General features: G+C 71.2%; 53 protein-coding genes and 1 pseudogene. 30 read left to right on the top strand and 24 right to left on the bottom strand.

Annotated features, from left to right (window positions below):
- Positions 1-213: 213 nt before the first annotated feature.
- Positions 214-906, bottom strand: a complete 693-nt coding sequence (locus tag Q0P88_RS12325; protein WP_295014561.1) for a lipoyl protein ligase domain-containing protein — start codon at positions 904-906, stop codon at positions 214-216.
- Positions 903-1,628: an NRDE family protein gene (locus Q0P88_RS12320; RefSeq protein WP_295014559.1), complete on the bottom strand. Its 726-nt coding sequence runs from the start codon at positions 1,626-1,628 to the stop codon at positions 903-905. The genes Q0P88_RS12325 and Q0P88_RS12320 overlap by 4 nt, the downstream gene beginning before the upstream one ends.
- Before the next feature lie 108 nt (positions 1,629-1,736).
- Here Q0P88_RS12320 and coaBC point away from each other — a divergent pair, with 108 nt between their 5' ends.
- The 6 genes from coaBC to pucL all read left to right on the top strand — a co-directional run bounded on the left by coaBC (position 1,737) and on the right by pucL (position 6,671).
- Positions 1,737-2,957: a bifunctional phosphopantothenoylcysteine decarboxylase/phosphopantothenate--cysteine ligase CoaBC gene (coaBC, locus tag Q0P88_RS12315; RefSeq protein ID WP_295014557.1), complete on the top strand. Its 1,221-nt coding sequence runs from the start codon at positions 1,737-1,739 to the stop codon at positions 2,955-2,957.
- 181 nt (positions 2,958-3,138) lie between these two features.
- Complete coding sequence (locus tag Q0P88_RS12310; protein WP_295014555.1) at positions 3,139-3,999, top strand: CoA ester lyase; 861 nt, start codon at positions 3,139-3,141, stop codon at positions 3,997-3,999.
- Between the two features lie 87 nt (positions 4,000-4,086).
- Positions 4,087-4,554, top strand: coding sequence for a thioredoxin-dependent thiol peroxidase (gene bcp, locus Q0P88_RS12305; protein WP_295014553.1), 468 nt, complete (start codon positions 4,087-4,089; stop codon positions 4,552-4,554).
- A 369-nt stretch (positions 4,555-4,923) separates the two neighbouring features.
- Positions 4,924-5,427 (top strand): 2-oxo-4-hydroxy-4-carboxy-5-ureidoimidazoline decarboxylase, encoded by a 504-nt coding sequence (uraD, locus tag Q0P88_RS12300; RefSeq protein WP_295014551.1) that lies wholly within the window; start codon positions 4,924-4,926, stop codon positions 5,425-5,427.
- Entirely contained in the window at positions 5,424-5,765 is a 342-nt protein-coding gene (gene uraH / locus Q0P88_RS12295) for a hydroxyisourate hydrolase (RefSeq protein WP_295014549.1), read from the top strand. The genes uraD and uraH overlap by 4 nt, the downstream gene beginning before the upstream one ends.
- 12 nt (positions 5,766-5,777) lie before the next feature.
- A complete protein-coding gene (gene pucL / locus Q0P88_RS12290) occupies positions 5,778-6,671 on the top strand; it encodes a factor-independent urate hydroxylase (RefSeq protein WP_295014547.1) in 894 nt (297 codons plus the stop codon).
- Positions 6,672-6,762: 91 nt separating this feature from the next.
- Here pucL and Q0P88_RS12285 read toward each other — a convergent pair whose 3' ends face one another.
- A complete protein-coding gene (locus Q0P88_RS12285) occupies positions 6,763-7,521 on the bottom strand; it encodes an SDR family oxidoreductase (protein WP_295014545.1) in 759 nt (252 codons plus the stop codon).
- A gap of 68 nt (positions 7,522-7,589) precedes the next feature.
- On the opposite strand from Q0P88_RS12285, the gene aceE reads away from it, so the two are divergent.
- Positions 7,590-10,292: a pyruvate dehydrogenase (acetyl-transferring), homodimeric type gene (gene aceE, locus Q0P88_RS12280; RefSeq protein ID WP_295014542.1), complete on the top strand. Its 2,703-nt coding sequence runs from the start codon at positions 7,590-7,592 to the stop codon at positions 10,290-10,292.
- Positions 10,293-10,496: 204 nt separating this feature from the next.
- On the opposite strand, the gene Q0P88_RS12275 is transcribed toward aceE, so the two are convergent.
- On the bottom strand, positions 10,497-11,282 hold the full coding sequence (locus tag Q0P88_RS12275; RefSeq protein ID WP_295014562.1) for an IclR family transcriptional regulator: 786 nt from the start codon (positions 11,280-11,282) through the stop codon (positions 10,497-10,499).
- Positions 11,283-11,476: 194 nt separating this feature from the next.
- Between Q0P88_RS12275 and Q0P88_RS12270 the strand changes: the two genes are divergently transcribed.
- The 11 genes from Q0P88_RS12270 to Q0P88_RS12220 all read left to right on the top strand — a co-directional run bounded on the left by Q0P88_RS12270 (position 11,477) and on the right by Q0P88_RS12220 (position 27,060).
- A complete protein-coding gene (locus Q0P88_RS12270; RefSeq protein ID WP_295014540.1) occupies positions 11,477-12,886 on the top strand; it encodes an NAD-dependent malic enzyme in 1,410 nt (469 codons plus the stop codon).
- A 5-nt stretch (positions 12,887-12,891) separates the two neighbouring features.
- Positions 12,892-14,166, top strand: coding sequence for a DUF6986 family protein (locus Q0P88_RS12265; RefSeq protein ID WP_295014539.1), 1,275 nt, complete (start codon positions 12,892-12,894; stop codon positions 14,164-14,166).
- Positions 14,163-14,984 (top strand): bifunctional allantoicase/(S)-ureidoglycine aminohydrolase, encoded by an 822-nt coding sequence (locus tag Q0P88_RS12260; RefSeq protein WP_295014537.1) that lies wholly within the window; start codon positions 14,163-14,165, stop codon positions 14,982-14,984. Before Q0P88_RS12265 ends, Q0P88_RS12260 begins: the two co-directional genes overlap by 4 nt.
- A 171-nt stretch (positions 14,985-15,155) precedes the next feature.
- Positions 15,156-15,953, top strand: a complete 798-nt coding sequence (locus Q0P88_RS12255) for a hydroxypyruvate isomerase family protein (protein ID WP_295014535.1) — start codon at positions 15,156-15,158, stop codon at positions 15,951-15,953.
- Between the two features lie 36 nt (positions 15,954-15,989).
- Positions 15,990-16,868, top strand: coding sequence for a 2-hydroxy-3-oxopropionate reductase (locus tag Q0P88_RS12250; RefSeq protein ID WP_295014533.1), 879 nt, complete (start codon positions 15,990-15,992; stop codon positions 16,866-16,868).
- 123 nt (positions 16,869-16,991) lie between these two features.
- Positions 16,992-18,779: a glyoxylate carboligase gene (gcl, locus tag Q0P88_RS12245; protein ID WP_295014531.1), complete on the top strand. Its 1,788-nt coding sequence runs from the start codon at positions 16,992-16,994 to the stop codon at positions 18,777-18,779.
- 15 nt (positions 18,780-18,794) lie between these two features.
- Complete coding sequence (locus Q0P88_RS12240) at positions 18,795-19,934, top strand: glycerate kinase (protein WP_295014529.1); 1,140 nt, start codon at positions 18,795-18,797, stop codon at positions 19,932-19,934.
- Between the two features lie 112 nt (positions 19,935-20,046).
- Entirely contained in the window at positions 20,047-21,396 is a 1,350-nt protein-coding gene (allB, locus tag Q0P88_RS12235) for an allantoinase AllB (RefSeq protein WP_295014527.1), read from the top strand.
- A 244-nt stretch (positions 21,397-21,640) separates the two neighbouring features.
- Complete coding sequence (locus tag Q0P88_RS12230; RefSeq protein ID WP_295014525.1) at positions 21,641-23,863, top strand: ATP-dependent Clp protease ATP-binding subunit; 2,223 nt, start codon at positions 21,641-21,643, stop codon at positions 23,861-23,863.
- Between the two features lie 266 nt (positions 23,864-24,129).
- Entirely contained in the window at positions 24,130-25,497 is a 1,368-nt protein-coding gene (locus Q0P88_RS12225; RefSeq protein ID WP_295014523.1) for an 8-oxoguanine deaminase, read from the top strand.
- 99 nt (positions 25,498-25,596) lie between these two features.
- Positions 25,597-27,060 (top strand): nucleobase:cation symporter-2 family protein, encoded by a 1,464-nt coding sequence (locus Q0P88_RS12220; protein ID WP_295014521.1) that lies wholly within the window; start codon positions 25,597-25,599, stop codon positions 27,058-27,060.
- A gap of 100 nt (positions 27,061-27,160) precedes the next feature.
- On the opposite strand, the gene Q0P88_RS12215 is transcribed toward Q0P88_RS12220, so the two are convergent.
- Complete coding sequence (locus tag Q0P88_RS12215; protein WP_295014519.1) at positions 27,161-28,531, bottom strand: glucose-6-phosphate dehydrogenase; 1,371 nt, start codon at positions 28,529-28,531, stop codon at positions 27,161-27,163.
- A 100-nt stretch (positions 28,532-28,631) separates the two neighbouring features.
- On the opposite strand from Q0P88_RS12215, the gene Q0P88_RS12210 reads away from it, so the two are divergent.
- The gene (locus tag Q0P88_RS12210; RefSeq protein WP_295014517.1) at positions 28,632-30,428 is read left to right on the top strand and encodes a glycoside hydrolase family 15 protein; all 1,797 of its coding nucleotides are present in this window, start codon (positions 28,632-28,634) and stop codon (positions 30,426-30,428) included.
- Positions 30,429-30,518: 90 nt separating this feature from the next.
- Here the strand turns inward: Q0P88_RS12210 and Q0P88_RS12205 are convergent, their stop codons facing one another.
- The 6 genes from Q0P88_RS12205 to Q0P88_RS12180 form a co-directional block, all read right to left on the bottom strand.
- On the bottom strand, positions 30,519-31,103 hold the full coding sequence (locus Q0P88_RS12205) for a nitroreductase family protein (RefSeq protein ID WP_295014515.1): 585 nt from the start codon (positions 31,101-31,103) through the stop codon (positions 30,519-30,521).
- Between the two features lie 90 nt (positions 31,104-31,193).
- Positions 31,194-32,312 (bottom strand): ABC transporter permease, encoded by a 1,119-nt coding sequence (locus Q0P88_RS12200; protein WP_295014513.1) that lies wholly within the window; start codon positions 32,310-32,312, stop codon positions 31,194-31,196.
- On the bottom strand, positions 32,309-33,199 hold the full coding sequence (locus Q0P88_RS12195) for an ABC transporter ATP-binding protein (protein ID WP_295014511.1): 891 nt from the start codon (positions 33,197-33,199) through the stop codon (positions 32,309-32,311). Before Q0P88_RS12195 ends, Q0P88_RS12200 begins: the two co-directional genes overlap by 4 nt.
- A gap of 69 nt (positions 33,200-33,268) precedes the next feature.
- A complete protein-coding gene (locus tag Q0P88_RS12190; protein ID WP_295014509.1) occupies positions 33,269-34,456 on the bottom strand; it encodes a benzoate/H(+) symporter BenE family transporter in 1,188 nt (395 codons plus the stop codon).
- A 20-nt stretch (positions 34,457-34,476) separates the two neighbouring features.
- On the bottom strand, positions 34,477-35,172 hold the full coding sequence (locus tag Q0P88_RS12185; RefSeq protein WP_295014507.1) for a response regulator transcription factor: 696 nt from the start codon (positions 35,170-35,172) through the stop codon (positions 34,477-34,479).
- Positions 35,169-36,425: a sensor histidine kinase gene (locus Q0P88_RS12180; protein WP_295014505.1), complete on the bottom strand. Its 1,257-nt coding sequence runs from the start codon at positions 36,423-36,425 to the stop codon at positions 35,169-35,171. Before Q0P88_RS12180 ends, Q0P88_RS12185 begins: the two co-directional genes overlap by 4 nt.
- Before the next feature lie 191 nt (positions 36,426-36,616).
- Between Q0P88_RS12180 and Q0P88_RS12175 the strand changes: the two are divergent.
- The 5 genes and pseudogenes from Q0P88_RS12175 to Q0P88_RS12155 all read left to right on the top strand — a co-directional run bounded on the left by Q0P88_RS12175 (position 36,617) and on the right by Q0P88_RS12155 (position 39,011).
- Positions 36,617-37,066: pseudogene (locus Q0P88_RS12175) on the top strand (VOC family protein).
- Positions 37,067-37,099: 33 nt separating this feature from the next.
- Complete coding sequence (locus Q0P88_RS12170) at positions 37,100-37,789, top strand: helix-turn-helix domain-containing protein (RefSeq protein ID WP_295014503.1); 690 nt, start codon at positions 37,100-37,102, stop codon at positions 37,787-37,789.
- A 40-nt stretch (positions 37,790-37,829) separates the two neighbouring features.
- A complete protein-coding gene (locus tag Q0P88_RS12165; RefSeq protein WP_295014501.1) occupies positions 37,830-38,453 on the top strand; it encodes a dihydrofolate reductase family protein in 624 nt (207 codons plus the stop codon).
- A 14-nt stretch (positions 38,454-38,467) separates the two neighbouring features.
- A complete protein-coding gene (locus Q0P88_RS12160) occupies positions 38,468-38,731 on the top strand; it encodes a type II toxin-antitoxin system RelE/ParE family toxin (RefSeq protein WP_295014499.1) in 264 nt (87 codons plus the stop codon).
- Entirely contained in the window at positions 38,718-39,011 is a 294-nt protein-coding gene (locus tag Q0P88_RS12155; protein WP_295014497.1) for a HigA family addiction module antitoxin, read from the top strand. Before Q0P88_RS12160 ends, Q0P88_RS12155 begins: the two co-directional genes overlap by 14 nt.
- Before the next feature lie 64 nt (positions 39,012-39,075).
- On the opposite strand, the gene Q0P88_RS12150 is transcribed toward Q0P88_RS12155, so the two are convergent.
- Together Q0P88_RS12150 and Q0P88_RS12145 are read right to left on the bottom strand one after the other, a co-directional pair.
- Positions 39,076-40,026 carry an HAD hydrolase family protein gene (locus Q0P88_RS12150; RefSeq protein WP_295014495.1) on the bottom strand — a complete coding sequence of 317 codons (951 nt, stop codon included), beginning with the start codon at positions 40,024-40,026 and terminating at the stop codon, positions 39,076-39,078.
- Complete coding sequence (locus Q0P88_RS12145; protein WP_295014493.1) at positions 40,026-40,871, bottom strand: exodeoxyribonuclease III; 846 nt, start codon at positions 40,869-40,871, stop codon at positions 40,026-40,028. Before Q0P88_RS12145 ends, Q0P88_RS12150 begins: the two co-directional genes overlap by 1 nt.
- 116 nt (positions 40,872-40,987) lie before the next feature.
- Between Q0P88_RS12145 and Q0P88_RS12140 the strand changes: the two genes are divergently transcribed.
- Positions 40,988-41,653 carry a DUF6611 family protein gene (locus tag Q0P88_RS12140; RefSeq protein ID WP_295014491.1) on the top strand — a complete coding sequence of 222 codons (666 nt, stop codon included), beginning with the start codon at positions 40,988-40,990 and terminating at the stop codon, positions 41,651-41,653.
- On the opposite strand, the gene Q0P88_RS12135 is transcribed toward Q0P88_RS12140, so the two are convergent.
- The 3 genes from Q0P88_RS12135 to Q0P88_RS12125 all read right to left on the bottom strand — a co-directional run bounded on the left by Q0P88_RS12135 (position 41,559) and on the right by Q0P88_RS12125 (position 44,816).
- Complete coding sequence (locus Q0P88_RS12135) at positions 41,559-43,736, bottom strand: malate synthase G (RefSeq protein ID WP_295014489.1); 2,178 nt, start codon at positions 43,734-43,736, stop codon at positions 41,559-41,561. The genes Q0P88_RS12140 and Q0P88_RS12135 overlap by 95 nt on opposite strands.
- Entirely contained in the window at positions 43,733-44,164 is a 432-nt protein-coding gene (locus Q0P88_RS12130; RefSeq protein WP_295014487.1) for a heme-binding protein, read from the bottom strand. Before Q0P88_RS12130 ends, Q0P88_RS12135 begins: the two co-directional genes overlap by 4 nt.
- 109 nt (positions 44,165-44,273) lie before the next feature.
- Entirely contained in the window at positions 44,274-44,816 is a 543-nt protein-coding gene (locus tag Q0P88_RS12125; protein ID WP_295014485.1) for a YbhB/YbcL family Raf kinase inhibitor-like protein, read from the bottom strand.
- 44 nt (positions 44,817-44,860) lie between these two features.
- On the opposite strand from Q0P88_RS12125, the gene pyrE reads away from it, so the two are divergent.
- The 3 genes from pyrE to Q0P88_RS12110 are packed head-to-tail and all read left to right on the top strand — an operon-like array spanning position 44,861 to position 47,566.
- Positions 44,861-45,436, top strand: coding sequence for an orotate phosphoribosyltransferase (gene pyrE, locus Q0P88_RS12120; protein ID WP_295014483.1), 576 nt, complete (start codon positions 44,861-44,863; stop codon positions 45,434-45,436).
- On the top strand, positions 45,433-46,359 hold the full coding sequence (locus tag Q0P88_RS12115; RefSeq protein ID WP_295014481.1) for an ROK family protein: 927 nt from the start codon (positions 45,433-45,435) through the stop codon (positions 46,357-46,359). Before pyrE ends, Q0P88_RS12115 begins: the two co-directional genes overlap by 4 nt.
- 4 nt (positions 46,360-46,363) lie before the next feature.
- Positions 46,364-47,566 carry an anhydro-N-acetylmuramic acid kinase gene (locus Q0P88_RS12110; RefSeq protein ID WP_295014479.1) on the top strand — a complete coding sequence of 401 codons (1,203 nt, stop codon included), beginning with the start codon at positions 46,364-46,366 and terminating at the stop codon, positions 47,564-47,566.
- Positions 47,567-47,619: 53 nt separating this feature from the next.
- Here Q0P88_RS12110 and Q0P88_RS12105 read toward each other — a convergent pair whose 3' ends face one another.
- From Q0P88_RS12105 to Q0P88_RS12080, 6 genes are all read right to left on the bottom strand, one after another.
- Positions 47,620-47,778 carry a hypothetical protein gene (locus Q0P88_RS12105; RefSeq protein ID WP_295014477.1) on the bottom strand — a complete coding sequence of 53 codons (159 nt, stop codon included), beginning with the start codon at positions 47,776-47,778 and terminating at the stop codon, positions 47,620-47,622.
- The gene (locus tag Q0P88_RS12100; protein ID WP_295014475.1) at positions 47,775-48,347 is read right to left on the bottom strand and encodes a YdeI family protein; all 573 of its coding nucleotides are present in this window, start codon (positions 48,345-48,347) and stop codon (positions 47,775-47,777) included. Before Q0P88_RS12100 ends, Q0P88_RS12105 begins: the two co-directional genes overlap by 4 nt.
- A gap of 7 nt (positions 48,348-48,354) precedes the next feature.
- Positions 48,355-49,173, bottom strand: coding sequence for an HAD-IIA family hydrolase (locus tag Q0P88_RS12095; protein WP_295014473.1), 819 nt, complete (start codon positions 49,171-49,173; stop codon positions 48,355-48,357).
- Positions 49,174-49,328: 155 nt separating this feature from the next.
- Positions 49,329-49,961 carry a metal-dependent transcriptional regulator gene (locus Q0P88_RS12090; protein WP_295014471.1) on the bottom strand — a complete coding sequence of 211 codons (633 nt, stop codon included), beginning with the start codon at positions 49,959-49,961 and terminating at the stop codon, positions 49,329-49,331.
- Between the two features lie 17 nt (positions 49,962-49,978).
- Entirely contained in the window at positions 49,979-50,329 is a 351-nt protein-coding gene (locus Q0P88_RS12085; RefSeq protein WP_295014469.1) for a hypothetical protein, read from the bottom strand.
- Between the two features lie 50 nt (positions 50,330-50,379).
- Entirely contained in the window at positions 50,380-51,633 is a 1,254-nt protein-coding gene (locus Q0P88_RS12080; RefSeq protein ID WP_295014467.1) for an Nramp family divalent metal transporter, read from the bottom strand.
- A gap of 64 nt (positions 51,634-51,697) precedes the next feature.
- On the opposite strand from Q0P88_RS12080, the gene Q0P88_RS12075 reads away from it, so the two are divergent.
- Entirely contained in the window at positions 51,698-52,336 is a 639-nt protein-coding gene (locus tag Q0P88_RS12075; RefSeq protein WP_295014464.1) for a TrmH family RNA methyltransferase, read from the top strand.
- 29 nt (positions 52,337-52,365) lie between these two features.
- Here Q0P88_RS12075 and Q0P88_RS12070 read toward each other — a convergent pair whose 3' ends face one another.
- Positions 52,366-52,620 carry a hypothetical protein gene (locus Q0P88_RS12070; protein ID WP_295014462.1) on the bottom strand — a complete coding sequence of 85 codons (255 nt, stop codon included), beginning with the start codon at positions 52,618-52,620 and terminating at the stop codon, positions 52,366-52,368.
- Positions 52,621-52,735: 115 nt separating this feature from the next.
- Positions 52,736-54,055: an MATE family efflux transporter gene (locus Q0P88_RS12065; RefSeq protein WP_295014460.1), complete on the bottom strand. Its 1,320-nt coding sequence runs from the start codon at positions 54,053-54,055 to the stop codon at positions 52,736-52,738.
- A gap of 68 nt (positions 54,056-54,123) precedes the next feature.
- Here Q0P88_RS12065 and Q0P88_RS12060 point away from each other — a divergent pair, with 68 nt between their 5' ends.
- A complete protein-coding gene (locus Q0P88_RS12060; RefSeq protein WP_295014458.1) occupies positions 54,124-56,091 on the top strand; it encodes a M13 family metallopeptidase in 1,968 nt (655 codons plus the stop codon).
- Positions 56,092-56,170: the final 79 nt, after the last annotated feature.

Below are 56,170 nucleotides of genomic sequence, written 5' to 3'. Positions count from 1 at the left end.
CGGGGCCAGCCGCAGGTAGCTACGAGCTTCAGCACGCGTCCTCAACGTTTGGGTGGGGCTGTTGCTACAGGTCGCTCCATCGCAGCACCTGTCTCGTTCCATCCCCGAAGGCTGCCCGACTGGTCGCGGGCGCGCGCCTCGACAGAACCATCCGGTGCAACGGCATCAGAAAGTGCGCCCGCCAGCGCTGAGTAGACCGTTCCGCCCTGCGGGTCAGGCGATCAGCGCCCCCGACAGCGCCTCCTCGACGTCCTTGCGCGAGACCGCCGGAGCCTCGGTGAGCATCGTCCCGAACGTCCGCGGATCCCACTCGAGTCCCAGCGCGGCGTTGGCCTCCGTGAGCACCGCGACGAGGTGGTCGACACGACCGAACGCCAGCACCCCGCTGAGCAGACGGGCGCCGCGCACGCCGCGCTGCGAGGTGCCGACGAGCTTCACGACGCCGCGGGCGTTGATGCTGTACTCGCCGGGACAGTACTCGCCGGGCACCTCGCCCAGCCGGGCGTCGACGCCGAGTCCGCGCAGGGCGTCGACGATCGTCCTGCCCGCCTGCGCGAAGAGGGCCGTGGGGTCGGCGTGCGACTCCTCGCGCTCGACGAGGTCGAAGACGAGGCACGTCTCGTCGTAGGCGGCGGCGCGGCCGCCGGTCGGGCGGATCGCCGGTGCGAATCCGAGGCGCTCCGCCGCGGCCACGGCGATGTCGTAGCCGGGCATCAGGCTCTCTCGCCGCGTCAGCGCGAGCGTCGGCGCCGGCGTGTACAGGCGGAGCAGCCTCTGCGGACCCTCTCCGGACGCAACCTGACGCAGCAGCACGACCGACCGCTCGAGGTCGTCCGGCTCTGGGGACGGCTGCCGGATCACAGCCCCGGGGATCGGGACGAGGCGATCCGCGGACCCCATCGTCATGCCCAGTGCGCCGGTGCCGGGAGGGCGTGGTCGCGCACGTCGACGCCGTCCGCGTCGACGGCGGCGGTCGCGTAGAGCAGCGACTGCGTCGGATAGCCGTGTGGGCGGTTGTCGCGGATGATCGCGCGATCGTCGGCCGGATCCAATTCCGCGGTCTCGGCGAGCAGGCGGATCCACGAGTCCGGCCAGTCGTCTCCCGTGGCCGGCTGCGCGCGGAACTCCGGCAGCCAGCGCACGATCCGCGCCGTGGCCGGGTCGTCGAGGTCGTCGTGCGCGATCATGTGCACGCCGCTGGGGACGGGCGTCTCGCGCAGCGTCGCGCCGTCCCACGACAGCACGCGGGCGCCGGCGGGGGAGACCTCGAGCAGATTGAAGCCGTGCATCCGCACCGCGCCCGACTCGAGGCGTTCGCGGAGACCCTCGGAGGCGTCGGCGACGGAGGCGAGCGCGAGTGCGCCGCGGGAGACGGCCTTGTCGTCGGGAAGGTCGAGCACGTCGGCGCGGTTCAGCAGCACGGCGAGGCGCCCGGTCGCGGGATCCGCGGCGAGCCAGGCACCGCCCGCGCGACGGTCGCGGATCCCGATGACGCCGGGCCGATCCGGCCACCACTCGCCGAGCGCGTCCCACTCGCGCAGCGGATCCTCGTCGCGCACGGCCAGCAGCCGCGCCCCTGGTCCCTGAGCCCGTCGAACGGTGTCGACCTCGATCACGACCGTGCACACGGGTTCAGTCTAGGCAGGCCGCCGGTGGGTGGATCCGTGTGGGTACGCGTAACGGCGTGGACGCCCTGCACAAGGGCGGGCACGGATGCCGGATGGCAGAATCGAGGGATGGACATCGTGGTGGGGGTCTCCGGCGGCATCGCGGCGTACAAGTCGGTGCAGCTGGTGCGCCTCCTCGTGAAGGCCGGCCACGACGTCACGGTCGTGCCCACGGAGGACGCCCTGCGATTCGTGGGCGCGCCCACCTGGGAGGCGATCAGCCGCAACCCGGTCACCACGAGCGTGCACGACGACGTCGCCCGGGTGCGCCACGTCGCCCTCGGCCAGGGCGCGGATCTCGTCGTGGTCGCGCCCGCCACCGCGAACACGCTCGCGCGCATGGCGGCGGGCATCGCCGACAACCTGCTCGGCACGACCCTGCTCGCCACGACTGCGCCGGTGCTCGTGGCCCCCGCGATGCACGCGGAGATGTGGGCGCACCCGGCGACCAGGGCCAACGTTCGTACTCTTGTCGAACGCGGCGTGCACCTGATCGGCCCGGAGGACGGACCGCTCGCCGGGGGCGACAGCGGCCCCGGACGCATGAGCGAGCCCGAGGACATCGCGGCGGCGGCGCTGCGTCTGCTCGCCCCGCAGGATCTGACGGGGCTGCGGGTCGCGGTCTCGGCCGGTGGGACCCGGGAGCCGATCGATCCGGTCCGCTATCTCGGGAACCGTTCGAGCGGCCGTCAGGGGGCAGCGATCGCCCGGGAGGCCGCAGATCGGGGCGCGGAGGTCGACCTCGTCGCCGCGAACGTCGATGCGGAGGTGCTCGCGGTCGTGCGGCATCCGCGGATCCGGATCCATCACGTCGGTACGGCGGCCGAGCTCTCGCAGGCGGTCACGAGCATCGCCGCCTCGTCGGACGTCGTCGTGATGGCCGCCGCGGTCGCCGACTACCGACCCGCGGAGGAGTCGGCTCACAAGCTCACGAAGGAGGAGGGGACGCTCGATCGGATCGACCTCGTCGAGACCGAGGACGTGCTCGCGGCGCTGGGCGATCGTCGGCGGGCCGGGCGCGCGCCCGCCGGACAGACCCTGGTCGGTTTCGCGGCGGAGACGCTGACGGATGCCGAGGACCGCCGGGCCCGTGCTCGCCGCAAGCGGGAGCGCAAGGGCGTCGATCTGCTCGCCGTGAATCGTGCGGATGCCGCGCACGGCTTCGGGAGCACGGTCAATGCGATCGAGGTCGTCGGCGAGGACGGATCGGTGGTCGCGGCCGCGAGCGGCACGAAACGCGAGGTCGCCGCGGCACTGTGGGACGCGGTCGTGGCGCAGCGGGGAGCCTGAACGCCCGAATCCGGGTCGAGTCGGGCAGAATTGACGGATGGCCGGCGTGGTGTCGTCGCCCCGCCCGTTCTCCGCGCAGCGCGCACGGGGGCGGCAGGAAGACGCCGGAGCCTGGCCTGCGAGCCTGCCCCGGCGTAGACTTTCCAAAATACAGAATTCTCCTTTCACGAAACGGAACCTGATGAACGCTCCCCTGTCCACTCCCGGTCCGCGCGAGATCGCGCCGGAGCTGGCGCGCTCGTGGCTGCTCGTCGCGGCCACGCGCCCGGAGACGTTCGACGAGAACGCCCGATCCCACGCCGACGCGGTGGTGCTGGACGTCGAGGACGCGGTCGATGCGAGCCACAAGGACTCCGCCCGCGACGACGTCGTGCAGTGGCTGCACGGCGAGGGCAATCGCGCCTGGGTGCGCATCAACGATGCGACGAGCGAGCACTGGGCAGCGGATCTCGAGGCGCTGCGCGCGGCCCCGGGGCTGCAAGGCGTGATGCTGGCGAAGACGGAGTTCGGCACCCAGGTCACCGACACCTACAACCGCCTCGGGGCGCGCGTGCCCGTGGTCGCGCTCGTCGAGTCGGCGGTCGGGATCGAGAACGCGACGGAGATCGCCCGGGCGCAGGGCGCATTCCGCCTCGCGTTCGGCAGTGGGGACTTCCGCCGCGACACGGGCATGTCCGCGGATCGCGAGGCGATGGCCTACCCGCGTGCGCGGCTCGTGATCTCCAGCCGTGCGGGAGGCCTGCCGGGTCCGATCGACGGGCCGACCGTCGGCTCCAGCCACCCGATCCTGCGCGAGCAGTCGGCGATCACGGTCTCGATGGGCATGACCGGCAAGCTCTGCCTGCAGGCCGACCAGACGCCGGTCGTCAACGAGGTCATCAGCCCGACCCGGACCGATGTCGAGTGGGCCTACGAGTTCCTGGAGGACTTCGAGGCGCGCGGCTGCATCGTCCGCGACGGCAGCGATCTGCCCCGCCTGGGCCGCGCCCGCAAGATCATGCAGCTCGCCGAGGCGTTCGGCGTCCTCCCCGTCGCCCGCTGACTCTCCGCGTCGGCGGGAGCCGTCGCGAAGGCCTCGATCCCGATCCTGCGCGCCGCGGAGGATCACGTCCCACCGAACGGAGAGAACATGAGCACTCGACTCGCCCCGGGCGACCTCGCCCCCGATTTCGCCCTGGACGACGCGGACGGCGCCCGGGTCGCGCTCGCCGACTACCGAGGGCGCAACGTCGTCGTGTACTTCTATCCCAAGGCCGCGACGCCCGGCTGCACGACCGAGGCGTGCGACTTCCGGGACAGCCTCTCGTCCCTGGCCGCTGCCGGCTACGCCGTGATCGGGATCTCGCCCGACAGCGTCGACGAGATCCGCGCCTTCGCCGAGGCGGAGGGGCTCACCTTCCCGCTGCTCGCGGACACGGACGCCGCCGTCGCCCGCGCGTGGGGCGTGTGGGGGGAGAAGACCGTCGAAGGGCGCACGTTCGAGGGCGTGATCCGCTCGACCTTCGTGATCGACGGATCCGGGCGCGTGGAGCGCGCGGAGTACGGCGTGGACGCGTCGGGGCACGTCGCCCGGCTGCGCGAGGCGCTCGGCGTCTGAATCGCATCGGAGCCCGCGCCCAGGTCGGGGGCTCCGGGGGTGTGCTCTCCCCGTCCGGCGTGCGACGATGTGCACAGGGTGCGACGATCAGCGCAGGGGTCGGGGTCGATCCGCGTGCTGAACGACGTCGGATGTGCGGATCGTCGCACGACGGACGGGACCGCACCGCCCGGTCCGGTACGGCACGGGTCGGCACGTCAGCAGGATGCCCCGCGAGGGGTTGACAGCGTCGGATCCGATGCGCACAATGGTTACACATGCTGAAATAACAGTTCCGGACTACGGAAACCTTTCCCAGAGGATCGGACCCCGCCCGCGGGTCCCCGTATGCACGACACGCCGGATGCCAGCATGGCTTGAGGATCGAAGATGTTGCTCGAGGAGTTCAACTCCGCGGATCGTGCCGCCGCCGTGATCGCCGTGAGGCCCGCCCTCGACATCGCGCGCTGGATCGACGCGATCGTGGACGGACGCCCATATGCCAGCGTCGCGGCGCTCGCGGAGGCGGCGATCACCGCCGCCGCTCCGTTCTCGGAGGGCGAACTGGACGCCGCGCTCGCACACCACCCGCGCATCGGCGCCAGGGTCGAGGGAAGCACCGCCGAGGCTGCGCACTCGCGGCGCGAGCAGCCGAGCATCGACGACGAGACGGCCGCCGCCCTCGTCGAGGGCAACCGCGCCTACGAAGAGCGCTTCGATCGTGTCTTCCTGGTGCGCGCCGCGGGACGCACGGCCACCGAGATCCTCGCCCTGCTGCACGAGCGGCTGGGCAGCACCGACGAGCAGGAGCTCGCGGTCGTCGAGCAGCAGCTGCGCGAGATCGCCGCGCTCCGGCTCGAAGCCTCCCTCCAGACCGAAGGAGCACGCCCATGAGCGTCTCTCACGTGACCACCCACATCCTGGACACATCGATCGGGCGCCCCGCGCCCGGCGTCGCCGTCGTACTCGAGGCCCGAGACGGCGACGGATGGGTCGGGATCGGTACGGGCCTCACCGATGCCGACGGGCGGGTGAAAGACCTGGGCCCCGAGCGGCTGGAGAGCGGTGCGTACCGCCTCCGGTTCGACACGGCGGCCTACTTCGCCGGCATCGACACGGACGCCTTCTTCCCGGAGGTGGTGCTGACCTTCCTGGTCGACGCCGCGCAGGAGCACTACCACGTGCCGCTCCTGCTCAGTCCGTTCGCCTATTCCACCTACCGAGGAAGCTAAGAGGAATTCGACATGACGAACATCGTCCTGGGAAAGAACCAGTACGGCAAGGCGGAGAACCGCGTCGTCCGCATCACCCGTGACACCGACCGCCACGAGATCGAGGATCTGAACGTCACGTCCCAGTTGCGCGGCGACTTCGCCTCCGCGCACTTCGACGGCAACAACGAGCACGTCGTCGCCACGGATACGCAGAAGAACACGGTCTTCGCCTTCGCCAAGGACGGCATCGGCAGCCCCGAGGAGTACCTGCTCCGGCTCGGGCGTCACTTCACCGGCGGATTCGACTGGGTCACCGGCGGGCGCTGGTCGGCGGAGCAGTACACCTGGCTGCGCATCGACGGCGACGGCGGCGCGCACGACCACGCGTTCGTGCGCGGCGGCACGGAGACCCGCACCGCACTCGTGCAGATCGACGAAGGCGACACGACGATCATCGCGGGCCTCAAGGACCTCACGGTCCTCAAGTCCACCGCGAGCGGCTTCGTCGGCTACCCGAAGGATCCGTACACGACGCTGCCGGAGACCGAGGATCGCATCCTCGCCACCTCGGTGACCGCGAAATGGCGCTACAACCGCACGGACCTCGACTTCAACGAGGTGTACGCCGACGTGCGCCGTCTGCTGCTCGCCGGCTTCTCCCGCAACTACTCGTACGCGCTGCAGCACACGCTGAAGGAGATGGCAGAGGCCGTCCTCGAAGCGCATCCCGAGATCGACGAGATCCGCTTCTCGACGCCGAACAAGCACCACTTCGTCGTGGACCTCTCGCCGTTCGGACTGGAGAACCCCAACGAGGTCTTCTACGCGGCGGACCGTCCGTACGGCCTCATCGAGGCGGCGTTCCTGCGCGACGGCGCCGACACCGACCACTGGGCGTGGGAGGCCGTCGCCGGCTTCTGCTGAGCGCGGGCTCGCGCACGAGGCGCTGATCCGGACCTCCGAACCGGGTCCGACGGGTGAGGGGGTCCGGGTGAGTCGCATAGGGCGCAGCGGCTCAGCCGCGACCCCCGAAGGGCATCCCGCTCGCGGTGATCGTGAGGGCGGCGATGTTCGCCTCCGGCGGCAGATCGGCCATGAGCAGCACCGTGCGAGCGGCGTCGTCCAGGTCGAAGGTCGGCTCGACACGGCGGCTCCCGTCGGGCTGCAGGGCGCCGGTGCCCACACCGAGCTCGTCCATGAGCTCGGTGCGGGTGTTGCCGATGTCGATCTGGCCGCAGGAGATGCCCGCGGCGCGGCCATCCAGGTCGATCGAGCGCGTCAGCCCGGTCATCGCATGCTTGCTGACGGCGTACGCGACGGAGAGGGGGCGCGGGGACTGGGCCGAGATCGAGCCGTTGTTGATGATCCGCCCGCCCTGCGGATCCTGCGCGCGCATCACCCGCATCGCGGCCCGTGCGCAGAGCAGGGCGCCGGTGACGTTCACGGCGAGCGTGCTCTCCCAGTCGGCGAGCGCGATGTCGGCGGCCGAGGCCGCGGGACCGAACGCCCCCGCGTTGTTGAAGAGCACGTCCACCCGGCCCCACGCCTCGACCGTGCGCGCGAAGAGCGCGTCGACGTCGGCCTCGACGGTGATGTCCGTCGGCACCACGAGCGCTTCTCCGGGATGCGCGGCCGCGCGCTCGGCGGTCTCCCGCAGCGGATCCTCGCGCCGCCCGGCCAACGCCACGCGCCATCCCTCCGCCAGCATCCGCAGCGCCACGGCGCGCCCGATCCCGGATCCCGCACCCGTCACCACGGCGATGCGTCCGCTCATCCTCACTCCTCACGTCCCTGAACCGCCGCCTCGCGACGGCGCCCCAACCTCTCACAGAAAGGCCGAAGATGCACGAACAGCGCAGCTCCGCCGCCGGATCCGACACCCTGGACCACGATCCCGAAGAGACCGCCGAATGGCTCGAATCCCTCGACGCCCTGGTCGCGCAGCGCGGATCCGAGCGCGGCGAGCACATCGTCCGATCGCTGGCGGCGCGGGCGGGACTCGCCTCCGAGCCCCGCACGACGACCGACTACGTCAACACGATCGCCGCGGAGGACGAGCCTGTCTACCCGGGCGACGAGGAGCTGGAGCGCCGCTATCGGGCCTGGATGCGCTGGAACGCGGCGATCCTGGTGCATCGCGCGCAGCGTCCGGGGATCGGCGTCGGAGGGCACATCTCCACCTACGCCGGCGCCGCGACGCTCTACGAGGTCGGGTTCAATCACTTCTTCCGGGGCAAGGACCACCCCGGCGGCGGAGACCAGGTGTACTTCCAGGGGCACGCCTCACCGGGCATGTACGCGAGGGCCTTCCTGGAGGGACGGCTGGGGGAGGAGGACCTCGACGGCTTCCGTCAGGAGAAGTCGCGCGCGGGGCACGCGCTGAGCTCCTACCCGCATCCGCGGCTCATGCCCGAGTTCTGGGAGTTCCCCACCGTGTCGATGGGCATCGGCCCGATGAACGCGATCTACCAGGCCCAGTCGAACCGCTACCTGCATCACCGCGGGCTCGCGGACACCGCGGACCAGCACGTATGGGCCTTCCTCGGCGACGGAGAGATGGACGAGCCGGAGAGCCGCGGCCTGCTCCAGCTCGCGGCCAACGACGGGCTCGACAACTTGACCTTCGTCGTGAACTGCAACCTGCAGCGCCTGGACGGACCGGTGCGCGGCAACGGCAAGATCATCCAGGAGCTGGAGGGCTTCTTCCGCGGCGCGGGCTGGAACGTCATCAAGGTCGTCTGGGGGCGCGAGTGGGACGACCTGCTCGCCCGCGACGACTCGGGCGCCCTGCTCGACATCATGAACTCCACCCCCGACGGCGACTACCAGACCTACAAGGCGGAGTCGGGCGGCTTCATCCGGGAGAACTTCTTCGGCAAGGATCCGCGTGCGCTCGCCCTCGTGGAAGACCTCACCGACGAGCAGATCTGGGGACTCAAGCGCGGCGGCCACGACTACCGCAAGGTGTTCGCGGCGTATCGGCAGTCGATGGAACACAACGGCAAGCCCACCGTGATCCTCGTCAAGACGGTCAAGGGCTACGGGCTGGGTCCGCGGTTCGAGGCGCGCAACGCCACGCACCAGATGAAGAAGCTCACCCTGCAGGACCTCAAAGACTTCCGCGACCACCTGCGCGTGCCGATCTCGGACGCCGAGCTCGAGGCGAACCCCTACGAGCCGCCCTACTACCACCCGGGATCGGACGCCCCGGAGATCCGCTATCTGCAGGAGCGCCGCCGCGCGCTCGGCGGCTACCTCCCCGAGCGTCGTCCGCAGGCTTCGGGTCAGATCGCACTGCCGGACGCGAAGGCCTACGAGGTCGCGGCGCGCGGATCCGGCACACAGCGCGCCGCCACGACGATGGCCTTCGTGCGGGTGCTGAAGGACCTCATGCGCGATCCCGGGTTCGGCCAGCGGATCGTGCCGATCATCCCCGACGAGGCGCGCACCTTCGGCATGGACGCCTTCTTCCCGACCGCCAAGATCTACAACCCGCACGGCCAGAACTACCTGGCCGTCGACCGCGACATCGTGCTGTCGTACAAGGAGTCGGCTGCGGGGCAGATCCTGCACGTCGGCATCAACGAGGCCGGATCCCTCGCCGCCTTCACCGCCGCGGGCACGTCCTACGCGACCCACGGCGTGCCGCTGGTGCCGGTGTACGTGTTCTACTCGATGTTCGGCTTCCAGCGCACGGGCGACTCGATCTGGGCGGCCGCCGACCAGATGGCGCGGGGATTCCTGATCTCGGCGACCGCCGGGCGCACCACGCTGACCGGCGAGGGTCTGCAGCACGCGGACGGGCACTCGCCGCTGCTCGCGGCGACGAACGCCGCGGTCATCACGTACGACCCGGCGTTCGGCTACGAGATCGGCCACATCGTGCGCGCGGGCATCGAGCGCATGTACGGCGCGGACTCGACCGATCGCAACGTGATCTACAACCTCATGGTCTACAACGAGCCGATCGTGCAGCCGGCCGAGCCCGAGGGCGTCGACGTCGAGGGGATCCTCGGCGGCATCCACCGGATCGCGCCCGTCGACGCGCCCCGCGCGCACCTGCTCGCGTCCGGGATCGGCGTCAGCTGGGCGCAGGAGGCCCAACGTCTGCTCCGGGACGACTGGGGCGTGGCCGCCGACGTGTGGTCGGTCACCAGCTGGACCGAGCTGCGCCGGGATGCGATCGCCGCCGAGGAGGACGAGTTCCTGGGCCGGGGAACGCGGGTGCCGTTCGTGCAGCGACAGCTCGCGTCCGCGACCGGCCCGATCGTGGCGGTCAGCGACTACGCGAAGGACCTGCCCGACCAGATCCGTCCGTTCGTCCCGAACGACTGGGCGACGCTGGGCGCGGACGGCTTCGGTTTCTCGGACACGCGCGCCGCGGCGCGACGGCACTTCAAGATCGACGGCCCCTCCGTCGTGGTCCGCACACTGCAGCTGCTCGCGAAGCGCGGGGACGTCGACTCCGCCGTGCCCGCGCAGGCCGCCGAGAAATACCGCCTCCTCGACGTCAACGCCGGCACGAGCGGATCCGACCTGGAATAGCCGGCAGGCGCAATCCCTGGTCTCGACCGACCGATATTCCGGATCGCTGCCGGTACGTCGGCCCGGATCGGGGCTTCGGTCCGATATGCCTGCCGAAGTCCGACATATCGGACCCGTTTACCGGCCACCTGCGACCGCGGCCTGGGGCCCGCGGCCCGCGGCCCGCGGCCTGGGGCACGGGGTTCGGGGGATCCGCGCCGGGGGCTACGCGTCGAGGTCGGCGGCGATCGTGTCGGCGGCGTCGCGGAGCAGGGGAACGGCCCGCTGTCCGAAGGCATCGTCGACACGGGCGACCGGTCCTGACACCGAGATGGCGGTCGGGGTCGGCGCCCCGGGAACGGCCATCGCGAAGCACCGGACGCCGATCTCCTGCTCCTGGTCGTCGATCGCGTAGCCGCGCTCACGGATCCGGTCCAGATCGGCGAGCAGGTCGTCCACCGTGCCGAGGCTGTAGGGGGTGGGCGTCGCCATTCCCGTCCGGCCCACGATGCCGCGCACGACGTCGTCGTCGAGGCCCGCCAGCAGAGCCTTGCCCACGCCCGTGTCGTGCGCGTTGGCGCGGCGACCCACCTCGGTGAACATGCGCATCGAGTGCTGCGACGGTACCTGGGCGACGTAGACGACCATGTCGCCGTCGAGCACGGCCATGTTGGCGCTCTCGCCCAGCGCGTCGACGAGCTGCTTGAGCTGAGGGCGCGCGAGCGCTCCGAACTGGCGCGACGCCCCCTCGCCGATGCGGATCAGTCGCGGGCCGAGGGCGTAGCGGCGGTTCGGCAGCTGGCGCGCGTAGCCGAGGGAGACGAGCGTGCGCAGCAGGCGGTGGATCGTCGGCAGAGGGAGGTCCGTCGAGTTGGACAGCTCGCTGAGCGTGACGTCGCCATCGGCGTCGGTCACGAGCTCGAGCAGCTCGAACACCCGTTCCACGGACTGCACCCCGGATCCTGCCGCTCGCGGCGCCTTCGCCGCGCCCGTCGTGTCGTTGACCGCCATGTCCGCTCCCGTCGTCGAGGTCATTCCATCATGCGAGAGCGCAACGCGTGAAATTCGAAAGAAGTCACACTCCCGTGTTGCGCACAACTTCCACAATGAAGATAATAGTATCCACTATACGAAAACGATGACGCCCAACACGGTCATCAGCGCCCGCGTCCGACAGCCCGGGTGCCTCGACGAGGAGGAAACGCATGGCGAATCCGGGACCCGGGAACTCGATCACGCTGCGCATCGACGCGCCGTCCAACTTCAGCGTCACGAGCGAGCTGGCCGCGGCCGCCGCCGCAGCGGGCGCCGCCGTGACCGCGCTCGACGTCGTGGAGTCGCACCCGACGACCATCGTCGTCGACCTGACGTGCAACACCGCGGGCGAGGAGCACGCCGACCAGGTGCGCGCGGGGATCGACGCCCTCGACGGCGTCGCCGTGCGCCAGTCGAGCGACCGCACCTTCCTCATGCACCTGGGCGGCAAGCTCGAGGTGGTGCCGCGGGTCCCGCTGCGCAACAGGGACGACCTCTCCCGCGCCTACACGCCCGGGGTCGCGCGCGTCTGCCTCGCGATCGCGGAGGACAAGAGCAAGGCGCGCAAGCTCACCGTCAAGCGCAACACGATCGCCGTCGTCACAGACGGTACCGCGGTCCTCGGCCTCGGCGACATCGGCCCCGAGGCCGCGCTCCCCGTCATGGAGGGCAAGGCGGCGCTGTTCAAGCAGTTCGCCGACGTCGACGCGTGGCCGGTCTGCCTCGACACCAAGGACACCGAGGAGATCATCCGGATTGTGAAGGCGATCGCCCCGGTCTACGGCGGGGTGAACCTGGAGGACATCGCCGCGCCGCGGTGCTTCGAGATCGAGGCGCGGCTGCGCGAGGAGCTCGACATCCCCGTCTTCCACGACGACCAGCACGGCACCGCGATCGTCACCCTCGCCGCGCTGCGGAACGCGCTCAAGGTCGTCGGCAAGGAGATCGGCGACGTGCGGATCGTGGTGTCCGGCGTCGGGGCCGCGGGCAACGCGATCGTGCAGCTGCTGCTCGCGGAAGGCGCGACCGACATCGTCGCCTGTGGGCGCACCGGCGCGATCCATCGCGGCGAGGACTACACGGATGCGCACCGCACGGAGCTCGCCGCGACCACGAACCCCCGCGACGTCCGCGGCACCCTGCGCGAGGTCCTCGTCGGCGCAGACGTGTTCATCGGCGTGAGCGCCCCGAACATCCTCGACGAGTCGGACATCGCGGCGATGGCCGACGACGCCATCGTGTTCGCGATGGCCAACCCCACCCCCGAGATCGACCCCATCGTCGCCTCGCGCCATGCCGCGGTCGTGGCCACGGGTCGCAGCGACTTCCCGAACCAGATCAACAACGTGCTCGCGTTCCCGGGAGTCTTCCGCGGGCTCCTCGACGCGGGCGTGTCCGACATCACGCCACCTATGCTGGTCGCAGCGGCGCAGGCGATCGCAGAGCGGGTCGGAGAGGACGAGCTCAACGCGAGCTTCATCATCCCGAGCGTGTTCGACCCGCTCGTGGCCGGCGCGGTCGCCGACGCTATCGTCCGTGTCGTTCAGTCGGGCGCCGCGAGCAAGGCGGGCAAGGAGTGAGTCGCATGGCACGAGCAACCCTGGGCGAGGACGACCTGGCGCAGGTCGACGATCGGCTGCAGGGCACCGACGCGCTCCTCGCGACCGAGTATCCCGGCGACGACGGATCCCGTCAGCCGGTGCACACGCTGTACGTCCCCGCGGATCGGTACCGCCCCGAGCTGCCCGCCGCGTTCGGCGCGGCGGCGGCCGAGGCGGTCGCCGCCGCCGGTGGCACGGCGGCCCTCGCCGAGGCGGTCGGCCTCGGTGCGCTCGCCGACGAGCTCGCGCCGCTCGTGGACGCGAAGCTGCGCGAGGAGCCGATCGAGGATCTGCGGCTCGACTTCGAGGACGGCTACGGTGCCCGCCCCGACGAGGAGGAGGACGCGGACGCGGTGCTCGCTGCCGAGCGGGTCGCCGCGGCGGTCGCGGCCGGCGTCGCGCCCGCGTTCATCGGGATCCGCTTCAAGTGCTTCGAGGCGCCCACGCGCCGGCGGGGGATCCGCACGCTCGACCTGTTCCTGTCGACGCTGGCCGCGGCGGGCCCGCTTCCGGACGGACTCGTGCTCACGCTGCCCAAGGTCACCACGGTCGCGCAGGTGGAGGCGATGGTCGCGCTCTGCGAGGTCTTCGAGGACCGCCTGGGCCTGGATCGCGGACGCCTGCGCTTCGAGGTGCAGATGGAGACGCCGCAGCTGATCGTCGCGGCGGACGGATCCGTCCCGGTCGCGACCCTGCTGCACCGTGCGGGCGGACGCATCTCGTCCCTGCACTACGGCACCTACGACTACAGCGCGTCGTTGCAGATCGCGGCCGCGTATCAGTCGATGGAGCACCCTGCCGCGGATTTCGCCAAGCAGGTCATGCAGGTGGCCGTGGCCGAGACCGGCGTGCGGATCTCGGACGGATCCACGAACGTGATCCCGGTCGGCGACCCGGAGCACGTGCGCGCGGCCTGGGTGCTGCATGCGCGGCTCGTGCTGCGTTCGCTCGAACGCGGCTACTACCAGGGCTGGGATCTGGCTCCGCAGCAGCTGCCCACCCGGTACCTCGCGAGCTACGCCTTCTACCGCGAGGGCTTCGCCGAGGCCGCCCGCAGGCTCGACGCCTACCTCAACGGCGGCGATGCCGCGATCATGGACGAGCCGGCCACGGCGCGCGCTCTCGCCCGTTTCGTCGTCCGCGGCCTCGAGTGCGGTGCCCTCACGGACGACGAGGTCCGCGCGGCGACCGGAGCCGAACCCGCCGAGCTGATCCGCCTCGCGCACCCCAAACTGACCGTCAAGGAGAACGCCCGATGAGCACCCGTACCTATTACACGCCGGCCGGAGGCCTGCCCCCGCAGACGGACCTGCTCACCGACCGGGCGGTCGTCAAGCTCGCCTACACCTTCATCCCCAAGGGCGTCATGCGCGACATCGTGACGAGCAGCTTGCCCGGTTTCACCGACACGCGCGCCTGGATCATCGCCCGGCCCACCGCCAGCTCGGCGACGACGTTCTCGCAGCTCATCGTCGAGATCGCGCCGGGGGGAGGCGCCGCGCGCCCCGAGCCCGAGGCCGGCGTGGAGGGCGTGCTCTTCGTCACCGCGGGGGAGCTCACGCTGACCCTCGACGGCGAGACCCATGTGCTCGCGGCCGGCGGCTACGCGTTCCTCGCGCCGGGTGCGCAGTGGTCGCTCGCGAACGAGGGGTCCATGCTCACGAGCTTCCACTGGATCCGCAAGGCGTACGAGTGGTTGGAGGGCGTGGACGCGCCCGCCTCCTTCGTCACGAGCGACGACGCGATCGAGCCGGTCGCCATGCCCGACACCGACGGGGTCTGGGCGACGACCCGCTTCTCCGACGCGAGCGACATGGCACACGACATGCAGGTGAACATCGTGACGTTCAAGCCCGGCGGATCCATCCCGTTCGCCGAGACGCACATCATGGAGCACGGCCTCTTCGTGCTCCAGGGCAAGGCCGTCTACCGGCTCAACGAGGACTGGGTGGAGTGCGAGGCGGGCGACTACATGCTGCTGCGGGCGTTCTGCCCTCAGGCCTGCTACGCCGGGGGGCCGGAGGACTTCCGCTACCTGCTCTACAAGGACATGAACCGCCAGGTGCGCCTCACCTGATCGACGCGCTCCCACGGTCCGCCGACGCCGTCCGCCTCCTCGGAGGCAGGCGGCGTCGTGTCTCCCGGGCGAGGACGGATCCGGGCGGACCGTTGACATCCTTCCGCCCCTCGATCTAAACTTTCATCAAACAAAAGTTTTCTTCCATAATTTGGAATCAAGGATGATCTCATGAGCTACACCGTCAACGCCTCGATCCTGCTGACCGACCTCCCGATCCTGGATCGTCCGGCCGCCGCCCGGGCGGCGGGTTTCGACGCCGTGGAGTTCTGGTGGCCCTTTTCTGCCGCCGTGCCCACGCAGGAGGAGGTAGACGGCTTCGTCGCCGCGATCCAGGACGCGGGCGTCCGGCTCACGGGCCTCAACTTCTTCGCGGGCGACATGCCGGCCGGGGACCGCGGGCTCGTGAGCTGGGTCGGACGTGAGGACGAGTTCGCGGCCAACGTGGAGGTCGTCGTCGACATCGGACGGCGTCTCGGCACGAAGGCCTTCAACGCGCTCTACGGCAACCGGATCGACGGCGTCGACGCGCAGGCCCAGGACGACCTCGCCGTGAAGAACCTCGCTGCGGCCGGACGCGCGGTCGCCGCGCTCGACGGGATCGTGCTGCTGGAGCCGGTGTCCGGGATGGACGCCTACCCGCTCAAGACCGCCGCGGACGCGCTCGCGATCATCCGCCGCGTGCGGGACGAGGAGGGCGTGGACAACGTCCGCCTCCTCGCCGACTTCTACCATCTCGCCGTCAACGGCGACGACGTGCCCGCCGTGATCCGCGACCACGCCGCCGAGTTCGGCCACATCCAGATCGCCGACGCCCCCGGGCGCGGCGAGCCCGGCACCGGCGAGCTGCCCCTCGGCCAGTGGATCGCCGATGCGGAGGCCGGCGGCTACGACGGCGTGGTCGGCCTCGAGTACAAGGCCACGCAGGCCGATCCGTTCGCCTGGCTGGGCGAGACCGCGCGCGCCTGAGCGCCCCCCGACACCATTCCGCGAAGGAGCGAAGACATGACCCGCATCGCATTCATCGGCCTCGGCATCATGGGGCTGCCCATGGCGACCAACCTCGTGAAGGCCGGCTACGAGGTCGCCGGCTATAACCGCAGCCCCGAGGCCATCGACAAGCTCGTGGCCGCGGGAGGGAGCGCAGCGACGAGCATCGCCGACGCGGTGAAGGACGCCGACGTCGTCATCACCATGGTCCCCGACTCCCCGGACGTCGCCGGCGTCGTCCAGGGCGAGGACGGCGTGTTCGCGCATGCGAAGCCCGGCGCCCTCTGGATCGATAACTCCTCGATCCGCCCCGACGTCGCCAAGGAGCTCGCCGAGGAGGCGGTCGCCGCCGGTCTCGGCGTCGTGGACGCCCCGGTCTCGGGCGGCGAGCAGGGGGCGATCGACGCCGCCCTCTCGATCATGGTCGGCGGATCCGCGGAGGACTTCGCACAGGCCGAGCCCGTGCTGAACGCGATCGGCAAGACCATCGTGCACGTCGGCCCCGCCGGTGCGGGGCAGACCGTGAAGGCCGCGAACCAGCTCATCGTCGCGGTCAACATCCAGGCGCTCGCCGAGGCGATCGCCTTCCTCGAGGCGTTCGGCGTCGACACCGACGCGGCGCTGACCGTCCTCGGCGGGGGACTGGCCGGATCCAAGGTCCTCGACCAGAAGGGCCAGAAGATGCTGAAACGCGACTTCGCGCCCGGCTTCCGCCTCGCCCTCCACAACAAGGATCTGGGCATCGTCACGTCGGCTGCGCGCTCGGTCGGGGTCACCGTCCCGCTCGGCGCCGCGGTCGCACAGCTCGTGAACGCGCTCGTCGCCCGCGGCGACGGCGGGCTCGACCACTCGGGCCTGTTCAAGCTCACCACCGAGCTGTCCGGCAAGAACTGACCCACCCCTTTCGGGGTCGTGTGAGCGGGTGAAGCAACGCCGCTTTCGGCCGATCACCGCGTTTCGTCTCGGTCGGCTTCGCCGTCCTCGCTCAACGACCCCATCAGACCTAAGGAAACGATCATGACCCGCATGCGTGCCGTGGACGCCATCGTCCAGATCCTCGTCAAGGAGGGCGCCACCGAGGCCTTCGGCCTGCCCGGCGCCGCCATCAACCCCCTGTACTCCGCGATGCGTGCCCACGGCGGCATCCGGCACACCCTCGCCCGCCACGTCGAAGGCGCGAGCCACATGGCCGACGGCTACAGCCGCACGGGCGACGGCCGCATCGGCCTCTGCATCGGCACGTCCGGCCCCGCCGGCACCGACATGATCACCGGGCTCTACGCCGCGATCGCCGACTCCATCCCGATGCTCTGCATCACCGGCCAGGCGCCGGTCGCGAAGCTCGACAAGGAGGACTTCCAGGCCGTCGACATCGCCTCGATCGCGAAGCCGGTCACGAAGTTCGCCAAGACCGTCCTCGAGGGCGCGCAGGTGCCCGGAGCGTTCCAGACCGCGTTCCAGCTCATGCGCTCCGGTCGCCCCGGTCCCGCCCTCATCGATCTCCCGTTCGACGTCCAGATGACCGAGATCGAGTTCGACATCGACACCTACGAGCCGCTCCCCGTGGCCAAGCCCGTCGCGACCCGCGCACAGGCCGAGAAGGTGCTCGACCTGCTCACGGCCTCGGCGCACCCGGCCATCGTCGCGGGCGGCGGGATCGTGAACTCCGGGGCCTCGGAGAAGCTCGTCGAGCTGGCCGAGACGCTCGGCGTGCCCGTCTTCCCCACGCTCATGGGCTGGGGCGCGATCGCCGACGACCACCCCCTCGCCGCGGGGCTCGTCGGCATCCAGACCTCGCAGCGCTACGGCAACGCCAGCTTCCTGGAGTCCGACTTCGTCCTCGGGATCGGCAACCGCTGGGCCAACCGTCACACCGGCGGTCTCGACACCTACCGCGCCGGTCGCACGTTCGTGCACGTGGACATCGAGCCCACCCAGATCGGCCGCGTGTTCGCCCCCGACTACGGCGTGGTCTCGGACGCGGGCGCCTTCATCGACGCCCTGCTGGAGGCGGCCCGCGACCGCGTGGCCGAGCTGCCCGACTACCACGCCTGGGCGGAGGAGTGCCGCGACCGCAAGGCGCGCCTGCAGCGCAAGACGAACTACTCCGACGTACCGATGAAGCCGCACCGCGTGTACCAGGAGATGCTCAGCGCGTTCGGTCACGACACCACCTACGTGACGACGATCGGGCTCAGCCAGATCGCCGGCGCGCAGCTGCTGCACGTGTACGGTCCCCGCCAGTGGATCAACGCGGGCCAGGCGGGACCGCTCGGCTGGACCCTGCCCGCGGCGCTCGGCGTCGTGCGGGGCAAGCCCGACGCACAGGTCGTGGCGCTCTCGGGCGACTACGACTTCCAGTTCATGATCGAGGAGCTGGCGGTCGGTGCGCAGCACCACCTGCCCTACATCCACGTCGTCGTGAACAACAGCTACCTGGGCCTGATCCGTCAGTCCCAGCGCGCCTTCGAGATGGACTACGAGGTGTCGCTCGCCTTCGACAACATCAACACGCCGCACGATTCCTCCTCGGTCGCGACCGGCTACGGCGTCGATCACGTCAAGGTGGCGGAGGGCCTCGGCTGCAAGGCGCTGCGGGTCGAGCGACCGGAGGATCTCGCGGCCGGCTTCGCGGAGGCGGAGCGTCTGCGCGACGAGTACCGGGTTCCGGTGGTCGTCGAGGTGATCCTGGAGCGCGTGACCAACATCGCGATGGGCGCCGACCTCGATACGATGACCGAATTCGAAGGTCTCGCGGTGACGCCCGAAGACGCCCCCGAGGCCGTTTACGCCCTGCTCGACTGAAACCGGTGGCTCGCCATGCGCATCCTGATCGCGTCCGACAAGTTCAAGGGCTCCGCCACGGGGCCGGAGGTCGCCGCGGCGCTCGCCGAGGGGATCCGCTCCTCCGCGCCGGGGGTCGTGATCGACACGGCCCCCGTCGCGGACGGTGGTGAGGGCACCCTCGACGCCGCCCTCGCGGCCGGATTCGAGCCGGTCACGGTCACGGTCTCCGACCCCACCGGGGCTCCCGTGAGCGCCCGGTTCGCCGTCCGCGGCGACGAGGCGCTCATCGAGATGGCGGCCGCGAGCGGACTCGATCTTTTGCCCGAGGGGCGCAGGGATCCGGGCGGCGCGAGCAGCTTCGGCACCGGAGAGCTCATCCGTGCGGCGCTCGAGCACGGGGCGCGTCGGATCGTGCTGGGCATCGGCGGATCCGCGAACACGGACGGCGGCGCCGGGATGCTCGCCGCTCTGGGCGTCTCGCTCCGCGACGGCGAGGGGCGGCCGCTGCCCGGCGGAGGGGCCGCGCTCGCGCGGCTCGCGTCGATCGACGTCTCGGGCCTGGATCCGCGTCTGGCGGATACGGAGGTCGTGCTCGCGAGCGACGTGGACAACCCTCTCCTCGGCCCCCGGGGGGCGGCCGCGGTGTTCGGCCCGCAGAAGGGCGCGAGTCCGGACGACGTCGCTCGGCTCGACGCCGCCCTCGCGCACTACGCCGCGCTGCTCGAACGGCAACCCGGCGTCCGCGCGGCGACGCGGATGGGCGGCGCGGGCGGCGCCGGCGGCGTGGGATATGCCGCCCTCGCGGTGCTCGGCGCGACGCGCGAACCGGGCGTGGAGGTCGTGCAGGCGCTCACGGGGCTCGCCGAGCGCCTCGTCGGCGCCGATCTCGTCATCACCGGCGAGGGGAGCCTGGACGAGCAGAGCCTCGGCGGGAAGACGCCGCTCGGTGTCGCCGCCGCGGCCCGGGAGGCCGGTGTGCCGGTCATCGCGGTGTGCGGGCGGTCCACGCTCTCGCCCGAGGCCGCCGCCGCGGCGGGTTTCGCCCGGGTCTATGCTCTCAGCGGGATCGAACCGGATCCGGTCGTGAGCATGGCCGAGGCGCCCCGGCTCCTCGCCGAAACGGGCAGGCGCATCGGAGCGGACCTCGGGGCGCTCGTCGCCCCCGGTCGCTGACGCCGACGGCTGTCCCCCGAACCCCCGGACACCGGATCCGCGCAGCGTCGCACGGATCCGGCACCTCTCTCGCACGACAAGGCACGACAAGGTACGACACGAAGGAACACCCATGCCAGACCCCGCCGACCACTACGACCTCGTCCTCCGCGGGGAGCGTGTGCTCACGCCGGAAGGAGTCGGCCCGCACGAGGTCGGCGTGCGCGACGGCGTCATCGTCGCCGTCGCGCCCCTCGGCGCGGACCTGGCGGGGGATCGCGTCGTCGAGGTGGGGTCGGAGGAGATCCTGCTGCCCGGCCTCGTCGACTCGCACGTGCACGTGAACGAGCCGGGACGCACCGAGTGGGAGGGCTTCGCGTCGGCGACGCGTGCCGCGGCGGCGGGCGGGGTCACGACGATCGTGGACATGCCGCTGAACAGCATCCCGCCGACCGTGGACGTCGAGGCCCTCGAGATCAAGCGCGGGGTCGCGCGGGACCAGGTGCACGTCGACGTGGGCTTCTGGGGAGGCGCGGTGCCCGGCAACACGGCGCAGCTGCGGCCGCTGCACGAGGCGGGCGTCTTCGGCTTCAAGTGCTTCCTGCTGCCGAGCGGTGTCGACGAGTTCCCGCCTCTCGGCCTCGACGAGATCGAGGAGGACCTCGCCGAGCTCGCCACGTTCGACTCCGTCCTCATCGTGCACGCCGAGGATCCGCACGTCATCGAGGACGCGCCGCACCGGGAGGGGCCGGTGTACGCCGATTTCCTGGCTTCGCGGCCCAGGGCCGCCGAGGACGTCGGGATCAAGGACGTGATCGACCGGGCGCGCCGCACCGGTGCCCGCGCGCACATCCTGCACCTCTCCTCCTCCGACGCGCTGGAGGAGATCCGGACGGCCAAGGCGGAGGGCGTCCGTCTCACGGTCGAGACCTGCCCGCACTACCTCGTGCTCACCGCTGAGGAGATCCCGGACGGGGCGACGGCCTTCAAATGCTGCCCGCCGATCCGCGAGGCCGGCAACCAGGACCTGCTCTGGGAGGCGGTCGCGGACGGCACGATCGACCTCATCGTGTCGGATCACTCGCCGGCGACCGTCGAGCTCAAGCACCCGGAGAGCGGCGGATTCGACGTCGCCTGGGGCGGGATCTCCTCCCTGCAGCTGGGCCTGCCGCTCGTGTGGACCGAGGCGCGCCGTCGCGGCATCCCGCTCGAACGGATCGTCGCGCTCATGTCCTCGCAGCCTGCGGCGTTCGTGGGCCTGCAGCGCAAGGGCGCGATCGCCGTCGGCGGGGACGCGGACTTCGCCGTGTTCGCGCCCGACGAGTCGTTCACGGTCGACGTCGCGGAGCTGCGGCACAAGAACCCGGTGTCCGCCTACGCCGGACGCACGCTCGACGGCGTCGTGCGCGCCGCCTATCTGCGCGGAGAGGTCGTCGACGGCGGAGAGCCCCGCGGCCGACTGCTCGCGCACGGCGTGGACTGAACCCCGCTCCTCACCCGGCGCCCGTCCCGGCGCCGCACGATGCCGGCCCTCCCGCGGGGGCCGGCATCGTTGCGTTCTCCGGGCCTCGCGATGGAAATCTGCTCTGGTCTTCCCTCCGCCTCCTTGGTAAAGTTGAGTCACATCAACTCAACTTTGAATCGACGCCGGCGAAACATTCTGCGCGTCGATCCGCCCGGAGCCGGGCACAGGGCAGCAGCATCAGAAGGAGACCCCAGGAGGACGAATGGCCACGCCCCAGCAGCCGCAAGAGCAGGAAGAACAGCAGAGCCCCCTCGAGCAGTTCGGCATCAATCTCACCGATCGCGCCCGCCAGGGCAAGCTCGACCCCGTCATCGGACGCGACTCGGAGATCCGCCGGGTGAGCCAGGTGCTCACGCGGCGCACCAAGAACAACCCGGTGCTCATCGGCGAGCCGGGCGTCGGCAAGACGGCCGTCGTCGAGGGTCTCGCACAGCGGATCGTGGCGGGTGACGTCGCCGAGTCGCTCAAGGACAAGGAGCTCGTCTCGCTCGACATCTCGGCGCTCGTCGCCGGAGCGATGTACCGCGGCCAGTTCGAGGAGCGCCTGAAGAGCGTCCTCAAGGAGATCGTCGACTCCGAGGGCCGGATCATCACGTTCATCGACGAGCTGCACGTGCTCATGGGCGCAGGCGGCGGCGAGGGCTCCGTCGCGGCGTCCAACATGCTCAAGCCGATGCTCGCGCGCGGGGAGCTGCACATGATCGGCGCGACCACGCTCAACGAGTACCGCGAGTTCATCGAGAAGGACGCGGCTCTCGAACGCCGATTCCAGCAGGTGTACGTCGGAGAACCCGGCGTCGAGGACACCGTGGCGATCCTGCGCGGGCTCAAGGAGCGCTACGAGGCGCACCACAAGGTCGCCGTCTCCGACAGCGCCCTCGTGGCGGCGGCGGGGCTCTCCCACCGCTACCTCCCGTCCCGTCAGCTGCCGGACAAGGCGATCGACCTGATCGACGAGGCCGCTTCCCGACTGCGCATGGAGATCGACTCGGCCCCGGTCGAGATCGACGCGCTGCGGCGTCACGTCGACCGGCTCAAGCTGGAGGAGCTGGCGCTCAAGAAGGAGAAGGACGCGGCGAGCAAGGAGCGTCTGGCGAAGCTGCGGGAGGGTCTGCACGACGACGAGACCCGGCTCAAGGACCTGCAGGAGCGCTGGGAGAAGGAGCGCGCCTCCCTCAACCGGGTCGGCGACATCAAGACGAAGCTCGACGCGGCGCGCGGCGAGGCGGAGCGCGCGCAGCGCGAGGGGAACCTGGAGAAGGCCTCGCGGATGCTCTACGCGGAGATCCCGAAGCTGGAGCGCGAGCTCGCCGAGGCCGAGAAGGCCGAGTCGAGCGAGGACCGGATGGTCAACGACCAGGTGACGGAGACCGACATCGCCAGCGTCATCGCGGCGTGGACGGGGATCCCCGTCGGCAAGCTCATGCAGGGCGAGGGCGAGAAGCTCGTGCATCTGGAGGTTGAGCTCGGAAAGCGGCTCATCGGGCAGCTCACGGCCGTCAAGGCCGTGGCCGACGCGGTGCGTCGCTCGCGGGCGGGCATCAGCGACCCGAACCGTCCGCTGGGCTCGTTCCTGTTCCTCGGTCCGACCGGTGTCGGCAAGACCGAGCTCGCCAAGGCGCTCGCCGAGTTCCTCTTCGACGACGAGCGGGCCATGGTGCGCATCGACATGTCGGAGTACTCCGAGAAGCACTCGGTCGCGCGTCTCATCGGAGCCCCTCCGGGATACGTCGGCTACGAGCAGGGCGGCCAGCTCACCGAGGCCGTGCGGCGGCGCCCGTACAGCGTCGTGCTGCTGGACGAGGTCGAGAAGGCCAACCCCGAGGTGTTCGACATCCTCCTCCAGGTGCTCGACGACGGCCGGCTCACCGACGGACAGGGGCGCACGGTCGACTTCAAGAACGTGATCCTGATCCTCACGAGCAACCTGGGCTCGCCGATCCTCATCGACCCGACGCTCACGCCCGATCAGAAGCGCGAGCAGGTCATGGAGATCGTCCGCCAGGCGTTCCGACCGGAGTTCCTGAACCGCCTCGACGACATCGTCCTGTTCGACGCGCTGAGCGAGGCCGATCTCGCGCAGATCGTGGAGCTGTCGGTCGACGCCCTCCAGGCGCGGCTGGGGGACCGCCGGCTCACGCTCGCGGTCACTCCGGACGCGCGGATGTGGCTCGCCGAGCGCGGATACGACCCGCAGTACGGCGCGCGCCCGCTGCGTCGGCTGATCCAGACGCAGATCCAGGACAAGCTCGCGATGGCGCTCCTCGGCGGCAAGGTGCGCGACGGAGACCTGGTGCGGGTGGACGTCGCGGCGGACGGCTCCGGCCTGGTGCTCACGAGCGAGGGGCCGACGGACGACCATGCGCGGGACGCGGACGCGCGCGATGGCGACGATGTGATCGACGCGGAGCTGCTGGACGACTGATCCACGCTTCGCGGGCTGCTGGACGACAGGGCGCGGTCTCCCCGGAGGCCGCGCTCTGTCGTCTGCCGCCGTTCTAGAACTTCCATATTCTGGAAGTGACTCTCCGAGATTCGGAAAAAAGTCTTGACGTCCGTGTCGCGCGGCTGATAGATCTGGAAGTGCCTCCGACGATGGCGGCACCTGGATCAGCAGACAGGTCAACACTGAGCTGGCCCCCCGTGGGGCCGTTGCCCGGCCCTACACGCCGAGCAAGGGAGTCACCTCGAATGTCCGTACCGCAGCGCAGCCTCTGGCTGAAGAACCCGCTCGGAATCCACACCGGCGACGACGCCGATGCGGCCGGCGGCCTGGTCGTCGCCGGTGGCCGGATCGTGGAGCAGGTCGCCCGGGGCGCCGCGCCCGCGACCGCGGTCGACGAGGTCTTCGACGCCTCGCGGCACGTGATCGTGCCCGGCCTGATCAATACGCACCACCACTTCTACCAGACCCTCACGCGCGCCTGGCGCCCGGTCGTGAGCGCCGAGCTCTTCGGCTGGCTCAAGGGCCTCTACGACGTCTGGGCGGGGCTCACCCCGCGGGATCTCGAAATCGCGACGACCGTCGCGCTCGCCGAGCTGCTGCTGAGCGGCTGCACCACGGCGGCCGACCACCACTACCTGTTCCCGAACGGCCTGGAAGAGGGCATCGACGTGCAGGTCGACGTCGTCCGCCGTCTCGGCATGCGCGCCACGCTGACCCGCGGATCCATGTCGCTCGGCGAGAAGGACGGCGGTCTTCCCCCGCAGAGCACCGTGCAGGAGGCCGAGGCGATCCTGGCCGACAGCGAGCGTCTCGTCGGCGCCTATCACGAGCGCGGCGCGGGCGCCGTCGTGCAGATCGGACTCGCCCCGTGCTCGCCGTTCTCCGTGACGACCGGCGTCATGCGGGACACGGCGGCTCTCGCCGAACAGCTCGACGTCCGCCTGCACACGCACCTCGCCGAGACGATCGACGAGGAGGACTTCTGCCGCGAGCGATTCGGGCTGCGCACCGTCGACTACCTGGAGAGCGTCGGCTGGCTGTCCGACCGCGCCTGGCTCGCCCACGGCATCCACTTCGACGATGCGGAGATCGCGCGCCTGGGTGCCGCGGGCACCGCGGTCTCGCACTGCGCCACCTCCAATATGCGCCTCGCGAGCGGCATCGCCCGCGCCGTCGAACTGGAGGCGGCCGGCGTCCCGGTCGGCCTCGGCGTCGACGGATCCGCCTCGAACGACGGATCGAACATGATCCAGGAGGTGCGTCAGGCGCTCTACCTGCAGCGCCTGCGCTACGGCGCCGCCGCCGTCACGCCCGAGCGCGCCCTCGACTGGGCGACGCAGGGGTCGGCCCGTGCCCTCGGCCGCAGCGACATCGGCGTGCTCACGCCGGGCGCACAGGCCGATCTGGCGATGTTCACCCTCGACGAGCTGCGCTTCTCCGGCAGCCACGACCCGGTGGCGGCGCTCCTGCTGTGCGGGGCCGACCGCGCCGACCGGGTCATGGTCGGCGGTGTGTGGCGCGTCGTGGACGGCCGCATCGAAGGCCTCGACGTGCCGCGCCTCATCGCCCAGCACAGCGAGGCGGCGCGGAGCCTGCTCGCGCGCACCACCTGATCCGCGCCACGAGAAGACTCCGGCAACACCCCCGAGACAACCTCGACAACTCGAATCCCCGACTCCCCGACACAACCACCCCCGACGAAGAGGTCGACCATGACGAAGCAGAAGAACCCGGCCGCACGGCCCGAAGACGAAAGACTCCCGATCGGCGCGACGATCGGCTACGGCATCCAGCACGTGCTCACGATGTACGGCGGCATCATCGCGCCCCCGCTCATCATCGGGCAGATGGCGGGGCTGTCCGCCACGGAGATCGGCGTCCTCATCGCGGCGTGCCTGTTCATGGGCGGCCTGGCGACGATCCTGCAGACGGTGGGCGTCCCGTTCTTCGGATCCCAGCTTCCGCTCGTGCAGGGCGTGTCGTTCTCGGGCGTCGCCACCATGGGCGCGATCGTGACGACCGGCGGCGGGCTGCCCGCCGTGTTCGGCTCCGTCATCGCCGCATCCGTGATCGGGCTGCTGATCGCGCCCGTCTTCGCGACGGTGATCCGCTTCTTCCCCCCGGTCGTGACGGGCACGGTGATCACCACGATCGGACTCAGCCTGCTGCCGGTCGCCGCAGGCTGGATCATGGGCACGGGGGAGAACACGGGCGGCGCGAAGGGCGGCTCGCCGGAGAACCTCATGCTCGCAGGCATCACGCTCGTCATCGTCCTCGTCCTGAGCAAGATCCCCGTCGGAGCGATCTCGCGACTCGCGATCCTGCTGTCGATCGTGATCGGGACGATCGTCGCGGTCTTCCTCGGCAAGGCCGACTTCAGCTCCGTCGGCGACGGTCCGATCTTCGCCCTCCCGCAGGTGTTCGGGTTCGGGATGCCGACGTTCGAGATCGCGGGCATCATCTCGATGTTCATCGTGATCCTCGTCACGCTCACGGAGACCACCGCCGACATCCTCGCGGTGAGTGAGATCGTCGGCACCAAGGTCGACTCCAAGAGGATCGCCGCGGGCCTGCGGGCCGACATGCTCTCCAGCGCGGTGTCCCCGATCTTCGGCACTTTCACGCAGTCGGCGTTCGCGCAGAACGTCGGCCTCGTCGCGATCACCGGCGTGAAGAGCCGCTTCGTGGTGACCGCGGGCGGTGGCGTGCTCGTGATCCTCGGTCTGCTTCCCGTGCTGGGTCGCGTCGTCGGAGCGATCCCGACACCGGTGCTCGGCGGCGCGGGGCTCGTGCTGTTCGGCTCCGTCGCGGCGTCCGGGATCCGCACGCTCGCCCGGGTCGAGTACCGCGACAACATGAACCTCGTGATCGTCGCCACCTCGATCGCCGTCGGCATGCTGCCGATCGCCGTCCCCACGATCTACGCGCAGATGCCGGCCTGGTTCGTCACGATCTTCCACTCGGGCATCAGCTCCGCGGCGGTGACGGCGATCCTGCTGAACCTGCTGTTCAACCACCTCGGCAGCGTCGCGCGCAAGAACGCGTTCGTCTCGGCGCCGACCCGGAGCATCCCCGTCGCGTACCTGGACGCGTTCGAGGAGGGCGACTCGGTCGTGGACGGCCGGATCGTCGACCGCGACGGCAACGAGGTCGCGGTCGAGCACCCCGCGCACTGATCTTCCGCGACACGAGGGGCCGTCTCCGCACCGGAGGCGGCCCGTCGTCGTCTCGGGCTGAGGTCGTCTCCGGCTGACGTCGTCTCGGGCCGACGTCGTCTCAGGCCGACGTCGCCCAGTCGGCGGGGCCGAGGGATCCGGCCGGATACTCCTCGAGCACGACCTCGTCGGCGCGCCAGGCGTCGATCGCCGGCTGGATGATCCGCCAGCACTGCTCCGCCGCGTCCGCGCGCACCGAGAGCGCGACGTCCCCGTCGAGGATCTCGCTGAGCACTTCGGTGTAGGCGAGCAGCGTGCCCTCGCCGAGCGGTGTCGACAGGGTCTCCCGGCGCAGCGCGAAGGGGTCGTCGCCGCCGTTCACGTTCAGCTCCAGGTCGATGCGGTCGGGGCCGAGCGTGAACCGCAGCACGCCGCCGTCGGTCGGCAGGCCGGTGAAGCCGCCCGGCAGGTGCCGCACGCGCCGGAAGGTCACGACGATCTCGGCCCGCCGTCCCGCGAGGGCCTTGCCGCTGCGCAGCGTGAACGGCACGCCGGCCCAGCGCGCCGTCTGCACCTCGCACGTGATCTCGGCGAGGGTCTCGGTGTTGCGGGACGGATCCACCCCGTCCTCGTCCGTGTAGGCGGGGACGGGGCGGTCGCCGCTCGTCCCGGCGGTGTACCGGGCGCGCCGGGTCGATCCCCGGGGATCGTCCTCCCAGATCCTCGTCGCACGCAGGGCGGCGGCCATCGCGTCGCGCAGGTCGATCTCGTCCAGGTCGGCCGGCTGCTCCATCGCGAGGATCGCGAGCACCTGCAGCAGGTGGCTCTGGATCATGTCCACGAGCGCGCCGGCCTTGTCGTAGTAGCGCGCCCTGTTCTCGAGGGCGAGGGACTCGTCGTAGCGCACCAGCACCGACTCGACGTGGTCCGCCGACCAGACCGGCTCCACGAGACGGTTCGCGAACCGCACGCCCATGATGTTGAGCACGGTCGACCGGCCGAGGAAGTGGTCCACTCGGAAGACCTGGTTCTCGGGGACGATCCGCGTCACGAGCTCGTTCAGCTCGGCGGCGGTGTGCTCGTCCTTCCCGAACGGCTTCTCCAGGGCGAGCACGGTCCCCGTGGGCAGCGTCACGTCGAGCAGCACTTCGCACGCGGCCGCGGTGACGGCCGGCGGCAGCGCGAAGTACAGCACGAGCCCGCCGTCGACGCCTTCGACGAGCGCGGACAGCGCGGCGCGGTCGGTGACGTCCGCCTGCACGTAGGTGCTGCCGTCGACCCGATGCACCTGATCCTCGGCGTGCACGGTCGCGAAGGCGTCGTGGATCGCCTTCTGCCAGCGCTCGGCCGACCAGTCGTCGGACCCCGCGCCGCGCAGGATCAGTTCGCGCTCCGGTTGCTGCTGGAGCAGTTGCGCGATCGCGGGCAGCAGCAGGCGGGAGGTGAGGTCGCCGGAGGCGCCGAGGATGAGCAGGGTGGTCGGGGTCGTCATGTGCTCACGATACGAGCAGAGAGCGGACCCGGCGAGGGATGGCGCGCCCGCTCGGCGCTTCCATAAGATGGGCGACCCGCGCCGTGCCAGACTGCGAAGGGTGACCGTTCCCATCGAGGACTACGCGCTGCTGAGCGATTCGCGCACCGCCGCGCTCGTCTCCCGCGACGGCAGCATCGACTGGCTCTGCGCGCCGCGGCTCGACGCCCCGTCATTCTTCGGCGCCCTGCTCGGCGACGAGGAGCACGGGCACTGGAGCCTCCGACCCGCCGACCCCTTCGCGACCGCGACCCGGCACTACGACGACGACACGTTCGGCCTCTGCACCCGGTGGGAGACGAGCGAGGGCATCGCCGAGGTGTGGGAGTGGATGCCGATCGGCCCGGACGGGGCGACGGGGGCCGAGCGCACCGACGTCGTGCGGCGGATCACCGGCGTGCGAGGCAGCGTGCGGTTCGTGCAGGAGCTCCGACTGCGCTTCGACTACGCGCGGGCGGTGCCCTGGGTGCGACAGACGGGAACCGCGGCGGCGCCGGAGCTCACCGCGACGGCGGGACCCGACGCCGTGGTGGTGCGCGGTGCGGCGCTGCATCCGCACGGACGCAGTCACACCGGCGAGGTCGACGTGGTGGAGGGGGAGTCCCGAGAACTGGTCCTCACCTGGTTCCCTTCCTATCGCCCTGCCCCGCCCGCGCTGGACGCCGACGAGGCGGATCGGGCGATGAAGCGCTGGTGGCACGACTGGGCGGCCGCGATCGGGCACACGGGCCCGTTCCGCGCCGAGGTGCGCCGTTCCCTGCTGATCCTGCGCGCGCTGACCAACCGGGAGACCGGCGGCATCGCTGCGGCGGCGACGACCTCACTCCCGGAAGACTTCGGCGGCGAGCGCAACTGGGACTACCGGTTCGTCTGGCTGCGCGACGCGGCCCTGACGCTCGAGGCCCTGCTCGCCCACGGCCCCGGCACCGAGGCCCTCGCCTGGAGGGACTGGCTGCTGCGCGCCGTCGCCGGGGATCCGGCCGACGTGCAGATCATGTACGGGCTGGCGGGGGAGCGCGACCTCCTCGAGCGCGAGCTGTGGTCCCTGCCGGGCTACGCGCACTCGACCCCCGTGCGCGTCGGCAACGGCGCGGCCCAGCAGTATCAGGCCGACGTGATCGGCGAGGTCATGGTCACGCTCGCGGCGGCGCGGCGCGCGGGACTCGGCGAATCGCCCCGCTCGTGGTCGTTGCAGCGGATGCTGCTGCGCCACGCGGAGCAGGAGCTGGACCGCCCGGACAACGGCATGTGGGAGATCCGCGCGGATCCGCACCTGTTCACCCACTCACGGGTCATGCTCTGGGCGGCGTTCGACCGGGGCGTCCGTGCGGTCGAGGAGGACCGCCTGGACGGACCGGTCGAACACTGGCGCGGACTGCGCGACCGCCTCAAGGCCGAGATCGACGAGCGCGGGGTACGCGACGGGCGCTTCGTGCAGCACGAGGACACGGACGAGACCGATGCCGCCCTGCTACTGATCCCGCGCACCGGGTTCTGCGCGCCGGACGATCCGCGCATGCTCGGCGCCGTCGCCCAGATCGAGAAGGATCTGATGCGCGACGGCCTGCTCCTGCGCTACCGGACGACCAGCGGGGTCGACGGTCTGCGGGGAGGGGAGCACCCCTTCCTCGCCTGCTCGTTCTGGCTCGTCGAGCAGTACGCGGTCACCGGGCGGAGGAAGGATGCCGAAGCGCTCATGACCCGGCTGTGCTCCCTCGCAAACGACGTCGGCATGCTGTCGGAGGAATACGACCCGATCGGTCGGCGGCAGGTGGGCAACACCCCGCAGGCGTTCTCGCACCTGTCGCTCGTCCGGGCCGCGGACGCGCTCGCCGCAGGGCGCCACCGCAAGCGCTGATCCGACGCAGAACGGCCGTGATCCGCTCGATGGCGGAGGTCACGGCCGTTCTTCGTCGAGGGCGCGGGGCGCCCTGCCCGGTGCCGGGTGTCAGGCGTTGACGATCAGCGACTCGGCGATCGGGCGGCGCGTGCGCGGGGCGTTCTCGCGCTGCTGCAGCTCCTCGGACGCGGTGCGGATGTCGCCGAGCTCGCCGACGGCCATGACCGAGATCGGGGTGAACGCGTCGCCGAGGCCGAAGGCGGCCGAGATCGCGTCGCGGTCGAAGCCGCCCATCTGGTGGGTCGACAGTCCGTCGGCGTGCGCCTGCACCGTGAAGTGCGCGGCGGCCTGGCCCGTGTCGTACAGGGCCCACGGCATCGGCTGGTCGTCGCGGGTGGTCTCGGCGACGAAGACGACGAGGGCGGCGGCGTCGCCCGCCCAGGCTGCGTTGAACCCGGCGAGGGAGGCGACGATCGTGGCGTGCTGCTCGGATCCGCGGCGGGCGACGATCACGCGCCAGGGCTGCGTGTTGGCGGCCGTCGGAGCCCAGCGGGCGGCCTCGAGCGCGCTCGACAGGGCGGCTTCGTCGATCGTCGCCTGCGCGTCGAAGATGCGGGTGCTCCAGCGCTCGGCGAGGACGTCGAGGATGGGAGCTTCGGTGACCGCGGTGCGGTCGAGGGCGGGAGTGCTCATCGCGATGAGACCTTTCGGAAGGTGACAGGGGCCGTCGGACCCCGTCGTCCGCACCTCACGAAGAACAATCCATTCGCGTGAATATTCCCGTCAGCCGCGCAGCGCCTCCCGGAGCTTCACGCGCCCGCCCATCCGCAGCAGCGAGTTCTCGTAGATCTTCCCCGCGAGGAGGATCGCGGCGACGCACGCGACGAGCAGGATCACGAGCGACACGAGCGGCTCCCACCACTGCGCGTCCCCGACGAACAGGCGCACGGGCATCGCGACGGGGGCCGAGAACGGCACGTACGACAGGATCGTCATGACCACGGGATTGTCGTTGAAGAGGATCACGAGGAAGTACGGCGCCATCACGAGCATCGTGATCGGCATGGTCGTGGATCCGATGTCCTCCTGCCGCGAGACCATCGCCGCGGCGGCCGCGAACAGCGAGGCGAGCAGCACGAACCCGAGAAGGAAGAAGACCGCGAACCACAGCAGCGGGGATCCGAGGCCCTGCAGCACCGTGTTCTGACCCGTCACGATGAGCCCGACGACGCCGATCGCGGCGAGAAGGAGGATCTGCGCCATCGCCAGCACCGTGTTGCCGACGACCTTGCCGGCCAGGAGCACCTTCGCCGGGATGGCCGCGAGCAGCAGTTCGACCACGCGGGTCTGCTTCTCCTCGACGACGCTCTGCGCCATCGTCGCGCCGAACGTGGACGCGGCCATGAGGAACACGACGCCGAACCCGATCGCGACGAGGTAGCGCAGCAGAGGATTGGTCGTGTCGGGCTCGAGGATCGTGACCTTCGGGGACTTCGCCAGCAGCGACGCGACCTCGCTCGGTGCGCTGTGCAGCGCGACGACCGTGTAGCCGAACGTCGTGTCGCCGGGGCTCGGCACGAGCGCCGCCTCGACCTTCTCCTCGCGCACCAGCTTCTCGGCGGCGGCGGGGTCGGCCGCGCGGGTCACCGCGAGCCCGGGCATCCCCTCGACCGCGGACGCGGTCTCCGCGGTCACGGCGATCTTCGTCTCGGAGGTGTTCTGGCTCAGGAAGCCGCCGATGAGCACGCCGGCGAGGGCGATGAGCAGCAGGATGCCGGTCGAGACGAGGAACGCCTTGCTGCGCAGTTTGGATCCGATCTCGCGTTCGGCGACGAGCAGGATGCCCGCCCCGGACGAGAGGGCGCCGCTGGGGGTGCCGGCGGGGCCGGTGACGTTGCTCACTGGATGACCTCCTTGAAGATCTGCGCGAGGGACGGGTGCTGCGGGGAGAACGAGCGGACGGCTCCCCGCTCGAGTGCCGTACGGAGGATCCGCTGTGCGTCCGCCGCGTCGGCGTCGAAGACCGCGGTGCCGCCTTCGAAGTCGACGACGGACACGCCCGGTTCCGCGCGGACCCATCCGGCGTCCCCGTCCGTGACCAGCTCGTACCGGGGCTGCGAGAACTGCGCGCGCAGGCGCTCCCTCGATCCTGAGGCGCGGATCGTGCCTCCGGCGATGATGACGAGGTCGTCGCAGAGCCGCTCGACGACGTCGAGCTGGTGCGAGGAGAACAGGATGGACGCCCCCTGGGCGGCGCGCGTCTGCAGCACGCCCGCGACGACGTCCACCGCGAGGGGATCGAGGCCCGAGAACGGCTCGTCGAGGATCAGCACCTCGGGGTCGTGCACGAGCGCCGCGGCGATCTGCGCGCGCTGCTGATTGCCCAGGGAGAGCGACTCGATCGTGTCGGTCAGGCGCTCGCCGAGCCCGAGCTCGGTGAGCAGGGCCGCGCCCCGGGCGTTCGCCTCCGCCTTGCCGAAGCCGTGCAGCCGCGCGAGGTAGGCGACCTGGTCGAGCACCTTCATCTTGGGGTAGAGGCCTCGTTCCTCGGGCATGTAGCCGAATCGTCGGCGATCGCCCTCGGTCACCGGGTGATCGTCGAGGCGCACCTCCCCGCCGTCCGCGGCGAGCACCCCCAGCACGATCCGCATGGTCGTGGTCTTGCCCGCGCCGTTCCCGCCCACGAAACCGGTGAGCCGCCCTGGCGCGACGCGGAAGGTGATGTCGTCGAGCACGCGCCGCGAGCCGTAGCTCTTGGTCACGCCCGTCAGATCGAGGAGCCCTGTCATGCCCCGACGGTAGCGGGAGCGCGTGCGGCGGGGCATCCCCCGCGCGACGGATCCGTGCGACGGATCCTCTCAGCGCCGGCCGACGTGCAGCACGCCGCGCACGACCAGCCCCGCCAGCAGCGCCCAGAACGCCGCGCTCACACCCCAGAAGGCGACGCCGGACGCCGCGACGAGGAATGTGACGACCGCGGGGATGCGCTCGCCGGGATCGTCGATGGCCTGCTGCACCGCCGATCCGAACGCGCCCAGCAGGGCGACGCCCGCCACCGCAGGGATCACCGCCGCGGGTGCGAGCGCGACGAGCGCGGCGAAGGCCGCCGAGAAGGCACCCAGCACGAGGTAGGAGACCCCGGTGGAGACGCCCGCGACCCACCGGCGCCGCGGATCGGGCTCGGCGTCCGGGGACGCGGCGAGGGCCGCGCTGATCGCCGCGAGGTTGATCGCGTGGCCGCCGGCGACCGCTCCCGCCGCCGAGCCGAGACCCGTCACGAGCATCGCGGGGCGCCACGGCACCTCGTAGCCGAAGCTGCGCATGACGGCGACGCCCGGAACGTTCTGCGACGCCATCGTGACGATGAACAGCGGCAGCGCGAGGCCGATCAGCGCCCCGAGCGTGAACGTGGGAACGGTCGGGGAGAGCCGCGGGAGCAGCGCTGCGGCGTCGACCGCGGCCCCGCTCCGGGCGATCCCGATCACGATCACGATCGTCGCCGTCACGAACGCGAGAGGCACGGCCCACCGCGGCGCGAAACGGGCGAACAGGAGCCAGGTGAGCAGCACGGGGACGACGCCCCAGGGGTTGGCCGCCAGGCCGGTGAAAGGCGCGAGGCACAGCGGCAGCAGCACGCCGGCGAGCATCGCCTGCGCGATCGAGGGAGGGATCGCGGCGATGAGCGTGCCGATCCGCGGGACGAGGGCGGTGAGCAGGATCAGCGCGGCGACGACGAGGAACGCGCCGACGGCGGCCGGCCAGCCTCCCTCCACGGCCCCTCCGGCGGCCAGCAGCGCCGCGCCAGGGGTGGACCAGGCGGCGGTGATCGGCATGCGGTACCGCGCGGCGAGCACGGTGCACGCCACGCCCATCGTGAGACTCAGCGCGAGCAGACCGCTCGCGGCCTGCTCGCGGGTCGCACCGGCCGCGTGCAGGCCCGTGAGCACCACCGCGAACGAGCTCGTGAACCCGACGAGGGCGGTCACGATCCCGGCGATGATCGCACGACCGGGGGTCGGAACCGGGACGGGCGTGGTTTCGGGCATGGGTCGAGAGTATCGGCGCCTCAGGTCAGGCCCAGCCGGTGCGCGAGCACGACCGCCTGCACGCGGTCGCGGGCGCCGAGCTTCTGCAGGATCCGGGACACGTGCGTCTTCACCGTCGCCTCGCCGATGTAGAGCTCGGCGGCGATCTCGGCATTGCTCCACGCCTCGGCGACGAGTCGCAGCACCTCGCGCTCGCGATCGGTCAGCGGCTCGGGGAGGTCCGCCGAGGGCAGCGCGCGCGAGGGCTGTCCTGACCGCTCGGCGGACCCGCCCCGCTCGGCGGCGGAAGGGGCGAAGCGGCGGAGCACGCGACGGGTGACCTCGGGTGCGAGCATGCCGTCGCCCGCCGCGAGAGCGCGCACGGCCGCGACGAGCTCCTCCGGGCCCGCGTTCTTCAGGAGGAATCCGCTCGCCCCCGCGTCGAGCGCGTCGAAGAGGTAGTCGTCCCGGTCGAACGTGGTCACGATCGCGACGGCGGCGTGGATCCGACCGTCGGCGCGGATCCGGCGGGTCGCCTCGATCCCGTCCATGTCGGGCATCTGCACGTCCATCGTGATGACGTCCGGGCGCAGCGTCGCGGCCAGGGCGACCGCCTCCGGGCCCGTCGCCGCCTCGCCGACCACGGCGAGGTCGGGCTGCAGGCCCAGGATCGTGCGGAACCCGGCTCGCAGCATGGCGTGGTCGTCGACGAGCAGCACGCGGATGGGATCCGTCATCCCGCGACCTCCGTCTCGCCGACCGGCAGCGTCGCGCGCACCCGGAAACCGCCGGAGGGGCGGGGGACCAGCTCGATCGTCCCGCCCGACGCCGCCGCCCGTTCGCGCATGCCGAGCAGGCCCAGACCCGCACGCACGGCGGGCACGATCCGCCCGGAGTTCACCACCTCGAGCTCGACGGTCGCGCCGGACTCGCCCTGCTCGTAGCGGATCCGCACGTCCGCCTCCGCATCGGGCCCGGCGTGGCGGCGGGCGTTGGTGAGCGACTCCTGTGCGATCCGGTACAGGTTGACCGCCGTGAGACGCGGGACGGGCACGGGCGTGCCGATCACTTGGATCCGGGCGGGGAGGCCCGCCGCGGTCGACGCCGACACGAGCGCGGCGACGTCGTCCACGCCGACCGTCGAGGAGGCGTCCTCCTCGTCTCCGGGGGCTCGGAGCGTGTCGAGCAGATGACGGAAGTCCCGGATCGCATCCCGCGCCGCGTCCTCGATACCGGCGACGATCGCGGCCGCGCCGGCCGGATCAGTCGGGATGACGACGCGGGCGGCCCCGGCCTGCACGCCCATGACCGAGACGTGGTGGGCGACCACGTCGTGCAGCTCCCGCGCGATCCTGACCCGGTCGAGCGCCACCGCCTGCGCGGCGCTGCGCTCCCGTTCGCGTTCGAGTTCCCTGGTGCGTTGTTCCAGGGCCGCGCGCTGTTGCGCCGCTGCCCAGCTGCGCTCGCCGAAGTAGTACGCGCCGCCGAAGTAGAGCGCGTTCAGCAGCACCTGCAGCATCATGACGGCGACGTAGGGGGAGAGCATTCCCGCCATGAGATCGGCCTTGCCCGCCTGTTCCAGCGCGCCGCGATACATCACGACGACGAGCCAGATCGCCATGCCGAGGATGATCCCCGCGCGGGTGACGAACGCAGCCCTGCGATGGTTCATCCAGGCGCCCACCGTGTAGATCCCGATGAAGACGGCGATGTTGCCGACGTACATCTCCGGGATCTTCAGGGTCACGGCGCCGAAGTACGCGAGCGCCACGACGAGCGCGACAGGGGCCGGCCAGCGCCGCCGCACCGCGAGCGGCGCGGTGACCGCGACGAGGTAGGGCAGTGCCGTCCACGGTTCGGCCTGCTGATCGCCGTAGATCCGGGCGATGCTCGAGAGGGCCGCGCTGAGGATCCCGCCGACGAAGAGAGCGGCGGCGAGGGCGATGTCGCTGCGCAGCTCCCGTGCGGTCGGCGTGCGGGTGAACGGCATGGCTCCACCGTAGGGGGGAGTCCGCGCTCCGACATCCTTCGTGCGGGGGATCCCGCGGAGGTCCCTCAGGCACTCTCGGGAAGATTGCACTTGCTCTTGACAAGCTCACTTGTTTTTAACAAGCTAAGTGCAGCGGACGCGGGAGCAGGGCCCGTCGGGACCGACGCGATCGCACCGACGAAGGAGTCGACATGTCTGACACGAAGGTCTTCGTGAATCTGCCCGTCACCGATCTCGAGCGGAGCAAGGCGTTCTATCTCGCGCTCGGATGCTAGATCAACCCGCAGTTCACCGACGACAACGCCGCATGCGTCGTCTGGGGCGAGGACATCTACTTCATGATGCTGACCCGTGAGTTCTTCGGGACCTTCACCGACAAGCCCATCGCCGATCCGAATGAGGTCGCGCAGGTCTCGGTCTCGTTCACCCGCGACTCCCGCGAGGACGTCGACGCGACGGCGGACCGTGCCCTCGCCGCAGGCGGAGCCGAACCCCGGCCGGCGCAGGACTACGGCTTCATGTACTCCCGCGACATCGACGACCCGGACGGCAACTCGCTCGGATTCCTCTACATGGCTCCCGAGGCGGTCGAGAACGGCCCCGAGGCGTACCTCGCGCAGCAGGACGGAGCATCGGCCTGACCCGCCCGGGCCGGACGACGGGCGGGCGCTGACATGGCGGCACGCAGCTACGGTCAGTACTGCGGCGTGACGAACGCCGTCGAACTGATCGGAGAGCGGTGGGCGATGCTCATCGTGCGCGACCTCCTCGTCGGTCCGCGCCGCTACACGGACCTCAAGCGCGGGCTGCCCCGGATCCCGACGAACATCCTGTCCTCGCGGCTCAGGGAGCTGCAGGAGGGCGGGGTGCTGCGCCGCGTCCCGCTGCACAATTGCGGGCTCGTCTACGAGCTCACGCCGTACGGCAGAGCCCTGGAGCCGATCCTGCTCGCCCTCGGGCGCTGGGGATTCCAGACGATGGGCGATCCGCACGAGGGCGATGTCGTCACCGCGGACTCGCTCACGATGGCGCTGCGCACCTCGTTCCAGGCGGAGCGGGCCGCGGATCTCGACCTCGAGCTGCACGTCGGCGACGTCGCGCTGCGGGTGATCGTGCGCTCCGGCGCGCTGCACGTCGCGCAGCTCGCGCCGGCCGGGCCGCCGGGCGTAGCCGGCCCGCCCTCGGGCGAACCGGAGGCGATCGTCGTCGCCGGTCCGGGGATCCGCCGCCTCATCGGGGGCGAGGCGACGCCCGCGGAGGCCGTCGCGCAGGATCACGTCGCCGTCGTGCGCGGCGACGAGCGGATCCTCGACCGCTTCGCCCGCACGTTCCACATCGCACCCCTCCCGCTCCTCGGTCCCTGAGACCGTCGACGGATCCGACCACCGGAAGAACGGACAGCTCATGACCGGCCGCATCATCATCGACCTCTTCACCACCCTCGACGGCGTCGCCCAGGCGCCGGGCGGGCCGGAGGAGGATCCCTCGGACGGCTTCCCGTTCGGCGGCTGGCAGGCACCGCTGCCGAGTGACGCCGTCGGCGCCAGCGTGGCGCACGGCCTCGAAACGCTCGACGCACTCCTGCTCGGCCGGCGCACGTACGACATCTTCGCGGGCTACTGGCCCCAGCACACCACGGGGGAGGAGGGGTTCATCGGGCGGCTCTTCGACCGGGTCCCCAAGTACGTGGCCTCGCGAGACCGGGATCTCGCGCTCGATTGGCAGGGCAGCACGCGGGTGGGCGACGACCTCGCCGCCGAGATCGCGGCGATGCGCGAGCGCCACGAGGACGTGCACGTCATCGGCAGCATCGACCTCGTGCAGACGCTCCTCGACCAGCAGCTCTTCGACGAACTGCAGCTGTGGGTCTACCCGATCGTGCTCGGACGGGGCAAGAAGGTCTTCCCCGACGGCGCGACGCCGCACAACCTCCGCCTGGTGCGCGCCGAGACCGGGGACGGCGGCACCCTGCTGCTGCGCTACGCCCCCGCTCCCGGCGAGATCCGCACCGGCACGATCGGCGACTGAAACCTTTCTGCGACGTGAGATCCGGAGAACGCGGCGAGCTATACCTGCAGCGCGCGGCGCAGAAGAAGCTGCGACTGCTCAACGCCGCTGAGGCGATCAACGACCTGCGGATCCCGCCGGGAAACCGGTTGGAGAAGCTTTCCGGTGATCGCGAAGGTCAGTACTCGATCCGTGTCAACGACCAGTACCGGATCTGTTTCATCTGGACTGCTGCGGGGCCTGCCGACGTCCAGATCGTCGACTACCACGAGGAAGGACAACGCGATGAAGGTGCATGACCCCATCACCCCAGGGGAGATGCTGCGCACCGAGTTCCTCGAACCGCTCGGTATCAGCGCATATCGCCTGGCTCAGGCAACGGGAGTATCGCAGACCCTGATCAGCGAGATCCTCAGAGGCAAGAGGCGCATCACCACCGATACTGCGCTGCGGCTTGCGCAGGCATTCGGCCTCCCGGAGCGGTTCTGGCTCAATGTCCAGAACGACTACGACATCGAAGTGGAGCACGACGAGCACGGCGCCGAGCTCGCGCGGGTCGAGCGTCTCGTTCCCGCCTGACGCGGAGCAACTCGCCCCGTTTCGCCATGTCCACGTCACGGCACCGGAACAGAGCACGACGGGATCAGAGTCCTAGAAGTCGCTCCAACGTCACGGCCACGCCGTCGTCGGCGTTCGAGGCGGTGATCTCGTCCGCCGCGGCGAGGGCTTCGGGGACGGCGTTCGCCATCGCGACGCCGAGCCCCGCCCAGCGCAGCATCTCGACGTCGTTCAGCGCATCGCCGAACGCGACCACGCTCGTGCGGTCGATCTCCAACGGGGCGCACAGGCGCGCGAGACCGGTGGCCTTCGTCACGCCCTCCGCCATGACCTCGACGAACGGCGCTCCGGAGAGCGTCGCGGTGAATCCGGTCTGATCGAGTCCGCGCAACGTGGCGAAGATCTCTCGGGGAGTGAGCGAGGGGTGTCGGATCACGAGTTTCAGGCTCGGGGTCCCCACCACCGCGGACAGCGGCGCGGAGCCCATCGACGCCGGGTCGCGCTTGTGGTCGCTGAGCGTGGCGACCTCGGCGTATCCCTCCTGCGCGACGAAGACCTCGCCGGCCTCGCGCACGCTCGCGAACAGCAGCCCGGGGATCCTCGCCCCCAGCTCGCGCGCGATCCGCTCCTGCACCGCCACCGCGATCTCGGAGGCGAAGAGCTGCTCGTGGGTGGTCAGCTGGATGCCGTAGGCGCCGTTGCCGCACAGCGCCCAGCCGTCGAAACCGGCTTCTGCGGCGATCGCCCGCAGCCCGATCGGCTGCCGCGCGGTCACGGGCACCACGACGATCCCCGCGGCGCGCGCGGCATCGAGCGCGGCCCTGGTGCGTGCCGTGACGTGCCCGGACGGGTCGAGCAGCGTGCCGTCGAGATCCGTCGCGACGAGGCGGATCCGAGGGTGCCGCGTTTCGTCTCGGTCGGCTGCGCCGTCCTCGCTCAACGACCCCTGGGGGGAGTCGGCTGGAGTGGGATCGCTCGACGACCCCTGGGGGGACGGGGCTGGAGTGGGATCGCTCGACGAGCCCGGATCGGGCATCAGGCGAAGATCATCGGCAGATCGTCGTCCTCGTCCGCGGCGCCGAACGACAGGTCGACGACGACGGGTACGTGGTCGCTGGGCTGCTCGCCCTTGCGCTCCTCGCGATGGATCGACGCGCCCTGCACGGCATCGGCGAGGGCATCGGATCCGAGCACGAAGTCGATCCGGATGCCCTCGTTGCGCGGGAACTTGAGGCGCTGGTAGTCCCAGTACGTGTACCCCTCGGGGAGCAGCGGGCGCACGACGTCGCGCACCCCGGCCGATTCGAGGGCGAAGAAGGCCGCGCGCTCCTCGGGCGAGACGTGCGTGGAACGACCGACGACGATGTCCGGATCGCCGTTGTCCGCGTCGAACGGGATGATGTTGAAGTCGCCGACGAGCGCCAGGGGAAGGCCCGGTGCGGCCTCGAGCTCGGCGGCGGTGGCGGTGCGCAGCGCATCGAGCCAGTGCAGCTTGTACGCGAGGTGCGGATTGTCGAGCGAGCGCCCGTTCGGCACGTACAGGCTCCACACCCGCACGCCCTCGACCGTCACGCCGAGCGCCCGCGCCTCGAGCGGGGCGTCGGGCCCCTCGTGCCCCTTCGCGAAGCCGGGCATGCCGTCGAACCCGGTGCGCACGTCGGTCATCGGTGCGCGGCTCGCGATCGCGACGCCGTTCCACTGGTTCAGGCCGTGCACCTCGACGTGGTACCCGGCCTCCTCGAACGGCGCGTACGGGAACTGCTCCGGCTTGCACTTGATCTCCTGCATCGCGAGCACGTCGATGTCCTCCCGCACGGCGAACTCGACGGTGCGGGCGACGCGGGTGCGGATGGAGTTGACGTTCCAGGTGGCCAGGCGCATGGATCCAGCCTAGGGGCGGGCGCCGACACGAACCGCAGGGTTCGCGCGCGGAGGCGGGGGAGAGTCGGTCCGCGTTCGGGAAGCGCAGGGATCCGTGCCTCTCCCGTATGGGTCCCGTGAAGAAGCGGACGTCCGCGCGCACCGCCGCGCAGGGTGGAGCCATGGTCATCGATCACCGGCCGCGCCTCGCGCCGGCCCCCTCCCACGCCGCGATCCGGCCCGCACCACCGCGCTGGGGGTACGTGTCCCGTGCCGTCAGCCGTTACGGCGCCGTGTCGACCACGCTCGTCGTGTATCCGCCCGACGCCTCGGAGCGCGACCGCCGTCGTGCCGATCTGTCGCGCGCCTACGCCCCCGTCGCGGGCGCCGTCGCGCTGTTCGGCTGGATCGGACTCTCCGCCGCGGGTGCTCCGCCGCTCGCGGCGATCGTGGCGATCCTCGTCGTCGTCCTGTCCGTGGGTGCAGCGCTGTCGCGACGGGCACGGCCCGTCCGCCGCGCGTCGGCCGTCGTCGCGGCGTGCTGCTCCGCGTTCCACGAGGACGACGAGCAGCGGGCCGCCCAGCGTCGGCTGGACGCCCTCGCGGACGCCATGGTCGTGGCGAGCGCGTCCTTTCGGGCGGGTGAGGTCGACGGGGACGAGTTCGCCCGCACCTGGCGGGCCGTGCACGCGCACGCGCTCGGAGCGGTCAGCGCGCGGCCTGCTCCGCCTTCTTCTCCCGGCGCATGCCGTGCAGCAGCGGCTCGGTGTATCCGCTGGGCTGCGCGGCGCCCTCGACGATGAGCCGTCTCGCCGCCTGGAAGGCGATGCCCGGGCGAGCGCCCTCGGCGACGACCAGCGGCTCGTAGTTCGGATCGCCGGCGTTCTGCTCGTCCACGACGGCGGCGAGACGGCGCAGGCTGTCGTCGATCTGCTCCTCGGTGATGACGCCGTGCTGCAGCCAGTTCGCGAGCAGCTGGCTCGAGATGCGCAGGGTCGCGCGATCCTCCATGAGCCCCACGCCGTGGATGTCCGGCACCTTCGAGACGCCGATACCCTGGTCGATCCAGCGCACCACGTAGCCGAGCAGGGACTGCACGTTGTTGTCGAGCTCCGCCGCGACGACCTCGGGAGTGAGGGCTTCGGGCTCCGCGAGCGGCGGCACGAGCAGACGGTCCAGCGCGCTGTCGTCGACCGGCGGCAGGCTCTCCCGGATCGCGAACGGATCGACCCGGTGGTAGTGCAGGGCGTGCAGGGTGGCCGCGGTCGGCGACGGCACCCAGGCGGTGGATGCCCCGGAGAGCGGGTGCGCGATCTTCTTCTCGAGCATGTCGTGCATGAGGTCGGGCTCGGCCCACATGCCCTTGCCGATCTGCGCGCGGCCGTCCAGACCGGAGGCCAGGCCGATCGCCACGTTGCGATCCTCGTACGCCTGCATGAACGGCTGCGCCTTGATCGCCGCCTTGGGCAGGAACGGGCCGGCGTGCAGCGAGGTGTGGATCTCGTCGCCGGTGCGGTCCAGGAAGCCGGTGTTGATGAAGACGACGCGGTCGCGTCCTGCCGCGATCGACGCGGCGAGGTTCGCGGAGGTCCGGCGCTCCTCGTCCATGATCCCGAACTTGAGCGTGCGCGCGGGAAGCCCGAGCAGTTCCTCGACGCGGGCGAACAGCTCGGCCGCGAACGCGACCTCCTCCGGTCCGTGCATCTTCGGCTTGACGATGTACATGGACCCGGTCCGCGAGTTGCGGCCGGCGTTCGGCCCTTCCAGCTCGGGCAGCGCGCCGAGCGCCGTCATGACGGCGTCGAGGATCCCCTCGAAGACGGGGGCGCCGTCGCGATCGAGCAGGGCGTCGGTGCGCATGAGGTGGCCGACGTTGCGCACGAACAGGACCGCGCGGCCCGGGAGGGTCACCTCGGATCCGTCGGCCGTCCGGTAGGTGCGGTCCGCGGCGAGCGCGCGGGTGAAGGTGGATCCGTCCTTGGTGACGGACTCGGTGAGCGTGCCGTCCATGAAGCCGCGCCAGTTGCGATACCCGAGCGCCTTGTCCTCGCCGTCGACGGCGGCCACCGAGTCCTCGAGGTCGAGGATCGCGGTGACGGCGGACTCGAGCAGGATGTCCTGCACGCCGGCCGCGTCGGTGCGGCCGATCCGGCCCTCGCGGTCGACGAGGATCTCGGCATGCAGCCCGTGGTGCACGAGCAGCACGGAGGAGGGGGCGTCGGCATCGCCGGTGCGGCCGACGAAACGGTCCGCATCGGCGAGGCGCACCTCACCGGCGGCGGTGTCGACCACGAGGCCTCCGTCATCGACGCGGTAGGCGGTCGCGTCCCTGTGCGAGCCCTGTGTCAGTGGGGCGATCTCGTCGAGGAGGTCCCGTCCGAAGGACACGACGGCGGCGGCGCGGGCGAGGTTGAACTCCCGACCGGGGGCCAGGTCGTCGCTCCGGTCGATCGCGTCGGTGCCGTAGAGCGCGTCGTACAGAGAGCCCCAGCGGGCGTTCGCGGCATTGAGCGCGAAGCGTGCGTTCAGCAGCGGGACGACGAGCTGGGGGCCCGCCATCGTGGCGATCTCGGGGTCGACGTCCGTGGTCGTCACCGAGACGCCCTCCGGGACGGGCACGAGATAGCCGATCTCCGTGAGGAAGGCGCGGTAGGAGTCCGGGTCGGGGCGACCGGGGTGCGCACGGTGGTAGTCGTCGATCTGCTGCTGCAACTCGTCGCGCCGACGCAGCAGCTCCTCGTTGCGCGGCACCAGGTCGTGCACGAGGGCGCTCACTCCGGCCCAGAAGGCGTCGACGTCTCGGCCTGCTCCCGTCAGCGAAGCCTCGGCGAACTCGACGATCGGGGTGGCGACCCGAAGGTCGGCGCGGGTGAGGTACGAGGTCATGCGTGCATTCCTTCTGTGCGGGCGCCGAGGCGCGTCAGGGTCTCCCAGGCGATCTCCGCGTCCTGCGCGGGGGAGCCGCCTGCCACGCCGAGCCCGCCGACGTGCTGGTCGTCGAACACGATGGGCATGCCTCCGGCGATCGCGGTCAGCGCGCCTCCGGTGCCTAGCGGGAGCACGATGCTCAGCGGATCGGGGATCTGCGACGTCGCCCGCCGGATCGAGGCGGCCGTCGCGGCCTTGCGGCGCGCGGTCTCGGCGCTGTGCGGGGTCGCGCCGTCGTCCAGGCCGAACGCGATGAGCGTCATGGACGGATCGGCGACCGCGACGACGGGCGCCATGCCGCGTTCGCGTCCGATCTCCATCGCCAGCGACACGGCACGGGCGGCCGTCTCGTACGTGATCGCCGCGATGTGGCGGTGAGTGGACATCGGCGTCTCCTCGGCGTCGGCTCCGGAAGGGAGTTATCTTGACGTCGAGATTATCACAATACGAAGCTTAAGTTCCACATCTTGAAAGCGATGGGACGATGGCGGAGTGTCAGCGCTCGGACGGATCCGCCGTGCCGATGAGGATCCCGCGCGCGAGCACGTGGAAGTGGCGATTGAAGCCGAGGTAGGCCGGCGTCTCCTCGCCCGTGAGCTCGATCTCCTCGATGTCCAGTGCGTCCACGGTGATCATGTACCGGTGCACGCCCGTGCCCGCGGGCGGTGCCGCACCGATGTACCGGGGCAGTCGCGCCTCGTTCGGCAGCGTGACCGCCGCCGCGGGCAGGGACGTCGGGCCACCGTCGCCCGCGTCCGCGGGGAGCGAGCGGACGTCCGCGGGGATGTTCGCGACGGCCCAGTGCCAGAACCCCGATCCGGTCGGCGCATCGGGATCCAGCACGCTCAGTGCGAAACTCCTGGTCCCGGCGGGCGGATCGCCCCACACGAGGCCGGGAGAACGGTCGGCGCCGCCACGGTCGGCGGACCACGCCCAGACCGGGAGCGGGCCGTCGGCCTCGAAGTCGGGGCTGGAGAGTTCCAGCGGGGGCACCGGCTTCAGCCGGGCCAGGGCCGCGTACGGATCGAGGTCGAGCATGAGTCCTCCTCGGGGTCGGTTGACGCCACTCTAGACTTGTTGCCGTGACGCTCAGCACCCCCGAACTCGAAGCCGACCGCCAGGCCCTCATCACCCTCATCACGGACGAGGCGGTGTTCCACGGAGACTTCACGCTGTCCAGCGGCAAGAAGGCCACGTACTACGTGGACATGCGCAAGCTCACGCTCGACCACCGGGCCGCCCCCGCGATCGGCCGCATCGTGCTCGACCTCGTCCGCGGTCTCGACGGCATCGAGGCCGTGGGAGGTCTGACGCTCGGCGCCGACCCGATCGCGAACGCCGTGATGCACGAATCCGTGCGGGCGGGCACGCCCCTCGACGCGTTCGTCGTGCGCAAGGAGCCCAAGGATCACGGCCGCGGACGGCAGATCGAGGGCGCCGACGTCACCGGCAAGCGGGTCGTCGTGGTCGAAGACACGTCCACCACGGGCGGATCCCCGCTCAAGGCCGTCGAAGTGCTCCGCGCCGCGGGCGCAGAGCCGGTCGCCGTCGTCTCGATCGTCGACCGCAAGACCGGCGCCCAGGCGGCGGTCGAGGCCGAGGGCCTGCAGTGGCTCGCCGCGATCGATCTCGACGACCTCGGGCTGTCCCCCCAGTGAGCGGCGCGCTCGGGGCCGGGAAGAGCGCGGTCGCGCTCGCGGTCGACGTGGGAGGCACGAAGCTCGAAGCGGCCCTGGTGCGAGCCGACGGGACGGTCGTGGAGGGGACGCGCAGCCGTCGGCCCACCGGATCCGCGGCCACCTTCGCGTCGATGCGTGCGGCGATCGAGGCCGTCGTCGCGCACGCCCTCGCCGGGCTGCCCGCCGACGCCGAGTTCGTCGGGGCCGGGGTGGGAAGCGCGGGGCCGATCGATCGGGAGGCCGGCACGATCGACCCGGTGAACATGCCCGACGCCCGGGGCTTCGACCTGCGCGGCGCGGTCCGCGATGCCGCCTCGACGGTGCTCGGGCTCCCGGTGCCGACGGTCTTCGCGCACGACGGCGGGTGCCTCGCGCTCGCCGAGGCCTGGCTGGGCGCGACCGCCGGCGCGGCGGCCTCCCTCTCGATCGTCGTCTCGACCGGCGTCGGGGGCGGCTTCGTCGTGGACGGGACGTACCTGCCGGGCGCCTCGGGCAACGCCGGTCACCTCGGCCAGGTGCACGCGACGCCGGAGCTGACCGTCGAGCAGGTCGCCTCTGGCCCGGCGAGCGTGGCCTGGGCCGTGTCGCAGGGGTGGTCGGGAGAGCGCGGCGAAGACCTCGCCCGTGACGCGGCGGGCGGCGACCGGATCGCCCGCGCCGCGATCGAGCGCTCTGCCGGAGCCGTCGGCGCCGCCCTCGCGGATGCGTCCACCCTCGTGGACCTCGAGGTGGTCGCGATCGGCGGCGGGTTCTCCCGCGTGGCCGCCGACTACGTCGACCTCGTCCGGGAGGCGCTCACCGCGACCGCGGCCCACGGCTACTCGCGCCGCACCAGGGTCGTGCGCTCCGGACTCGGCGACGAGGGACCGCTCATCGGCGCGGCCGCGCTCGTCCTGCGCTGAGCCGATGCGCGTCCTCGGCCTGCAGTCCGGCACCTCTCACGACGGGATCGACGCCGCCGTCGTCGACTTCCGCCTCGACGGGGAGGGACCCGGCGGCCCGATTCTGCGCGGAACCCTGGTGCACGTCTCCGAGACGTCCTACGCGCCGGAGCTGCGTGCGCGGCTCGTCGCGGCGCTGCCGCCCGCCGCGGCGACGCTCGCCGAGGTGTGCGAGCTCGACACCCTCATCGGCCAGGCGTTCGCGGATGTCGCGGGCACGGCCGCGGCGGCCGCGGGCGGGATCGACGCGGTCTGCTCGCACGGACAGACCGTCTTCCACTGGATCGAGGGCGGCCGTGCGCGCGGCACGCTGCAGCTCGGGCAGCCGGCCTGGATCGCCGAGCGCACCGGGGTGCCGGTGGTCTCGGACGTGCGGATCCGCGACATCGCGGCCGGCGGTCAGGGCGCGCCGCTCGTCTCCTTCCTCGACGAGCTGCTGCTGCGCGATCGGGCCGCCGCGGACGGATCCGCCGCCGCGCTCAACCTCGGCGGGATCGCGAACGTCACCGTGGTCGGATCCGCGCCGACGCTCGGCTACGACATCGGCCCCGCGAACGCGCTCATCGACGCGGTGGTCCAGGATCGCGCGCTCGATCCGCGCGGTTACGACGCCGAGGGCAGGATCGCCGCCGCCGGACGGGTGGATCAGGAGCTGCTCGCTGCCTTCCTGGACGACGCGTACTACGCCCTTCCCGCCCCGAAGAGCACGGGGAAGGAGCACTTCCACGGTGCTTACGTGGCCGACCGGCTGAGCCGTCTGGGCCACGAGGTCTCCGACGCCGACCTCGTGGCCACGCTCACCGAGCTGACCGTGCGGACGGTCGCCCGCGACCTCGCCGGGAGGGGCGTCTCGTCGCTCGCGGTGTCGGGCGGCGGTGCGCACAACCCGGTCGTCCTGGCCGGGCTGCGCGCCGCGCTCCCGGACGCCGAGGTCTTCCTCGCCGACGAACTCGGAGCCCCGTCGGACGCGAAGGAGGCCATCCTCTTCTCGCTCATCGGCTGGTGCACGCTGCATGGCGTGCCGGCCGTGCTCCCGGGGGCGACGGGGGCCGTTGCTCCGCGGATCCTCGGCGCGATCACCCCGGGATCCGGTCCGCTGGGCCTTCCGGAGCCGGTGCCGGCGATCGGCGCGCTGACGCTCGACGCGGGCGCGGTCAGCCTGGGGTGAGCCACCGCGGGGTGCACCGCCTCGGGCGCCTGGCTCCGGTGCGCCGAGCGCGATCAGCGCTCTCGCGGGTCGTCCTCGTCCCACGGGCCTTCCCACCACGGGCCACGGCCGTCGCTGCGCCCGCGTCGGCCGCGCACGAACGACACGATCCATGCGGTCAGGGTTCCGAGGGTCACGACGAGGGCGACCCAGAGGACGGGGTTCGAGCTCACGGCCGCCTCCCGACCGCGGCGCCCGCGACGATGGCCTCGATCCGCGCCGCGCGGGTCTGCGGCCGCTTCGCCATCGCGATCTGCGTGAGGCCGAGCTTCTTCGCCGACGGAGGGAACGCGTCCCAGCCGGCCCGCGCCGCCGGATCCGCATCGAGCGCGACCGTCAGATCGTCCGGCTCGATCCCCGCCTCCGGTCCGTCGAGCACCTGCCACGCGCCGTTCGCCTTCGCGATCTCGATCGCCCGCAGTCCCGCCTCCTCCAGCAGCTGCCGCTCCGCGAGCAGCGCGACGCGGGCCTTGTTCGTGGCGGCCCAGCCGCTGGACGGCCGGCGCGGGGCGAACCACAGGCCGCCGAGCCGTGCGTCGAAACTGCGCACCGGGCCGTCGATCCAGCCGAAGCACAGCGCCTGCAGGATCGCGTCCTCGTAGCCGACGTGCACCTCGTCGTTGCCCGGGCGGGGGCGTACCAGCCAGGCCCCGGCCGACGTGTCGTGGTGAGCGGCGAGCCACGCCCGCCAGGTGGCCGCGTCCGCCGCGATCACCCTCTCGCCGTCGTCGAGGGCGCCCATCGCCGGGTCAGTCTCCGACGTCGGAGGGATCGGCGTCGGGGCGCGCCTGCGCGATCGGCAGCAGATCGATCACCCCGTCGACGATCTCGTCCGGGCGGAAGGGGTACTTCTCGATCTCGCGGAGATCGCTGATCCCGGTGAGCACGAGAACCGTGTGCAGGCCGGCCTCGATCCCCGCGACGATGTCGGTGTCCATGCGATCGCCGATCATCCCGGTCTTCTTCGAGTGCGCGCCGATCTTGTTCAGCGCGGAGCGGAACATCATCGGGTTCGGCTTGCCGACGACGTAGGGCTCACGGCCCGTGGCCTTGGTGATGAGCGCGGCGATCGCGCCGGTCGCGGGGAGCGGGCCGTCGGCGCTCGGGCCCGTCGCATCGGGATTGGTGACGATGAAGCGCGCGCCGCGGTCGATCAGGCGGATCGCCTTGGTGATCGCCTCGAAGGAGTAGTTGCGCGTCTCGCCGACCACCACGAAGTCGGGATCCTTCTCCGTCATGATGAACCCCGCCTCGTGCAGGGCGGTGAGGATGCCCGCCTCGCCGATCACGAAGGCGGATCCGCCCGGAAGCTGCTGCTGGAGGAAGTCGGCGGTCGCGAGGGCGGAGGTCCAGATCCGTTCCTCCGGGACGTGCAGACCGCTCGAGCGCAGACGGGCGGAGAGGTCGCGCGCCGTGAAGATCGAGTTGTTCGTCAGCACGAGGTAAGGGATCCCGGCGCGCTCCCACTGCGCGAGCAGGTCGGCGGCGCCCGGCAGCGCGTCGTTCTCGTGCACGAGCACGCCGTCCATGTCCGTGAGCCAGCATTCGATGTCTACCCGGTCGACCATGTGCCCAGCCTAGAGCCGGCATGTGTCCGGCACGTTGCGAACCGATCTCAGGACCGAAGGCGTCCGCGCCCGTGCCGAGGCGATGTCGTCCCCGTGACCGCCGATCCGTCCTGAGAACGGTGATCGACCGGCGGGAGCTGGCCGTCCGCGCGCGGTCAGGCGGAGAGCCAGACCACGCCCGCGGCGCCCGCGGGAAGCGGCACGTCGGCGCCGGAGATCCGCAGGCCGTCCGCGACGACCGTGACCTCTCCACCGATCTCGAGACCGGCCGCTTCGAGCGCGCGCAGGAGCTCGGGATCCCGATCGTCCACGCGCAGCACGCGGCCGGTGTGCGCCGGAGCTGCGTCCGCGAGCAGGACGAACGGTTCGCGGACGACCGATCCGTACGCGTCGGGGATGGCATCCCCGTGCGGGTCCCGCCGCGGCCGGCCGAGCCGTTCGTCGATCCCCTCGAGCAGTCGATCGCTGATCGTGTGCTCCAGCACCTCGGCCTCGTCGTGCACCTCGTCCCAGGCGTAGCCGAACTCTTGGACGAGCCAGGTCTCGATCAGTCGGTGACGGCGCACCATGGCCAGTGCGCGGCGCTCGCCCTCGTCCGTGAGGCGGACGGCGCCGTACGGGACGTGCGAGACGAGCCCGGATGCGGCGAGCTTCTTCACCATCTCGGTGACGCTCGACGGCGCGATGCCGAGCTTGGCCGCGAGCTGGGACGGGGTGATCGGCGTCGGCTGCCACTCGGTGTGCGAGTAGACCGTCTTCAGATAGTCATCGGCTGCGGGAGAGGCCACGGATCCAGCCTAGGCGGTCAGTGTGTGAGCGCCGAGAGGGCCGCGAACGCCGCCTGCCCCGCGAAGAACATGATCGCGAAGCCGGCGATCGCGCCGAGCAGCGACAGGCGTCCGTCGAATCCGTCGACCCCGCGCATGCCGATCGCCCGGGCGCGGAACGACAGGATCAGGGTCAGTGCGCCCAGGACGAGCTGCACCCACGGACCGCCCACGGGCAGCAGCCGAGGGAGCGCGAGGAGCAGGATCCCGAGCGCCCCCGTGGCGACCGACGCCCAGGTGCAGATCCGGACCGCGCGACGGGCGGACTCCTGCGCTGCCGCCTTCTCGGCGGCGCGTTGCGCGGCGGACGGACGTCGGGATCGTGCCATACGGAAAGCCTACGCGGCGCGGGTCCGTGCCTCGGCGCGGTCGGTCGCGCTCACGCTCCGGTGAACAGCAGCCACAGGAGCACGGCGTTCAGGGCGATGAGCAGCACGGCGGCGATCACGCCGACGATCGTGGTGCCGGGGTGATTCGCATGGGATCCGAGGGTCCGCCGGCGCGCGGTCAGCACGAGGAGCGGGACGAGGGCGAACGGGATCCCGAACGACAGCGCGACCTGACTGATCACGAGGGCCACGGTCGGATCCACCCCGGCGCCGAGGATCACGAGGGCGGGGACGAGCGTGACGAGGCGCCGGGTGATCAGGGGGATCCGCACGCGGAGCAACCCGTGCATGATCTCGGATCCCGCGTAGGCGCCGACGGCGGTCGAGGCGAATCCGGATGCGAGCAGACCGAGGGCGAAGAGGGTGCCGATGACCGGACCGAGCTGCGCGGTGAGGGCGGTATGGGCGCCCTCGAGTGTGTCGGTGCCCGCGGCGCCCGGGAGCGTGGCGGCGGCGAGCAGGAGCATGCCGAGGTTCACGGCGCCGGCGACGACCATCGCGAGGGTGACGTCCCACCGGGTGATGCGGAGCAGGCGGGCGACGAGCGCCGCGCGGGGCGCTGTTCCGAAGCGATCCCGAGCGAGCGCGGAGTGCGCGTAGATCGCGTGCGGCATGATCGTGGCCCCCAGGATCGAGGCCGCGAGCAGCACGGAGCCCGCATCGGTGAACCGCGGCATGAGGCCGCCGAGCGCGGCCGTGGGGTCGGGAGGCGCCTGCAGCAGGCCTGCGAGGAACCCGATCGCGACGACCAGGAGCAGACCGATCACGACCAGCTCGAAGGGCCGCGCACCGCCGCGGCCCTGCACGGACAGCAGCAGCATCGACACCGCCCCGGTGATCGCCCCGCCGAGCAGAAGCGGGACGTGGAAGAGCAGCTGCAACGCGATCGCGCCGCCGATGACCTCCGCGATGTCGGTCGCCATCGCGACGACCTCGGCCTGCAGCCAGTACGCACGGCGTGCCAGGGGGCGCCGCAGGCGCGCGCCGATCGCCTCCGGAAGACTCTGCCCTGTGACGACGCCGAGCTTCGCGGAGAGGTACTGCACGAGCCACGCGATGACGTTGGCGGCGACCACGACCCAGACCAGCAGGTAGCCGTAGCGGGCGCCCGCCGTCATGTTGCTCGCGACGTTGCCCGGATCCACGTACGCGACGCCCGCGACGAGGGCCGGGCCCAGTAGCGCCGCTCCCCGGACGCGCGGCACGGGGTGGTCCGCGGCGGCGAGTCCGAGATTTTTAGGCATACCGAAAACGTAGCGTATTTTTCGGTGTACCTAAATCATCCACCGGGGCCGATACGCTGGCGGGATGCCCGATTCCTCCCTCCACCCCGAACCCGACGAGCCGATCCTCGCGCACGGCGTCGGGCCGTGGGAGGGGGAGTGGCCGACCGGGGAGCACTACGACGTCGAGCTGCTCGCGCACGGTGACCGCCGCAACGTGATCGACCGCTATCGGTACTGGCGGATGGACGCGATCGTCGCCGATCTCGACGCCCGCCGTCATCCGTTCCACGTCGCGATCGAGAACTGGCAGCACGACATGAACATCGGCTCGATCGTGCGCAGCGCCAATGCGTTCCTCGCCGACACCGTGCACATCGTCGGCCGCAAGCGGTGGAACCGGCGGGGCGCCATGGTCACGGACCGCTATCAGCATGTGGTGCACCACGAGACGGTCGACGCCTTTGCCGCGTGGGCGCGGGAGGAGCGGATCCCGATCGTCGCGGTCGACAACACGGACGGCGCGGTGCCGGTCGATCACGCGGATCTGCCGGAGCGCTGCGTGCTGCTGTTCGGCGCCGAAGGACCGGGGCTCTCCGCGGAGGCGCTCGCCGCGGCCGCCGCGCACGTGGAGATCTCGCAGTACGGCTCGACGCGCTCGATCAACGCGGGGGCCGCCGCCGCGGTGATCATGTACGAATGGTGCCGCCGGTACGCCGACTGAGCGCCGGCGGAGGCGCCGCGTCGCGCCCGTCAGTCGCGGTCGATGCCGAACGTGTGCTTCATGAGCGCGTTGACGTCGCGGTCGAGGCTGCGGATCTCGGTACGGAGCTCGGCGATGTCGCCTTTGATCTCCGCCCGCAGACCGCCCATGTCCCCGCGCAGACCGCCGATCTCTCCGCGAACGACGCGCACGAACATGGTCGACACGATCGTGATCATGCCGAACATCCCGGTCGCGAACACGCCGATCACCGTCCACACCTGCGGCTCGTTGATCGTCAGCACCCCCTCAGTGTCGCTCGGATCCCTCCAGGATGCCAGCGCGGCGCGAGGAACGGACGCGGACGGCGGAATCTGTGCAGAACCCGCAAGCCGTACGGGTTGTGCACGGCGGAAGGGCTCAGACCGCGATCGCGAGCCAGCGTCCGCTGCGGACGCGTAGACCCAGTGTGACCAGGCGCGCGCACAGGTACACGCCGAAGAACGCGACGGCGAGCCAGACGAGCCCCGCTGCGCCGTCGACGCCGGTCGCCGCGACGATCGCGAGCGCGGGGAGGAACGGGACGAGGTTCAGCCCGCCGGCGATCGCCAGATATCGGGCGTCTCCCGCGCCCATCAGCACGCCGTCGAGCACGAACACGATCCCCGCGACCGGCTGCGCGATCGCCAGCACCACGAGCGCGGGCTGGATGAGCGCGGCCAGGCGCGGGTCGCCGGTGAAGGCGAGACCGATCACTCCGGAGAGGGCGCCGATCGCGATCCCGACGACGACGCCGAACCACGCGCCCCAGGCGACCGTGCGCTTGAGCACGTGCCGGGCGCCGGCCGGATCCTCGGCGCCCAGGCTCTTGCCGATCAAGGCTTGGGCGGCGATCGCGAGCGCGTCCAGGGCGAACGCCGCAGCGGAGAACACCGTGAACACCACTTGCCACCCGGCGAGCTCGCGGGTCCCGATCCCCGTCGCGACGCCGACCGTGACGAGCAAGGCGAGGCGCAGGCTCACCGTGCGCAGGAACAGCCAGCCGCCCGCGCGGGCCGAACCGCGAATGCCGCTCAGCTCCGGGCTCAGCGAGGCGTCGTGGCGGCGGGCCAGGCGTCCGATGACGAGCACGTAGGCGCCGACCATCGCCCACTGCGCGACGACCGTGCCGAAGGCGGATCCCGCGATGCCCCAGCCGAACCCGTAGATGAAGAGCGCGTTCAGCAGGGCGTTCGCCGCGAAGCCGCTCCCGGCGATCCACAGCGGTGTCACCGTGTCCTGCATGCCGCGCAGGAGCCCGGTCGCGGCGTAGACGACGAGCATCGCGGGCAGGCCCCACATGGACGGCGCGAGGTACGCCGAGGCCTGCGCGGCCACGGCGGCGTCCGCCCCGAACCACCCGATCACGACGGGGGTGAGGAACGATCCGATCACCGCGAGCACGGCGCCGAGACCCAGAGCGAGCCACATCCCGTCGATCCCGACCGATACGGCATCGCCGTGCGCCCCCGCGCCGAAACGCCGGGCGACGGCGGGGGTCGTCGAGTAGGCGAGGAAGACCATCAGCCCCACGATCGTCTGCAGGATCGCAGACGCGATGCCGAGACCCGCGAGCGGGGTGGTGCCGAGATGGCCGACGAGCGCCGCATCGACCATGAGGAACGCCGGCTCCGCGACGAGGGCGCCGAACGCGGGAACGGCCAGCCGCACGATCTCGCGATTCAGCGTGGGTGAGGGCACTCCCCGAGCCTAGGGGGCGCCGACGACGCGGCGGACGCGACGTCGGCGCCTCCGCCTAGGCTGAGCGCATGACAGACGTTCTCCCCTCCGGCCTCGCCATCGGCGACTTCGACCCCGCGATCCGCCCTCAGGACGATCTCTACCGCCACGTCAACCACACGTTCCTCGAGAACACGGAGATCCCCGCGGACAAGGCCCGCTGGGGGTCGTTCCACATGCTCGCCGATCAGGCGGAGAAGGACGTCCGCGCGATCATCGAGGAGGCGCAGACCGCCGACGAGGGCACCGAGGCGCGCAAGATCGGCGACCTGTTCGCGAGCTTCATGGACACCGAGCGCATCGCGGCCCTCGGCACGGCGCCCCTCGCCGAGCCGCTCGCCGCGGTCGATGCGATCGGATCCATTCCGGAGTTCCTCGCGACGATCGGATCCCTCGACCGCGCGGGGATCGCCGCGCTCCTCGGCGTCTTCGTCGAGCCGGATCCGGGCGACCCCGAGCGCTATGTGCCGTTCGTGGTGCAGGCGGGGCTGTCGCTGCCGGACGAGAGCTATTACCGGCTGGAGAACTTCGAGGGCACGCGGGCGGCGTATCGCGCGCACCTCGAGCGGATCCTGGCGCTCGCGGGGGTGGCCGATGCGGCGGAGCAGGCGGAGCGCGCCTTCGCTCTCGAACACGAGATCGCGGCCGCGCACTGGGACAACGTCGCCAGCCGCGATGCGGTGAAGACCTACAACCTCAAGACGTGGGACGAGTTGCAGGAGCTCGCCGGCGTCGATCTTGCGCCCTGGCGCGACGCCGTCGCGGGCCCCGCGGGTGCGGCGGCGTTCGCCGAGGTGGTCGCCTATCAGCCCAGCTTCCTCTCCGGCCTCGGCGCGCTGCTCGTCGAGGAACGGCTCGACGACTGGAAGGCCTGGCTCCGTGCCAAGATCGTGCACGGTCTGGCGGCCTACCTCACCGAGGACATCGTGCAGGAGAACTTCTCCTTCTACGGCACCGAGCTCACGGGCGTGCCCACGATCCGGGAGCGCTGGAAGCGCGGGGTGTCCTTCGTCGAAGGGTCGCTCGGCGATGCAGTTGGCAAGGTCTACGTCGAGCGCCACTACCCCGCCGAGGCCGCGGCGGTGATGGACGAGCTGATCGCCAACCTCCTCGCGGCCTACCGGCAGAGCATCTCCACGCTCGAATGGATGAGCCCCGCCACGCGCGAGAAGGCGCTCGCCAAACTCGACACGTTCACGCCCAAGATCGGGCATCCGAAGACCTGGCGCGACTACTCCTCCGTCGTCGTCGACGCGGGGGATCTCGTCGGCAACGCCTCCCGGGCTTCGCAGTTCGAGCACGACCGCCAGCTCGGCAAGGTCGGCCGACCCATCGACCGCGACGAGTGGTTCATGCCGCCGCAGATGGTCAACGCGTACTACAACCCGCTCATGAACGAGATCGTGTTCCCGGCGGCGATCCTGCAGTATCCCTTCTTCGACGCGGGACGCGATGCGGCGGCGAACTACGGCGGGATCGGTTCCGTGATCGGCCACGAGATCGGGCACGGCTTCGACGACCAGGGCAGTCGCTACGACGGCGACGGCAAGCTGCAGGATTGGTGGACCGACGAGGACCGCGCCGCGTTCGAGGAGCGCACCTCGTCGCTCATCGCGCAGTACGACGCGCTCGTTCCGGAGGGGCTGAGCCCCGACCACCACGTCAACGGCGCGCTCACGATCGGCGAGAACATCGGCGACCTCGGCGGCCTCGGCATCGCGCTGAAGGCCTACGAGATCGCGCTCGGCGATGCCGAGGCTCCCGTGATCGACGGGTACACGGGCGTGCAGCGGCTGCTGCTGAGCTGGGCGCAGGTGTGGCAGCAGAAGAGCCGCGAGGCCGAGACGATCCGCCTGCTCACGATCGATCCGCACTCCCCGAACGAGTTCCGCTGCAACCAGATCCTGCGCAACATCGACGCGTTCTACGAGGCGTTCGGCGTGGCGGACACGGATCGCCTGTGGCTCGCCCCGGAGGAGCGCGTCACGATCTGGTGATCGCGGCGCGCGTTTCGTCTCGGTCGCTGCGCGTCCTCGCTCAACGTCCCCGGGCGGAGCCCCGGCGGGGTGGTGTCTC

The organism is uncultured Microbacterium sp. (assembly GCF_945952435.1).
GTDB lineage: Bacteria > Actinomycetota > Actinomycetes > Actinomycetales > Microbacteriaceae > Microbacterium.
Note: the sequence above shows the minus strand (reverse complement) of the source record. Positions and strands in the feature narration are given on the sequence as shown.

Bases quoted from the DNA above. Each gene is read 5' to 3' on its own strand.
- bcp (WP_295014553.1), top strand. From the start codon at position 4,087: ATGAGCACTCGACTCGCCCCGGGCGACCTCGCCCCCGATTTCGCCCTG.
- Q0P88_RS12285 (WP_295014545.1), bottom strand. From the start codon at position 7,521: ATGAGCGGACGCATCGCCGTGGTGACGGGTGCGGGATCCGGGATCGGG.
- Q0P88_RS12145 (WP_295014493.1), bottom strand. From the start codon at position 40,871: ATGCGCCTGGCCACCTGGAACGTCAACTCCATCCGCACCCGCGTCGCC.
- Q0P88_RS12080 (WP_295014467.1), bottom strand. From the start codon at position 51,633: ATGCCTAAAAATCTCGGACTCGCCGCCGCGGACCACCCCGTGCCGCGC.
- Q0P88_RS12220 (WP_295014521.1), top strand. From the start codon at position 25,597: ATGACGAAGCAGAAGAACCCGGCCGCACGGCCCGAAGACGAAAGACTC.
- allB (WP_295014527.1), top strand. From the start codon at position 20,047: ATGCCAGACCCCGCCGACCACTACGACCTCGTCCTCCGCGGGGAGCGT.
- Q0P88_RS12165 (WP_295014501.1), top strand. From the start codon at position 37,830: ATGACCGGCCGCATCATCATCGACCTCTTCACCACCCTCGACGGCGTC.
- Q0P88_RS12170 (WP_295014503.1), top strand. From the start codon at position 37,100: ATGGCGGCACGCAGCTACGGTCAGTACTGCGGCGTGACGAACGCCGTC.
- Q0P88_RS12240 (WP_295014529.1), top strand. From the start codon at position 18,795: ATGCGCATCCTGATCGCGTCCGACAAGTTCAAGGGCTCCGCCACGGGG.
- Q0P88_RS12125 (WP_295014485.1), bottom strand. From the start codon at position 44,816: ATGCTCGACCTCGATCCGTACGCGGCCCTGGCCCGGCTGAAGCCGGTG.
- Q0P88_RS12185 (WP_295014507.1), bottom strand. From the start codon at position 35,172: ATGACGGATCCCATCCGCGTGCTGCTCGTCGACGACCACGCCATGCTG.
- Q0P88_RS12270 (WP_295014540.1), top strand. From the start codon at position 11,477: ATGGCGAATCCGGGACCCGGGAACTCGATCACGCTGCGCATCGACGCG.
- Q0P88_RS12230 (WP_295014525.1), top strand. From the start codon at position 21,641: ATGGCCACGCCCCAGCAGCCGCAAGAGCAGGAAGAACAGCAGAGCCCC.
- Q0P88_RS12225 (WP_295014523.1), top strand. From the start codon at position 24,130: ATGTCCGTACCGCAGCGCAGCCTCTGGCTGAAGAACCCGCTCGGAATC.
- Q0P88_RS12215 (WP_295014519.1), bottom strand. From the start codon at position 28,531: ATGACGACCCCGACCACCCTGCTCATCCTCGGCGCCTCCGGCGACCTC.
- Q0P88_RS12190 (WP_295014509.1), bottom strand. From the start codon at position 34,456: ATGCCCGAAACCACGCCCGTCCCGGTTCCGACCCCCGGTCGTGCGATC.
- Q0P88_RS12255 (WP_295014535.1), top strand. From the start codon at position 15,156: ATGAGCTACACCGTCAACGCCTCGATCCTGCTGACCGACCTCCCGATC.
- Q0P88_RS12130 (WP_295014487.1), bottom strand. From the start codon at position 44,164: ATGTCCACTCACCGCCACATCGCGGCGATCACGTACGAGACGGCCGCC.
- coaBC (WP_295014557.1), top strand. From the start codon at position 1,737: ATGGACATCGTGGTGGGGGTCTCCGGCGGCATCGCGGCGTACAAGTCG.
- Q0P88_RS12095 (WP_295014473.1), bottom strand. From the start codon at position 49,173: ATGGTCGACCGGGTAGACATCGAATGCTGGCTCACGGACATGGACGGC.
- Q0P88_RS12265 (WP_295014539.1), top strand. From the start codon at position 12,892: ATGGCACGAGCAACCCTGGGCGAGGACGACCTGGCGCAGGTCGACGAT.
- Q0P88_RS12250 (WP_295014533.1), top strand. From the start codon at position 15,990: ATGACCCGCATCGCATTCATCGGCCTCGGCATCATGGGGCTGCCCATG.
- pucL (WP_295014547.1), top strand. From the start codon at position 5,778: ATGACGAACATCGTCCTGGGAAAGAACCAGTACGGCAAGGCGGAGAAC.
- Q0P88_RS12275 (WP_295014562.1), bottom strand. From the start codon at position 11,282: ATGGCGGTCAACGACACGACGGGCGCGGCGAAGGCGCCGCGAGCGGCA.
- Q0P88_RS12110 (WP_295014479.1), top strand. From the start codon at position 46,364: ATGCGCGTCCTCGGCCTGCAGTCCGGCACCTCTCACGACGGGATCGAC.
- Q0P88_RS12310 (WP_295014555.1), top strand. From the start codon at position 3,139: ATGAACGCTCCCCTGTCCACTCCCGGTCCGCGCGAGATCGCGCCGGAG.
- gcl (WP_295014531.1), top strand. From the start codon at position 16,992: ATGACCCGCATGCGTGCCGTGGACGCCATCGTCCAGATCCTCGTCAAG.
- uraD (WP_295014551.1), top strand. From the start codon at position 4,924: ATGTTGCTCGAGGAGTTCAACTCCGCGGATCGTGCCGCCGCCGTGATC.
- Q0P88_RS12100 (WP_295014475.1), bottom strand. From the start codon at position 48,347: ATGGGCGCCCTCGACGACGGCGAGAGGGTGATCGCGGCGGACGCGGCC.
- Q0P88_RS12135 (WP_295014489.1), bottom strand. From the start codon at position 43,736: ATGACCTCGTACCTCACCCGCGCCGACCTTCGGGTCGCCACCCCGATC.
- aceE (WP_295014542.1), top strand. From the start codon at position 7,590: ATGCACGAACAGCGCAGCTCCGCCGCCGGATCCGACACCCTGGACCAC.
- uraH (WP_295014549.1), top strand. From the start codon at position 5,424: ATGAGCGTCTCTCACGTGACCACCCACATCCTGGACACATCGATCGGG.
- Q0P88_RS12180 (WP_295014505.1), bottom strand. From the start codon at position 36,425: ATGCCGTTCACCCGCACGCCGACCGCACGGGAGCTGCGCAGCGACATC.
- Q0P88_RS12060 (WP_295014458.1), top strand. From the start codon at position 54,124: ATGACAGACGTTCTCCCCTCCGGCCTCGCCATCGGCGACTTCGACCCC.
- Q0P88_RS12150 (WP_295014495.1), bottom strand. From the start codon at position 40,026: ATGCCCGATCCGGGCTCGTCGAGCGATCCCACTCCAGCCCCGTCCCCC.
- Q0P88_RS12075 (WP_295014464.1), top strand. From the start codon at position 51,698: ATGCCCGATTCCTCCCTCCACCCCGAACCCGACGAGCCGATCCTCGCG.
- Q0P88_RS12155 (WP_295014497.1), top strand. From the start codon at position 38,718: ATGAAGGTGCATGACCCCATCACCCCAGGGGAGATGCTGCGCACCGAG.
- Q0P88_RS12205 (WP_295014515.1), bottom strand. From the start codon at position 31,103: ATGAGCACTCCCGCCCTCGACCGCACCGCGGTCACCGAAGCTCCCATC.
- Q0P88_RS12260 (WP_295014537.1), top strand. From the start codon at position 14,163: ATGAGCACCCGTACCTATTACACGCCGGCCGGAGGCCTGCCCCCGCAG.
- Q0P88_RS12325 (WP_295014561.1), bottom strand. From the start codon at position 906: ATGACGATGGGGTCCGCGGATCGCCTCGTCCCGATCCCCGGGGCTGTG.
- Q0P88_RS12085 (WP_295014469.1), bottom strand. From the start codon at position 50,329: ATGGCACGATCCCGACGTCCGTCCGCCGCGCAACGCGCCGCCGAGAAG.
- Q0P88_RS12195 (WP_295014511.1), bottom strand. From the start codon at position 33,199: ATGACAGGGCTCCTCGATCTGACGGGCGTGACCAAGAGCTACGGCTCG.